At 63.4% G+C, this 57,358-nt stretch carries 51 protein-coding genes and 2 pseudogenes (1 of these 53 cut by a window edge); 32 read left to right on the top strand and 21 right to left on the bottom strand.

Annotation, left to right across the window (positions count from 1 at the left end; all coding sequences use genetic code 11):
• Positions 1-539, bottom strand: partial view of a branched-chain amino acid ABC transporter permease gene (locus BLV07_RS27790; RefSeq protein WP_091892316.1) — the 5' portion only. It extends 364 nt beyond the left edge of the window; 539 of the gene's 903 nt are visible here — the first part of the coding sequence; the start codon lies at positions 537-539; the stop codon falls past the left edge of the window.
• Positions 540-629: 90 nt separating this feature from the next.
• On the bottom strand, positions 630-1,889 hold the full coding sequence (locus tag BLV07_RS27785) for an ABC transporter substrate-binding protein (RefSeq protein WP_091892314.1): 1,260 nt from the start codon (positions 1,887-1,889) through the stop codon (positions 630-632).
• 172 nt (positions 1,890-2,061) lie between these two features.
• On the opposite strand from BLV07_RS27785, the gene BLV07_RS27780 reads away from it, so the two are divergent.
• Genes BLV07_RS27780 through BLV07_RS27770 form a run of 3 tightly spaced genes read left to right on the top strand, consistent with a single transcriptional unit; the run spans position 2,062 to position 6,100 of the window.
• Positions 2,062-3,555, top strand: coding sequence for an AMP-binding protein (locus tag BLV07_RS27780; protein WP_091892421.1), 1,494 nt, complete (start codon positions 2,062-2,064; stop codon positions 3,553-3,555).
• Positions 3,552-4,193 carry a TetR/AcrR family transcriptional regulator gene (locus BLV07_RS27775; protein ID WP_091892312.1) on the top strand — a complete coding sequence of 214 codons (642 nt, stop codon included), beginning with the start codon at positions 3,552-3,554 and terminating at the stop codon, positions 4,191-4,193. Before BLV07_RS27780 ends, BLV07_RS27775 begins: the two co-directional genes overlap by 4 nt.
• Entirely contained in the window at positions 4,190-6,100 is a 1,911-nt protein-coding gene (locus BLV07_RS27770) for a flavin-containing monooxygenase (protein ID WP_091892309.1), read from the top strand. The genes BLV07_RS27775 and BLV07_RS27770 overlap by 4 nt, the downstream gene beginning before the upstream one ends.
• A gap of 226 nt (positions 6,101-6,326) precedes the next feature.
• Here the strand turns inward: BLV07_RS27770 and ald are convergent, their stop codons facing one another.
• On the bottom strand, positions 6,327-7,442 hold the full coding sequence (ald, locus tag BLV07_RS27765; protein ID WP_091892307.1) for an alanine dehydrogenase: 1,116 nt from the start codon (positions 7,440-7,442) through the stop codon (positions 6,327-6,329).
• A gap of 144 nt (positions 7,443-7,586) precedes the next feature.
• On the opposite strand from ald, the gene BLV07_RS27760 reads away from it, so the two are divergent.
• The 6 genes from BLV07_RS27760 (at position 7,587) to BLV07_RS27735 (ending at position 14,970) form a co-directional block, all read left to right on the top strand.
• Positions 7,587-8,066 carry an Lrp/AsnC family transcriptional regulator gene (locus BLV07_RS27760; protein WP_176945796.1) on the top strand — a complete coding sequence of 160 codons (480 nt, stop codon included), beginning with the start codon at positions 7,587-7,589 and terminating at the stop codon, positions 8,064-8,066.
• Positions 8,067-8,209: 143 nt separating this feature from the next.
• On the top strand, positions 8,210-8,701 hold the full coding sequence (locus tag BLV07_RS27755; RefSeq protein WP_091892303.1) for a (2Fe-2S)-binding protein: 492 nt from the start codon (positions 8,210-8,212) through the stop codon (positions 8,699-8,701).
• The gene (locus BLV07_RS27750; RefSeq protein WP_091892301.1) at positions 8,698-9,714 is read left to right on the top strand and encodes an FAD binding domain-containing protein; all 1,017 of its coding nucleotides are present in this window, start codon (positions 8,698-8,700) and stop codon (positions 9,712-9,714) included. The genes BLV07_RS27755 and BLV07_RS27750 overlap by 4 nt, the downstream gene beginning before the upstream one ends.
• 7 nt (positions 9,715-9,721) lie before the next feature.
• Complete coding sequence (locus BLV07_RS27745; RefSeq protein WP_091892299.1) at positions 9,722-11,926, top strand: xanthine dehydrogenase family protein molybdopterin-binding subunit; 2,205 nt, start codon at positions 9,722-9,724, stop codon at positions 11,924-11,926.
• Positions 11,927-12,027: 101 nt separating this feature from the next.
• Entirely contained in the window at positions 12,028-14,385 is a 2,358-nt protein-coding gene (locus tag BLV07_RS27740) for an Orn/Lys/Arg family decarboxylase (protein WP_091892297.1), read from the top strand.
• A gap of 6 nt (positions 14,386-14,391) precedes the next feature.
• Entirely contained in the window at positions 14,392-14,970 is a 579-nt protein-coding gene (locus BLV07_RS27735; RefSeq protein WP_176945795.1) for a GNAT family N-acetyltransferase, read from the top strand.
• Between the two features lie 95 nt (positions 14,971-15,065).
• On the opposite strand, the gene BLV07_RS47780 is transcribed toward BLV07_RS27735, so the two are convergent.
• Positions 15,066-15,278 (bottom strand): hypothetical protein, encoded by a 213-nt coding sequence (locus BLV07_RS47780; RefSeq protein WP_164934549.1) that lies wholly within the window; start codon positions 15,276-15,278, stop codon positions 15,066-15,068.
• 175 nt (positions 15,279-15,453) lie between these two features.
• Positions 15,454-16,503 carry a hydroxyacid dehydrogenase gene (locus tag BLV07_RS27725; protein WP_091892292.1) on the bottom strand — a complete coding sequence of 350 codons (1,050 nt, stop codon included), beginning with the start codon at positions 16,501-16,503 and terminating at the stop codon, positions 15,454-15,456.
• Positions 16,504-16,746: 243 nt separating this feature from the next.
• Here BLV07_RS27725 and BLV07_RS27720 point away from each other — a divergent pair, with 243 nt between their 5' ends.
• The 3 genes from BLV07_RS27720 (at position 16,747) to BLV07_RS27710 (ending at position 18,377) form a co-directional block, all read left to right on the top strand.
• Positions 16,747-17,304: a thiamine pyrophosphate-binding protein gene (locus BLV07_RS27720; protein ID WP_091892290.1), complete on the top strand. Its 558-nt coding sequence runs from the start codon at positions 16,747-16,749 to the stop codon at positions 17,302-17,304.
• Positions 17,305-17,314: 10 nt separating this feature from the next.
• Positions 17,315-17,923, top strand: coding sequence for a thiamine pyrophosphate-dependent enzyme (locus BLV07_RS27715; protein WP_091892288.1), 609 nt, complete (start codon positions 17,315-17,317; stop codon positions 17,921-17,923).
• A 76-nt stretch (positions 17,924-17,999) separates the two neighbouring features.
• Positions 18,000-18,377: a VanZ family protein gene (locus BLV07_RS27710; RefSeq protein WP_091892286.1), complete on the top strand. Its 378-nt coding sequence runs from the start codon at positions 18,000-18,002 to the stop codon at positions 18,375-18,377.
• Positions 18,378-18,419: 42 nt separating this feature from the next.
• Here the strand turns inward: BLV07_RS27710 and BLV07_RS27705 are convergent, their stop codons facing one another.
• The 5 genes from BLV07_RS27705 to BLV07_RS27685 all read right to left on the bottom strand — a co-directional run bounded on the left by BLV07_RS27705 (position 18,420) and on the right by BLV07_RS27685 (position 24,559).
• On the bottom strand, positions 18,420-18,803 hold the full coding sequence (locus BLV07_RS27705; RefSeq protein WP_176945794.1) for a DUF1236 domain-containing protein: 384 nt from the start codon (positions 18,801-18,803) through the stop codon (positions 18,420-18,422).
• Positions 18,804-18,918: 115 nt separating this feature from the next.
• Positions 18,919-19,821 carry a 2-hydroxy-3-oxopropionate reductase gene (locus BLV07_RS27700; protein ID WP_349525477.1) on the bottom strand — a complete coding sequence of 301 codons (903 nt, stop codon included), beginning with the start codon at positions 19,819-19,821 and terminating at the stop codon, positions 18,919-18,921.
• Positions 19,822-20,016: 195 nt separating this feature from the next.
• Positions 20,017-20,802 (bottom strand): hydroxypyruvate isomerase, encoded by a 786-nt coding sequence (hyi, locus tag BLV07_RS27695; RefSeq protein ID WP_091892280.1) that lies wholly within the window; start codon positions 20,800-20,802, stop codon positions 20,017-20,019.
• A 12-nt stretch (positions 20,803-20,814) separates the two neighbouring features.
• Positions 20,815-22,605 (bottom strand): glyoxylate carboligase, encoded by a 1,791-nt coding sequence (gcl, locus tag BLV07_RS27690; RefSeq protein ID WP_091892278.1) that lies wholly within the window; start codon positions 22,603-22,605, stop codon positions 20,815-20,817.
• A gap of 151 nt (positions 22,606-22,756) precedes the next feature.
• Positions 22,757-24,559: an adenine deaminase C-terminal domain-containing protein gene (locus BLV07_RS27685; RefSeq protein WP_091892276.1), complete on the bottom strand. Its 1,803-nt coding sequence runs from the start codon at positions 24,557-24,559 to the stop codon at positions 22,757-22,759.
• Positions 24,560-25,046: 487 nt separating this feature from the next.
• Here BLV07_RS27685 and BLV07_RS27680 point away from each other — a divergent pair, with 487 nt between their 5' ends.
• A complete protein-coding gene (locus tag BLV07_RS27680; RefSeq protein WP_091892274.1) occupies positions 25,047-25,454 on the top strand; it encodes a hypothetical protein in 408 nt (135 codons plus the stop codon).
• 59 nt (positions 25,455-25,513) lie between these two features.
• Here BLV07_RS27680 and BLV07_RS27675 read toward each other — a convergent pair whose 3' ends face one another.
• Entirely contained in the window at positions 25,514-25,918 is a 405-nt protein-coding gene (locus BLV07_RS27675; RefSeq protein ID WP_091892272.1) for an EF-hand domain-containing protein, read from the bottom strand.
• A 485-nt stretch (positions 25,919-26,403) separates the two neighbouring features.
• Between BLV07_RS27675 and BLV07_RS27670 the strand changes: the two are divergent.
• Both BLV07_RS27670 and BLV07_RS27665 read left to right on the top strand, forming a co-directional pair.
• Positions 26,404-27,142, top strand: a pseudogene (locus BLV07_RS27670) (Crp/Fnr family transcriptional regulator).
• Positions 27,143-27,825: 683 nt separating this feature from the next.
• Positions 27,826-29,334, top strand: coding sequence for an amidohydrolase family protein (locus BLV07_RS27665; RefSeq protein ID WP_091892270.1), 1,509 nt, complete (start codon positions 27,826-27,828; stop codon positions 29,332-29,334).
• Between the two features lie 159 nt (positions 29,335-29,493).
• Here the strand turns inward: BLV07_RS27665 and BLV07_RS27660 are convergent, their stop codons facing one another.
• The 5 genes from BLV07_RS27660 to BLV07_RS27640 all read right to left on the bottom strand — a co-directional run bounded on the left by BLV07_RS27660 (position 29,494) and on the right by BLV07_RS27640 (position 35,710).
• Positions 29,494-30,993: a tripartite tricarboxylate transporter permease gene (locus BLV07_RS27660; RefSeq protein ID WP_091892268.1), complete on the bottom strand. Its 1,500-nt coding sequence runs from the start codon at positions 30,991-30,993 to the stop codon at positions 29,494-29,496.
• A complete protein-coding gene (locus BLV07_RS27655; protein WP_091892266.1) occupies positions 30,993-31,478 on the bottom strand; it encodes a tripartite tricarboxylate transporter TctB family protein in 486 nt (161 codons plus the stop codon). The genes BLV07_RS27660 and BLV07_RS27655 overlap by 1 nt, the downstream gene beginning before the upstream one ends.
• Complete coding sequence (locus tag BLV07_RS27650; protein ID WP_091892264.1) at positions 31,475-32,443, bottom strand: Bug family tripartite tricarboxylate transporter substrate binding protein; 969 nt, start codon at positions 32,441-32,443, stop codon at positions 31,475-31,477. The genes BLV07_RS27655 and BLV07_RS27650 overlap by 4 nt, the downstream gene beginning before the upstream one ends.
• A gap of 104 nt (positions 32,444-32,547) precedes the next feature.
• A complete protein-coding gene (locus BLV07_RS27645; RefSeq protein WP_176945802.1) occupies positions 32,548-33,381 on the bottom strand; it encodes an IclR family transcriptional regulator in 834 nt (277 codons plus the stop codon).
• A gap of 199 nt (positions 33,382-33,580) precedes the next feature.
• Positions 33,581-35,710 carry an acetate--CoA ligase family protein gene (locus BLV07_RS27640; RefSeq protein WP_091892260.1) on the bottom strand — a complete coding sequence of 710 codons (2,130 nt, stop codon included), beginning with the start codon at positions 35,708-35,710 and terminating at the stop codon, positions 33,581-33,583.
• A gap of 350 nt (positions 35,711-36,060) precedes the next feature.
• Between BLV07_RS27640 and BLV07_RS27635 the strand changes: the two genes are divergently transcribed.
• The 4 genes from BLV07_RS27635 (at position 36,061) to BLV07_RS49010 (ending at position 40,767) form a co-directional block, all read left to right on the top strand.
• Positions 36,061-36,756 carry a GntR family transcriptional regulator gene (locus BLV07_RS27635; protein ID WP_162250091.1) on the top strand — a complete coding sequence of 232 codons (696 nt, stop codon included), beginning with the start codon at positions 36,061-36,063 and terminating at the stop codon, positions 36,754-36,756.
• Between the two features lie 62 nt (positions 36,757-36,818).
• Positions 36,819-38,552 (top strand): oxalyl-CoA decarboxylase, encoded by a 1,734-nt coding sequence (oxc, locus tag BLV07_RS27630; RefSeq protein WP_091892256.1) that lies wholly within the window; start codon positions 36,819-36,821, stop codon positions 38,550-38,552.
• A gap of 149 nt (positions 38,553-38,701) precedes the next feature.
• Positions 38,702-39,979, top strand: coding sequence for a formyl-CoA transferase (frc, locus tag BLV07_RS27625; RefSeq protein ID WP_091892254.1), 1,278 nt, complete (start codon positions 38,702-38,704; stop codon positions 39,977-39,979).
• 605 nt (positions 39,980-40,584) lie between these two features.
• A complete protein-coding gene (locus BLV07_RS49010; protein WP_091892252.1) occupies positions 40,585-40,767 on the top strand; it encodes a hypothetical protein in 183 nt (60 codons plus the stop codon).
• Positions 40,768-40,941: 174 nt separating this feature from the next.
• Here the strand turns inward: BLV07_RS49010 and BLV07_RS27615 are convergent, their stop codons facing one another.
• The 4 genes from BLV07_RS27615 to BLV07_RS27600 all read right to left on the bottom strand — a co-directional run bounded on the left by BLV07_RS27615 (position 40,942) and on the right by BLV07_RS27600 (position 43,136).
• Positions 40,942-41,166: a hypothetical protein gene (locus tag BLV07_RS27615; RefSeq protein ID WP_091892419.1), complete on the bottom strand. Its 225-nt coding sequence runs from the start codon at positions 41,164-41,166 to the stop codon at positions 40,942-40,944.
• Between the two features lie 51 nt (positions 41,167-41,217).
• Positions 41,218-41,460, bottom strand: coding sequence for a transcriptional regulator (locus BLV07_RS27610; RefSeq protein ID WP_091892250.1), 243 nt, complete (start codon positions 41,458-41,460; stop codon positions 41,218-41,220).
• A 97-nt stretch (positions 41,461-41,557) separates the two neighbouring features.
• Positions 41,558-41,767 (bottom strand): cold-shock protein, encoded by a 210-nt coding sequence (locus BLV07_RS27605; RefSeq protein ID WP_091892417.1) that lies wholly within the window; start codon positions 41,765-41,767, stop codon positions 41,558-41,560.
• A gap of 400 nt (positions 41,768-42,167) precedes the next feature.
• Positions 42,168-43,136, bottom strand: coding sequence for an alpha/beta hydrolase family protein (locus tag BLV07_RS27600; RefSeq protein ID WP_091892248.1), 969 nt, complete (start codon positions 43,134-43,136; stop codon positions 42,168-42,170).
• Between the two features lie 499 nt (positions 43,137-43,635).
• Between BLV07_RS27600 and BLV07_RS27595 the strand changes: the two genes are divergently transcribed.
• The gene (locus BLV07_RS27595) at positions 43,636-44,079 is read left to right on the top strand and encodes an SRPBCC family protein (RefSeq protein ID WP_091892246.1); all 444 of its coding nucleotides are present in this window, start codon (positions 43,636-43,638) and stop codon (positions 44,077-44,079) included.
• Between the two features lie 337 nt (positions 44,080-44,416).
• Here BLV07_RS27595 and BLV07_RS27590 read toward each other — a convergent pair whose 3' ends face one another.
• Positions 44,417-45,748 (bottom strand): Hsp70 family protein, encoded by a 1,332-nt coding sequence (locus BLV07_RS27590; RefSeq protein ID WP_091892244.1) that lies wholly within the window; start codon positions 45,746-45,748, stop codon positions 44,417-44,419.
• 357 nt (positions 45,749-46,105) lie between these two features.
• Between BLV07_RS27590 and BLV07_RS47775 the strand changes: the two genes are divergently transcribed.
• From BLV07_RS47775 to BLV07_RS27530, 12 genes and pseudogenes are all read left to right on the top strand, one after another.
• Positions 46,106-46,243: a hypothetical protein gene (locus tag BLV07_RS47775; RefSeq protein WP_164934547.1), complete on the top strand. Its 138-nt coding sequence runs from the start codon at positions 46,106-46,108 to the stop codon at positions 46,241-46,243.
• 465 nt (positions 46,244-46,708) lie between these two features.
• The gene (locus BLV07_RS27580) at positions 46,709-47,716 is read left to right on the top strand and encodes a Bug family tripartite tricarboxylate transporter substrate binding protein (RefSeq protein ID WP_091892242.1); all 1,008 of its coding nucleotides are present in this window, start codon (positions 46,709-46,711) and stop codon (positions 47,714-47,716) included.
• Positions 47,717-47,800: 84 nt separating this feature from the next.
• Positions 47,801-48,298, top strand: coding sequence for a tripartite tricarboxylate transporter TctB family protein (locus BLV07_RS27575; RefSeq protein WP_091892240.1), 498 nt, complete (start codon positions 47,801-47,803; stop codon positions 48,296-48,298).
• Between the two features lie 41 nt (positions 48,299-48,339).
• Positions 48,340-49,896, top strand: coding sequence for a tripartite tricarboxylate transporter permease (locus BLV07_RS27570; RefSeq protein ID WP_091892238.1), 1,557 nt, complete (start codon positions 48,340-48,342; stop codon positions 49,894-49,896).
• Between the two features lie 369 nt (positions 49,897-50,265).
• Positions 50,266-51,555: an oxalate/formate MFS antiporter gene (gene oxlT, locus BLV07_RS27565; RefSeq protein ID WP_091892236.1), complete on the top strand. Its 1,290-nt coding sequence runs from the start codon at positions 50,266-50,268 to the stop codon at positions 51,553-51,555.
• A 262-nt stretch (positions 51,556-51,817) separates the two neighbouring features.
• Positions 51,818-53,140 carry an oxalate/formate MFS antiporter gene (gene oxlT / locus BLV07_RS27560; protein ID WP_091892234.1) on the top strand — a complete coding sequence of 441 codons (1,323 nt, stop codon included), beginning with the start codon at positions 51,818-51,820 and terminating at the stop codon, positions 53,138-53,140.
• 177 nt (positions 53,141-53,317) lie between these two features.
• Positions 53,318-53,743, top strand: a complete 426-nt coding sequence (locus tag BLV07_RS27555; protein WP_091892232.1) for a CBS domain-containing protein — start codon at positions 53,318-53,320, stop codon at positions 53,741-53,743.
• 106 nt (positions 53,744-53,849) lie between these two features.
• Positions 53,850-54,869: a 2-dehydropantoate 2-reductase gene (locus BLV07_RS27550; protein WP_091892230.1), complete on the top strand. Its 1,020-nt coding sequence runs from the start codon at positions 53,850-53,852 to the stop codon at positions 54,867-54,869.
• Positions 54,870-54,880: 11 nt separating this feature from the next.
• Positions 54,881-55,654 carry a fumarylacetoacetate hydrolase family protein gene (locus BLV07_RS27545; RefSeq protein ID WP_176945793.1) on the top strand — a complete coding sequence of 258 codons (774 nt, stop codon included), beginning with the start codon at positions 54,881-54,883 and terminating at the stop codon, positions 55,652-55,654.
• A gap of 377 nt (positions 55,655-56,031) precedes the next feature.
• Entirely contained in the window at positions 56,032-56,235 is a 204-nt protein-coding gene (locus BLV07_RS27540) for a hypothetical protein (RefSeq protein WP_061020029.1), read from the top strand.
• A 55-nt stretch (positions 56,236-56,290) separates the two neighbouring features.
• A complete protein-coding gene (locus BLV07_RS27535; RefSeq protein WP_091892226.1) occupies positions 56,291-56,941 on the top strand; it encodes a hypothetical protein in 651 nt (216 codons plus the stop codon).
• Between the two features lie 174 nt (positions 56,942-57,115).
• A pseudogene (locus BLV07_RS27530) lies at positions 57,116-57,358 on the top strand (IS110 family transposase); the annotation flags it as partial.

Genomic DNA, 57,358 nt, shown 5'->3' with positions numbered 1-57,358 from the left:
ACCTTGCCGATGCGGCTGCGCGACAATCCGATGCCGAGCACGATGGCCGCGACCAGCGCGACGCCGATCAGCAACAGATAGTAAGGCGGCACCACGCCACCGGCGATGAACAGCGGCATCACCTGGAACGCCGACGGCATGCCCATCGACTTGAACTCCGGTCCCCAGATGATGCGCACGACATCGTCGAAGATCAGCACGAAGGCATAGCAGACGAGCAGCTGCATCAGCACGTCCGCGCCATAGACCCGGCTCATGAAGACACGCTCGAAGATCAAGCCGAGGATCGCGGTGCCGGCCGCGCCCGCCAGCATGGCGAGCGCAAAACTGCCGGTGAGCTGATAGGCCGTCATCGCAAAGTAGGCGCCGAACATGTAGAAGGCGCCGTGGCTGAAATTGACCACCTTGAGCACGCCGAAGATCAGGGTCAGCCCGACCGCGACGAGAAACAGGAGCATGCCAATGATAAGGCCGCTGGTGGTTTGCGTCACCAGGCAGGCGGAGCTGGAGAGGCAGCCGGCGAGCGCGTCGAGATCCACGGAAGCACTTTCATTGCGGCGCGCCCGATACGGCGCGGAAAACGAAACGAACGTGGCGGAGGCGGTCGCCGCCTCCGCCGCCGCGTCATATCAGGTGTAGCCCTTGCTCTTCTTCCACTCGGCCTCTAACTCGAAGATGGTCTTCCAGTCGCCGGCCTTGACCTCGGGAACATAAGGCTCCTGCGGGATGGTGGTGCCCCAGCCGATGGCGTAGCCGACGAGGGTGTGGTCGTCGCCGCGCATCGTCACCGTGCCGTCGGCGCCGAACGGGCACTTGATGGTGAGGCCCTTCAGCACCTCCGCGATCTTCTTGCCGTCGGCCGAGTTTGCCTTCTTGGCAGCTTCCGCCATCAGCATGATTGCGGTGGCGTTTTCCCACGACCAGTTGGTCGGATATTCATTGTACTTGGCCTTGTAGGCATCGCCCCAGGCGGCATTCTCCGGCGTCGACGGGAACGTCTTGATGTAGCGGTTGCCGGAGTGAATGCCCTTGGGCAGGTTCTTCACCACGGTGAGCGCGGTGTAGTCGGCCATGTTGACCGCGAACACCTCCATTTGGCTGAACATCGCGTAGATATTGGCCTGGTCGATGTAGGAGGTGAGATCGCCGCCCCACAGGCAGGAGTACAGCGCCTGCGGTTTGGCCTGCAGGATCTTGGTGACCACCTCGGTATAATCGGGCTGGAACAGCTTTGGCCAGGACTCGCTGATGATCTCGACTTCGGGCGCAAAGCGTTTCAGGTAGAGCGTGAATTCCGCCGTGGTGTCGCGGCCATAGGCATAGTCGGGCGAGCAGGTCGCCCACTTCTTCAGGCCTTTTGCCTTGGCGATCGCCGCGGCATAGCTGCCGCCGACGATGGAGTCGTGCACGCCCTGCCGCGCGGTGCGGAAGGCATTGGGAATGTGCTGCTTCGGATCCGCGGTCAGCGCCGAGGTCTCGGAATTGGTGTGGATACAGAACACGCCGAGATCGCGCGCGACCTCGTGCACCGCGAAGGCGCCGGAGGAGGCTTCGGCATCGATCATCAGCTCGCAGCCGTCGGTGTTGACGAGCTCGCGCGCGACGCGGGCAGCTTCCTGCGGCTGGCCCTTGGAGTCGCGGATCACCATCTCGATCTGCCGGCCGGCGAGACCGCCGGCAGCGTTGACCTTCTCGACCTCGAGCATCACCGCATTGCGCGAAGACGTGCCGAGCTGCGCGACGCGCCCCGATAAAATCGTCGGCATGCCGACCTTGATGGTCTTGGCTTGCGCACGCGCCACCCAGGGCGCGGCAAACGTCATCGCACCGGCGCCCATCAGCGCCAGCGTGGAACGGCGGCTGATGCCCGGCGTGCGGGTTCTCGTCATTTTTCCCTCCCTCTTTCGGGTCGGCGTGTCCTGATCCCTGCCGGAGATCGTCTCGTCTCCGTGATCCCAAGGATTTCAGAGGGTGGGGGGTGACGTCAAGCCAAAGATGAATTACGAGTCAGAATTCATCAAGGGAGGACATGAGGCCGGTAACCGGCCCAAAACCCGGCAAATGATCAACCTTTCGAGCTTCATCGCCTTTCATGCCCGGCGCACGCCGGACCGGCCCGCGCTGAAATACCGCGGCGAGGAGATCTCCTACGCGGCGTTCGGCGCGCGCATCGGGACGGTCGCCGGCTGGCTCGCCGCGCAGGGCATCGGTGCAGGCGATGTCGTGGCCGTGCTGATGAAGAACAGCGCAGCGTTCCTGGAGCTCGTCTTTGCCACCAGCCATCTCGGCGCGGTGTTCTTGCCGATCAATTTTCGTCTGTCCCGCGACGAGGTCGGCTACATCACCGGCAATGCCGGCGCGCGCCTTCTGGTCGCCGATGAGGAATTGGCTGCGAATACAGCGGGCGCGAACATCGCCGTGCTCGACGAGACCGCGCAGCAGAGCGTCACCCATCTCGCAGGCGACACGACGGCAGCGCCGATGCATGTGCGCCAGCCCTCCGACCTGATGCGGCTGATGTACACCTCGGGCACGACCGATCGCCCTAAGGGCGTGATGCTCACCTACGATAATTTCTACTGGAAATCCGCCGACCAGACGATCGCGCTTGGCCTCAGTGCCGACACACGCCTTCTCGTCGTCGGCCCGCTCTATCATGTCGGCGCGCTCGACCTGCCCGGCATCGCCGTGCTCTGGCATGGCGGGTTCATTCGCATCGAGCGCAATTTCGAGCCGGAGGCGGCGCTTGCGGCCATCGCAGAAGACAAGCTCAACGCTGCCTGGTTCGCGCCCGTCATGACCACCGCGATGCTCACCTGCCCCACCCGCGACCGCTATGACGCCTCCAGCCTGCAATGGGCGATCGGCGGTGGCGAGAAGACGCCGGAGGCGCGCATCCGCACCTTCTCAGAATATTTCCGCAATGCGCGCTACATCGATGCCTACGGCCTCACCGAAACCGTCGGCGGCGACACCTTCATGGAGAAAGGCCGCGAGATCGAGAAGATCGGCTCCACCGGGCGCGCCATCGCCCATGTCGAGATCGAGATCCGTGACGAGAACGGCAACGCGCTGCCGCCGAACGTCAATGGCGAGATCTGCCTGCGCGGCCCGAAGATCACGCGCGGCTATTGGAAGGATCCGGAGAAGACGGCGTCCGCCTTCTTCGGCGACTGGTTCCGCAGCGGCGACGTCGGCTATCTCGACGACGAGGGCTTTCTCTACCTGACCGACCGCAAGAAGGACATGATCATCTCCGGTGGCGAGAACATCGCCTCCTCCGAGGTCGAGCGCGTCATCTACGATTTGCCCGAAGTGCGTGAGGTCGCCGTGATTGGCCTGCGCGATGCGCGCTGGGGCGAGCGGCCGGTCGCGATCGTCGTGCTGACTGAGGGCGCGAGCCTCGACCTCCCCGCCCTTACCGAGCATTGTCGCGCGCGGCTGGCGAGCTTCAAGGTGCCGAAACAGCTCGTCCTCCGTGACAGCCTGCCGCGCAACCCGTCAGGCAAGATCCTCAAGCGCGTGCTGCGCGCCGAGCTGGAGACCTCCGAATGACGCAAGCGACCGCAAAAATAACCAAGCTGAACCGGGTCGAGCGCAACGCCTGGACCAAGCAGAAGATTTTTGAGGCTGCCACTAAGGTGGTCGGCAAGCATGGCTATGCTGAAGCCTCGGTCGCCCGCATTACCGAGGAAGCCGGTGTCGCGCAGGGCACGTTCTACAATCATTTCGAGAACCGCCAGGAGCTGCTGAACCAGCTGCTGCCGAAGATCGGCCTCGACATGGTCGAGTTCATCCGCGCCCGCACCGGCACGGCGCATGCAGCACGGCAGGAGATCGAGCGCTTCGCGGCGTTCTTCGACTTCATCCGGGAGGTCCCGGAGTTCCTGCGTATTCTCAACGAGGCCGAATTCTTCGCACCGACCGGCTACCAGAAGCATCTCGACAACATCTCGACGGCCTATGTCCGCATTTTGCGTCGCGCGCGGCTTGCCGGCGCGATCGAGGATTACAGCGACGAGGAATTCGAAGCGATCGTCCATATGCTGATGGGCGCGCGCGGCTATCTCAGCCGGCGCTACTCCTATTCGGAAGCCGGCGTCACCGCTGTGCCCGACCACGTCATCTCCGCCTATCGCAAGCTGATGACGCGCGGCCTCTTCACTGCCTCCGGAGATCAGGACACGCCATGAACATCTCGTCTCCGCACAAGCCGCTCGACCTCGCCTCGGCCATCGCCGAGGGCGACATCCGCTGCCTTCTGATGGTGCTGGTGCACATGACCGGCGACGAGAAATGGCTCGCGCCGCCCTATTTGCCCAAGCGCGACATCCGCCTCATTCCCGATCCGGAGGCCGGCGTGCCCCGGGACATCCAGGACGAGATCCGCGCCGCCGTCGTCAGGCTCTTCGCCAATGGCATGCCGAAACCCGTGATCACCGATCCGGGCGAAGAGCTGCTGCTGAAGATGATGCGCGCCTGCCTCGGCGAGAATGTCGCGCCGGAATATGCGCCTTTGATGCGCGAGGAGATGGGTTTTGTGCCGCGCGAGGCGCGCTGGACGAAGCGCCCCTCCGACCAAAAGCTTGCCGACCAGCATGTGCTGATCGTCGGCGCCGGGGTCTGCGCCATCGCGCTCGGCGTGGCGCTCGGCCACCTCGGCATCCCCTACACCATCGTCGAGAAGAACGCCGAGCTCGGCGGCACCTGGTGGATCAACCGCTATCCCGGCTGCGGCGTCGACACGCCGAACCATTCCTATTCCTACTCTTTCGGCTCGCGCAACGCATGGACGCGTTATTTCTGCCCGCGTGAGGAGCTGCTCGGCTATCTGCAGAAGGTCGCGGACGAATACGGCATCCGCAAGCATCTGCGCGTCAACACCGAGCTGACCTCATCACGCTGGGATGAAGGAAGGCAACGCTGGGTTTCGACGCTCAAGACCGAGAACGGCGAGGAGACGTTCGAATCCACCGCGCTGGTCTCCGCCATCGGCCAGCTCAACGACCCTTCCCGCGCCCGCTTCAAGGGCGAGGAGAACTTCAAGGGCACGATCCTGCACTCTGCGCTGTGGTCCGACGGTATCGATCTCGACGGCAAACATGTCGCCGTGATCGGCACCGGCGCGACCTCGATGCAGCTGGTGCCGTCGATCGCCGGCCGCGCGGCCTCCGTCACCGTCTACCAGCGCAGCGCGCAATGGGCGAGGCCGGTGAAGGGCTATGCCGATCCGATCAGCGAAGGCGCGCGCTGGCTGCTCGCGCACTTGCCGTTCTATGTGCAGTGGTACCGTTTCAACATGTTCTGGCGCTATGGCGACGGCCTCTTGCCCTTCCTGCGCAAGGATCCGGCCTGGCCGCATCCGGAGCGCGCCGTCAACAAGGGCAATGACCGGCACCGGCAGGAACTCACTGACTTCATCCTATCGGAGCTACAGAGCCGGCCCGACCTGATCGAAAAATGCGTGCCGACTTATCCGCCCTACGGCAAGCGCATCCTGCTCGACAACAATTGGTTCAAGACCTTGACGCGCTCCAACGTGGAGCTCGTCACGGACACCATCGACCATTTCGACCAGAACGGCATCGTCACCGCCGACGGCAAGCACCGTCCCGCCGACATCATCGTCGTTGCCACCGGCTTCAAGGTCACGGAAATGGCCGCGCGCCTCAACATCAGCGGCCGCGCCGGCAAGGATTTGCGCGAGGCCTGGGCCAACGACAATCCGACCGCGTTCCTCGGCCTCACCGTGCCGGGCTTCCCGAACTTCTTCTGCATGCTCGGGCCGAACTCCGGCCCCGCCCACGGCGGCAGCGTCATCTTCCAGTCGGAATGCCAGAGCCGCTACATCTCGGCGTGCCTGGTCGACATGATCGAACACGACGTTGCCGCCATCGACGTCCGCCAGGACGTGCTCGACGACTACGTCCGCAAGGTCGACGCCGAGCACGAGGCGATGATCTGGACCCACCCGGGCATGAGCACCTACTATCGCAATGCAAGCGGCCGCGTATTTTCGGCGATGCCCTGGCGGTTCGTGGATTACTGGCGCATGACCCACGATCCGGATTTGGGCCAGTACAAGCTGACGAAGGTATGACTGAATTGGAGCGGCAACACCGGTGCACCCTCTCCCCTTGCGGGAGAGGGTGGCTTCGCGAAAGCGAAGCCGGGTGAGGGGTTGTCTCCGCGAGACCAACTCTCAATGAATTCGCCGAGACAACCCCTCATCCGGCACCACAGCCGAAGCTTCGCTTCGGCGTTCTTGAGAACGGCGGCGGAAGGCCGCCTATGCCACCTTCTCCCGCAAGGGGAGAAGGAAAAAACTAAGCCGCCAGCCCGCTCTCCACCGGCGCGAATTCCAATCCTAAGCTTTCCGCCACCGCCTTGTTGGTAATTCGGCCGCGATGCACGTTGAGCCCGTTGCGCAAGTGCGGATTTTCCAGCACCGCGGCAAAGCCCTTGTTCGCCAGCATCAATCCGAACGGCAGCGTCGCATTGTTCAGCGCCTGGCTCGAGGTCACCGGCACCGCGCCCGGCATGTTGGCGACGCAGTAATGCACGACGCCGTCGACCTCATAGGTCGGCTCGGTGTGGGTGGTCGGATGCGAGGTCTCGAAGCAGCCACCCTGGTCGATCGCGACGTCGACCAGCACCGCGCCCGGCCGCATCGATGTCAGCATCGCGCGCGTGACGAGCTTCGGCGCGCTGGCGCCCGGCACCAGCACCGCGCCGATCACGACGTCGGCAGCGAACACCTCCTCCTCGACCGACTCGATCGTCGAGAAGCGGGTGCGCACGCGGCCGATAAAGAGATCGTCCAGCTGGCGCAACCGCGGAATCGAACGATCGATCACCGTGACTTCGGCGCCGAGCCCTGCGGCCATCCGCGCCGCCTGCGTTCCCACCACGCCGCCGCCGAGCACGACCACCCGCGCCGGCTGCACGCCGGGAACACCGCCGAGCAGCAGCCCGCGGCCGCCGGCCGACCGCCTGAGCGCGGCGCCGGCGGCCTCGATGGCGAGGCGGCCGGCGACTTCGCTCATCGGCGCGAGCAGCGGGAGGTGACCGTTCGCGTCCGTGACGGTCTCATAGGCGATCGCAGTGCAGCCGGAGGCAAGCAGGCCCTTGGCCTGCTCCGGGTCCGGCGCAAGATGAAGATAAGTAAACAGGATCTGGCCTTCGCGGAGCTGGGCCCATTCGCTTTTCTGCGGCTCCTTCACCTTCACGATCATGTCGGATTTGGCGAAGATTTCGCGGGCGCTTTCAGCGATCGCGGCCCCTGCCCGTCGATACACGTCGTCGGAGGCGCCGATGCCGCTGCCAGCGCCGGTCTCGACCGTCACCTGGTGGCCGGCCGCGACATATTCACGGACCGCGCCTGGGGTGAGCCCGACGCGATATTCCTGCACCTTGATCTCCTTGGGAACACCGACGCGCATCTTTCAACCCCTCCTCCAAAGCATTGATTCCGTTCATCATCGTAGCGATGGCGGCAGTTTGGTTTCGTGCAAATATCCGCTAGGTTCGCGCCTGGCGCGCCGGTTTCCGGCGCGGAAATGTCCTTTCACGCTGGAAACAAAACCTTGGCCCTCGACCGGAAAGACCTCGCCATCCTCGCGGAACTCACGACCAATGCGCGGGCCAGCCACACCGAGCTCGCCAACAAGATCGGCCTGTCGAGCACGGCGATGGCGCGGCGGCAGAAGGCGCTGGAGGACGATGGCTACATCAAGGCCTATCAAGCCGCGCTCGATCTGGCGCAGTTTGGCCTCACGACGACGGTGCTGGTCCGGATCGCGCTGGAGAGCCAAAGCGACGACGCGCTGAAGGCGTTCGAGGCGGAGGTGGTGAAGTGCCCCTCCGTCGTGCGCTGCTTCCTGATGTCAGGCACAGACGACTACATCCTGATCGTGCTCGCCCGCGACATCCAGGATTTCGAACGCATCCACCGTACCGAGCTGTCGCGCCTGCCACGCGTTGCGCGGGTGCAATCGAGCTTCGCGCTGCGCGAGATCGTCAACCGCGCCGTGCCGACCGTGGTGTTCGGCGAGGCGAAGCGCTGACCGCTGCGCCGCGGGCGCACCCAATTCCCGACAAGGAACCAAGGGGCCGCTTGTCCGTTGCACGCCATTGACCAGCGGAAGCGACGTGCCCCCGCGTCAGCACGGCTGACGTCTCAGGCTCGGTCGCCTGCAGGGAGCAGGACATGGGCGATGTCACGCATGAAATTCCCGAACGCACTCCGATTCATCTCATCGTCAATGGTGTCAGTCACACCCTCGATCTTCTGCCCTGGACCACGCTGCTGGACGCATTGCGTGATCATCTTGCGCTGACGGGTACGAAGAAAGGCTGCGATCACGGTCAATGCGGCGCCTGCACCGTGCTCGTCGACGGTCGGCGCGTCAATTCGTGCCTGACGCTCGCCATCATGAAGGATGGCGCCGAGATCACCACGATCGAAGGCCTCGCCAAGGACGGCGCGCTGCATCCCCTGCAACAGGCCTTCATTGATCACGACGCATTCCAATGCGGCTATTGCACGCCAGGACAGATCTGCTCGGCAGCTGGCCTCATGGCCGAAGGCCACGCCAGGGACGCTGACGAGATCCGGGAATTGATGAGCGGCAATCTCTGCCGCTGCGGCGCCTATCCCAACATCGTGGCTGCGATCGAGCAGGCAATGGGCCGGTCATGAACAACTTCCAGTATTCCCGCGCAAGCGATGTCGCCGACGCCATTCGCCTGCTGGCCGCCGATCCGAGCGCGAAGCTGATTGCCGGCGGCACCAACCTGATCGACCTGATGAAGCAGAATGTCGAACGGCCCTCCCGGCTGATCGACATTTCCCGCCTGCCGCTCCGCCACATTGACGAGACCGCCAATGGCGGCCTGCGCATCGGCGCCTTGGTGCCGAATGCGGATCTCGCCTACCATCCGCTGATCGAGCAGCGCTATCCCCTGCTCGCCAGCGCCATCCTGGCCGGCGCCTCCGCGCAACTGCGCAACATGGCCTCGGTCGGCGGCAATCTGATGCAGCGAACGCGCTGCGCCTACTTCTATGACACGGCGACGCCTTGCAACAAGCGAAGCCCCGGCTCCGGCTGCTCGGCACTCGATGGCCTCAACCGCAACCACGCAATCCTCGGCACCAGCACGTCCTGCATCGCGACCAATCCATCCGACATGAGCGTGGCGCTGGCCGCGCTCAGCGCGCTCGTGCATATCGCAGGCCCCACCGGTCAGCGCACCATCGCGCTGACCGATTTCCATCGGCTTCCGGACGACAAGCCTCATGTCGATACAAATCTCGGCAGCGGCGAGATCATCACCGCAATCGAGCTGCCGCCGCGCGGCTTTGCGCAGAACTACAGCTATCTGAAGATCCGCGACCGGCTGTCCTACGCCTTTGCCTTGGTCTCGGTCGCGGCCGCGCTCGAACTGGAAGGAAACGCAATCAGCGAAGCGCGCCTGGCGCTCGGCGGCGTGGCCCACAAGCCCTGGCGAAGCCTCGAGGCCGAAGCGGCTCTGCGCGGCCAGGCGGCAACGCCGGACCATTTTGGGCACGCCGCCGATCTGTTGCTGCAGGGAGCAACCGCTCGCTCACATAACGGCTTCAAGATCGAGCTCGCGCGCCGAGCCGTCGTGCGTACGCTGATGCAGGCCGCAAGCGCCACACCGCAATCACAAGCTTACAAGAAGATCGCGTGAGGGCCCGATGAACGCCTATGTCGGAACACCAACGTCCCGCGTCGATGGCCGGGCCAAGGTCACCGGCGCCGCCAAATATGCCGGCGAATTCGCAGCAGACCACCTCCTTCATGGCTTCGTCGTCGAGGCCACCATTCCGCGCGGGCGCATCGCTCGGCTTGACCCCAGCGAGGCGCTGAAGGTGAAGGGCGTGGTCGACGTGCTCACCCATGCGCATCGCCCGCCCCTCGCCGACAAGGACGAAGCCTGGAAGGACGAGGTGGCGCCGGAGAAGGGCTCGCCCTTCCGCCCGCTCTATGACGACAGGATCAAGTTCAACGGCCAGCCGATCGCGCTGGTCGTGGCGGAGGACTGGGAAACCGCCAAGTTTGCCGCAACCCGCGTTCGCGTTGAATACGAGCAGGAGGCGTTTGCGACCGATCTCGAATCCGAACGCGGCAAGGCTGCCAAAGTGGATCAGCCGCACAAGCCGCGCGGTAACGCGGCAGCAGCGCTGACGCGGGCGGCCGTCCGTCACGACGCGGACTATGTCATTCCGAGCGAGCATCACAACCCAATGGAGCTGTATGCGACAACGGCCGTCTGGGACGGCAACGGCAGGCTTACGGTCTATGACAAGACCCAAGGCGTCCAGAACGTCCAGAAGTTTCTCTGCAGCGTTTTCGGAAAGAAGCCGGACGACATCCGCGTGCTCTCGCCCTATGTTGGCGGCGCCTTCGGCTCCGGTCTGCGGCCGCAATACCAGGTGGTGCTGGCGACGCTCGCCGCGCTCGCGCTCAAGCGGCCCGTCCGTGTCGTCCTGACACGGCAGCAGATGTATGGCCTGGGCTACCGTCCCATGACCATCGAGCACGTTGCGCTCGGCGCAAAGCCTGACGGCACGCTCGATGCCGTCACCCACGAAGCGATTGCCGTCACCTCGCGGTTTGAGGATTTCTCGCGCAACGATACCGGCTGGGGGGAGCAGCTCTACAAGAGTCCCAACAGCCGCCTCTCCCACAAGCTCGTCCACCTCGACGTCGCCACCCCCTGCGACATGCGCGCGCCGGGCGCGGCATCGGGCGTCTGCGCGCTCGAATGCGCCATGGACGAATTGGCCGTCGCGCTCAAGCTCGACCCGATCGAGCTGCGGCTGAAGTGCTACTCGGATCGCGACCAGAGCGGGGACCTCCCCTACACCAGCAAGCAGCTGCGCGAATGCTATGCCAGGGGCGCAGAAGCCTTCGGCTGGGCCCGGCGCAATCCCGCGCCGCGCTCCATGCGCGACGGCAACGACCTGGTCGGCTGGGGCATGGCGACAGGCGTGTGGGAGGCACTGCAGATGCCAGTCGCCGTCCGCATCGTTCTGACGTCGAACGGCCATGCCGAGGTCTCCTGCGCCGCATCCGACATCGGCACCGGCACCTACACCATCGTGTCGCAGGTAGCGGCCGATGCCCTCGGGCTGCCGATCGAGAACATCAGCGTCAGGCTCGCGGACTCGACCCTGCCGCAGGCGCCGGTGGAGGGCGGCTCGTGGATGGCCGCCTCGAGCGCGCACGCCGTGTTAGGAGCGGCCGAGGAGATTCGCCGGGAGCTCGCGCGTCACGCCAAGGCGATGCCCGCCTCGCCACTCGGCGGCGTCGATGCGCCAGATATCATTCTCGTCGACGGAACCGTCGCCAAGGCCGACGACAGGAGCCGTGCCGTCTCGATCGCCGATGTAATGCGCCATGGCAAGATCGAGCGGATCGAGAAGCAGAAGCTCAACCAGTTCGCCGAGGACAAGTCGCATGCCCGCAACACGCATTCGGCCGTTTTCGCCGAGGTGAAGGTCGACGAGCAGCTCGGCGTCATCCGCGTGACGCGGGTCGTGAGCGCGGTCGCCGCCGGGCGCATCCTGAACACCAAGACGGGCCGCAGCCAGATCATGGGCGGCGTGGTCTGGGGAATCGGCATGGCGCTGCACGAGGAGACGGTGATGGATCACCGCTTCGGCCGCATCATGAACGCGAACATCGCCGAGTACCACATTCCCGTGAATGCCGACATTCACGACATCGACGTCATTTTCGTCGACGAGCCGGACGAGCGGATCAACAGGCTCGGAGTCAAGGGCCTCGGCGAGATCGGCATCGTCGGCGTGCCTGCGGCGATTGCGAACGCCGTCTATCATGCCACCGGCAAGCGCATCCGGCGCTTCCCGATCACGCTGGACAAGCTGATGGATTGAGCCGCAAGCCGCTCGAACCCTCCGGTAGCGCTCAGGCTCCTGTCATCCAACTGTCATCGAATGTGCCGAGAGCTGTATCTCCTGCACATTCGGGACCCGACATGGACTATTTCAAGCGCTTCAACTTCCTGTTCGCCGCACCTGTGTTCGACGCCGACGATCTCGAAGGCGTCCGTTTCAACCAGATCATCGAGGAGATCCAGCGCTCCGGCTTCGAGGTGGTCCGAGCCCGCAAGCTGGAGGATGCCGAGATGGCGGTGCAGACCGATGCCGCGATCGGCTGCATGGTGGTGGACTGGGGCAAGAAGGGCCTCGAGGGCCGGACCTCAGCGCTGATCAATCTGATGCGGCGCCGGGGCCTCGATTTCCCCATCATCCTCTTGATCCGTCGCAAGCGGTTCGAGGATTTGCCGGTCGAAGTGCTCGATTTCATCGACGGTTATGTCTTCCTCTCGGAGGAGACGCCGACCTTCATCGCCAAGAACCTGATCAGCCGGCTGAAGCAATATGCCGAGACGCTGAAGACGCCGTTCTTCGGTGCGCTGGTCGACTATGCCGAGGAAGGCAACCAGCTCTGGACCTGTCCGGGGCACAATGGCGGCGTGTTCTACAACCGCAGCCCGATCGGGCGCGTCTTCGTCGAGCATCTCGGCGAGTCCGTGTTCCGCGACGACCTCGACAATTCCGTGCTCGATCTCGGCGACCTCCTCACCCATGAAGGGCCCGCGCTGCGGGCGCAGAAGGAAGCTGCCCAGATCTTCGGCGCGGAGAAGACGTATTTCGTGCTCAACGGCACCTCGACCTCGAACAAGGTCGCGCTCGGCGCGCTCGTCACCGACGGCGACCTCGTGCTGTTCGACCGCAACAACCACAAGGCCGCCCATCACGGCGCGCTGATGATCAATGGCGGTGTCCCGATCTACGTGCCGACCATCCGCAACGCCTGGGGCCTGATCGGCCCGATGCGCTGGGACATGCTCGACGAGAGGGCCTTGCGAGAGGCGATCCGCAATCACCCGCTGGTCAACGACAAGGACGCCTGGCGCAAGGAGCGGCCGTTCCGCGTCGCCGTGGTCGAGCAGTGCACCTATGACGGCACCATCCACAGCGCCGACATGATCCTGAGGCGCATCGGCCATCTCTGCGAGTACATCCTGTTCGACGAGGCCTGGGCCGGCTTCATGAAATTCCACCCGCTCTATGCCGGCCGCTTTGCCATGGGGCTTGCGGACCTTCCCCCCGAGGCGCCCGGCATCATCGCGACGCAGTCGACCCACAAACAGCTGGCGAGCTTCTCGCAGGCATCCCAGATCCACATCAAGGACCGCCATATCCGCGGCCAGAAGCGGCGCGTCGAGCACCGCCGCTTCAACGAGAGCTTCATGCAGCACGCGTCGACGTCACCGTTCTATCCGCTGTTCGCCTCGCTCGACGTCGGCGCACAGATGATGAAGGGTCGCTCCGGCGAAGTACTGTGGGACGACACGATCCGCCTCGGCATCGAGCTGCGCAAGAAGATCCGCGCGATGCGCCGGGAGTTCGAGGAGAAGGAGCAAAATCCGGACCGGCGCTGGTTCTTCGAGCCGTTCGTGCCGGATCGCGTCGCCATTCCCGATGTCAGCCGCCCCGGGGCTGCGCACAACGTCGCGTGGGAAACACTCTCGACCGACGAGCTCGCCACCAATCCCGCGCTCTGGCAGCTCTCCCCCGACAGCACCTGGCATGGCTTCCCCGGCCTCACCGAAGGCTTTGCCATGACCGACCCGAACAAGCTGACGCTGCTGACGCCCGGCTTCGACCGCAGCACCGGCGCCTATGCCGAGCACGGCATCCCCGCACCGGTCGTCGCGCAATATCTGCGCGAGAACCGCATCGTCCCCGAGAAGAACGACCTCAACTCCCTGCTCTTCCTGCTCACGCCTGGCGTCGAGGCCAGCAAGGCCGGCACGCTGATCTCCGGCCTCGTCGCGTTCAAGAAACTGCACGACGACAATGCGCTGCTGGCCGACGTCATTCCCGAGTTCCATCAGCGGCGGCAGGCACGCTATGCCGGCGTGCGACTGCGCGACCTCTGTGGCGAGATGCACCGCTTCTTCCGCGCCGCCGATGTCAGCGCGCTCCAGGCGCGGCAGTTCATGCCCGAGCACATGCCTGAGATCGCGATGCCGCCCCGCGAAGCCGCGCGCTATCTGTTCCGCAACGACGTCGATTATCTGCCGATCGAAGCGATCGCGGGCCGCATCGCGACCACGCCCTTCGTGGTCTATCCGCCCGGCATCGCCACCATCGTTCCGGGCGAGCGGCTGACGGAACGAGCCAAACCCATGATCGACTATCTCAAGATGTTCGAGACCTGCTTCAACACGTTTCCAGGGTTCGATGTCGAAATCCAGGGCGTCTACAAGGAGATCGATGCGAACGGCCGCATCGGGCTCTATACTTATGTCGTTGCCGAGTAGGTGCCGATGAACGAAACAGCGATCGCGCGCACAGGTGACGACCAGGTCCGGATCCGCGCCTCACGCGAAAGCGATGTCGAGGCGATGCTGGCGATCTACCGCCATCACGTCCGCGCTGGCGTGCCGCGCGATGTCGAGGGAACCGGCGCGCCCGAGCCGGACGACCTGCGCGACCGGCGCAAGAACCTGAAGCAGACCCGCCTGCCGCATCTGGTCGCGACCTATCGCGGCGAGGTGGTCGGCTATGCCTATGCCGTGCTGTTCCGCAAGCGGCCGGCCTATCGCTACACCGCCAAGCATTCCATCTACGTCCATCACGAGCAGCTCGGCCGCGGGATCGGACGGCTGCTGCTCCAGGACCTGATCGACGCCTGTGCGGCGGCCGGCTTCCGCCAGATGATCGGCTATATCGATGCCGACAATGCGCCCTCGCTGGCGCTGCACGAGAAGTTCGGCTTCGCGCGCGCCGGCCTGCTCTGCGGCGTCGCCTATCGCCACGGCCGCTGGTCCGATACCGTGATGGTGCAGCGGTCGCTCGGCGCGGGCACGACAGCACCTCCGCCCATCACGGCGCCCGGCCGGTAGAGCATGATCCGGAAAAGTGTGCAGCGGTTTTCCGAAAAGATCATGCTCAAACAATAAGCTAAAGCGCGATGACAATCTCATCGCGATTTAGATCTTCATGACGGAAAATCGGCCGGTCTGACCTGAATGCGGTCGGCATGCAGGGACCAATGATGCAACGCCTGGTCCTTGCAGAACTTCGCCTTGGCCCGCTCCTTGGCCTCGTCCTCGTCGGCGGCGTCGATCTCGAGCGTCCCCTGGCAGACCTCGATCTGCCGGCCGTACTGACCGAGCACGTCCTTCATGAACCTGACGACATAAGTTGACATGGGACCTCCTGGTGCCCCCGGTCAGCCCCGGCGGCACTCTAATCCCATTTAGGCCGGACAGGGAAAGGAGATTTTGACGCGGATCAAGGTCGGGACGCTGTTTTCTTCGCTCCGTCATTCCGGGGCGGCTCGCAGGGCCGAGCCCGGAATGAAGAGGAAGAGAGGGTAGCTGTCCCTACCCCGGCATCACGCCGAACGCCTGCTTGAAGCGCTCCGCATAGCGCGGCCAGACCTCGGGATTGATGATGCGCGGCGGGCGCTTGCCGTCCAGCACATCCAGCACCTGCTCGGCGGCGATGCGGCCCATGTTCTGGCGCGCCTCGATCGTCACGCCGGCGGTATGGGGGCTCGCCAGCACGTTGTCGAGCTGGAGCAGCGGATGCTCCGGCGGCGGCGGTTCCTTGGACCAGACGTCGAGGCCGGCGCCGGCGATGCGCTTGTCGCGCAACGCCTGGAGCAGCGCGTCCTCGTCGTGGATGAAGCCGCGCGCCGTGGTGATGAAATAGGCATGCGGCTGCATCAGCGCGAATTCACGCACGCTGATCATGTTGCGGCTGCCCTTGTTGAGCGGACAGGAGATCGAGACGAAATCGGCGCGGCGCAGGAGCTCGTCGAGCTCGACCTTCTCCCCGCCCCGCTCGGCCATCACCTCGGCCGACAAATAAGGGTCATAGGCCAGCACTTTCATGCCAAGCAGGCCCTTGCACAGCGCGGCGATGCGCCGGCCGACATTGCCGAGGCCGATGATGCCGACGGTCTTGCGCTCGACCTCGTTGCCGACGAGCTCGTTGCGGTTGACGTCGCGCTCGCGGCGTAGCCGGCGGTCCGACTGGATGATGCGCTTAGACAGCGTCAACATCATCGCCAGCGCGTGCTCGGCGACCGAATGGGCGTTGCCGCCGGACTGATTGACGACCACGACGCCGGCGGCCGTGCAGGCCTCGACGTCGACCGGGTCGAAGCCGGCGCCGTTGCTGGAGACGAGCAGCAAATTCGGCGCGCGCTTCAGGAAAGCGGCATCGACATGGAAATGCGGGGCGAGCTCGTCGCGGGCAGCGCCGACCTGATAGACATGGGTAGCGCCGAGGAGCGGCGCATAGACGTCTTCGGGGCTGCCGTTCTCGATGCGATCGAGCCGGACGTCGGACCGCGCCTTGAGGATGTCGATATAGATCGGATTGGCCAAATAATTGGAGTAGACGACACGCTTGCTGTTGACCGACATCAGGACCCTTCCGGCTTTCCAGGGATCAGCAAGGCCAGCGCGGCGCGCGCCCCCTCCGTGCTTCCTCCCACTTTTTCGTTGCCGCACTTATGACATGGCGGTGCCGGCCACGGCAGGCCGTCTGGCGCAGATCACGGTGCCGGCCCGGACATGTTGACAATCCCGCCCGCTGCGTCAAGTTCAGCAAAGCGCCGCGACGGCCGAAGACCAATAAGCATACAACGCGGCTCAAGGGAGAACGCAATGGCGATTGCGGAGCAGCAGACCTCGCCGCAAGGGGCCGGCGAAAGAAGCTGGCATGACATCGTCCTGCAAACCCTGAAGCGGAACGAGATCAGCCTCGTCCCTTACGTGCCCGATCGGGTGCTGACACCGCTGATCAGGAACCTGCACGCCGATCCCTTCTTCACCACCTTTGCCACCGCCCGCGAGGAGGAAGCGGTCGGCATCGTCTCGGGCGCCTGGATGGGCGGCCGCCGCGGCGCGGTGCTGATGCAGACCTCGGGTTTTGCGACGCTCGCCAACGTACTGGCCTCGCTCGCAGTGCCCTACCAGATTCCGCTGATCATGTTCGTGTCCGAGCGCGGCACGCTCGGCGAGTTCAATTACGGCCAGTCGCTGGTCTGCCGCACCATGCGCCCGGTGCTGGACTCGCTGGCGCTGGAGCATCACACCATCACCCGGCTCGACGAGCTCGAATTCATCACGGACCGCTCGATCAAGCAGGCCGTCACTACGCAGGCGCCGGTGGCGCTGATCCTCAGCCCGCTGCTCACCGGCGGCAAGGTGTTCGACAAGTGAGGTCGGCCAAATGAGCTCAAATCTGAATGCGCGCAACACCAAGGTGATGAACCGTTTCGACGTCACCTCGCGCCTGATCGCGAAGCTCGGAAACGAGGAAGCGGTGATCGGCGGCATCGGCAACACCAATTTCGATCTTTGGGCCGCCGGCCACCGCCCGCAGAATTTCTACATGCTGGGCAGCATGGGCCTCGCCTTCCCAATCGGGCTCGGGGTGGCGCTGGCGCAGCCCGACCGCCGCGTCTTCGCGCTTGAAGGCGACGGTTCGCTGCTGATGCAGCTCGGCGCGCTCTCGACGATTGCAGCCCTGAAGCCGAAGAACCTCACGATGATCGTGATGGACAATAGCATCTACCAAATTACCGGCGCACAGCCGACACCGGCCGCTGATGTCGCCGACATCGTCGCCATCGCCGTCGGGTCCGGCCTCGCCAACAGCTCCTGGGCCGCGGACGAGGAGGATTTCGAGCGCCTAGTCGAGAATGCGATGGCGGCTGCCGAGCCGAGCCTGATCGCGGTCCGGATCGACGACAAGCCGGGCGTCGGCACCACCCGGCGCGACCCCGTGCAGATACGGGAACGCTTCATGCACGGCCTCGGCGTGCGCGAGCCACTTTAATATTTCGTCATTAACTACACGTCGATCTGATATCGGGACTATACGGCCCGGTGCAAATCTGTGCTAAGCGAGCCGGATGTCCCTTTTGGTTCGTTCATTTGCCTGGCTGCTCGCGGCCGCCGTCACATTCGCAACCCTTGGTCCCCCCGGCCTCCGGCCGCATTCCGACTTCGGCCAGGACGGCGAACATGCGCTCGCCTTTATCCTGGTGGGACTGGCCTTCGGCCTCGCCTATCGGCAGCGACGCCTGCTGACCGCAGCGGCCGCGGTCGTGCTGATCGGCGTGCTCGAACTGATGCAATTTTGGGCACCTGGTCGCCATGCGCGGCTAGAGGATTTTCTGGTGGACGCGCTCACGGCCTGCCTGGGCTTTGTGCTCGCGGCCGCCGCCGATTGGGCCACCGCCCGGCTTCGCGCAAATTCGGTCCTGACGAGCGAAGGCCCCGCGGAGTGACACTCCGCAGGGCCCATTTTATCAGCGCGTAGCTTGCGCAGATCAGTCGATGATCTTGACGACGCGGCGCGTGCGCGGCTCGACGATCACGCGGCGATCATTCACGACCGCGTAGCGATACTCCGTGTAGTTCGGTACCGGGCGCAGCACCACGGTCGGCGGCAACGGCTCGCCAACCACGACGCGCTCGCGGATCACCACTGAATTGTCGCGCGGGATTCCGCCCAGAATCGCATTCGGAATTTCCAAACCGGCGCCAACGGCCGCACCGACGGTGCCGCCGACCATCGCGCCGACCGGCCCGCCGATGTCGCCGCCCGCGCGCGCGCCTTCCGCAGCGCCTTGGGCGGTGGTCGATTGAGCAAAGGCGGCGCTCGACGCCAGCAGCGACGCAGCAGCCAACGTAATCGCAAGACGGGTTTTCATATCCTTACGCCTCCAGTGATTGTTGTACACCTTCAACCCGCGGGGCCGGAGCATTGTTCCGGTTCCTGGACGGCCAAAGACGTGTCAATTCTGGAGACTGTTACCCCGTAACAGTCTAGGCCGCGGCGATCTCATGCCCTGCCATGAGTTCCAGCGCCCGCACCATCGCCGAATGATCCCAGGCCTTGCCGCCATGAGCGGTGCAGGACGAGAACAATTGCTGCGCCACCGCCGTGCTCGGCAGTGAGAGGCCAAGCGCACGCGCGCCTTCGAGCGCGAGGTTGAGATCCTTCTGGTGCAGCTCGATGCGGAAGCCGGGATCGAAATTGCGCTTCACCATGCGCTCGCCATGGACTTCGAGAATCCGCGATGAGGCAAAGCCGCCCATCAGCGCCTGCCGCACCAGGGCCGGATCCGCGCCGGCCTTCGACGCAAACAACAGTGCCTCGCTCACCGCCTCGATCGTCAGCGCGACGATGATCTGGTTGGCGACCTTCGTCGTTTGCCCGTCGCCATTGGCCCCGACCCTGGTGACGTTCTTGCCCATCTTGTCGAACACCGGCTTCATGGTGTTGAAGGCCCGCTCGGGCCCGCCGACCATGATCGTGAGGCTCGCCGCCTTGGCGCCGACCTCCCCTCCCGACACCGGCGCGTCCAAATAGTCCGCACCGAGCGCCTCGATCTTCTTGGCAAACTCCTTCGTCGCCAGTGGCGAGATCGAGCTCATGTCGACCACGATCTTGCCCTTGGAGATGCCGCTCGCCACACCGTCCTTGCCGAACAGCACGGCTTCCACATGCGGCGTGTCCGGCACCATGATGATGACAGCCTCCGCCTCCTCGGCGACCTGCTTACCCGACTTGCAGGCGATACCGCCGGCGGCGATCAGATCGGGCGCGACCGGCGCGGCATCATGCAGGAAAACGCGATGGCCCGCCGCCAGGAGATGGCCGGCCATCGGCCGTCCCATGGTGCCAAGTCCGATGAAGCCGATGTTGGTCATGTCTGTTTCTCTCAGTTGAATTGGCGAAATTTGATCGGCGCGCTCGATGCACCTCTCCCGCTTGCGGGAAAGGTCGGCACGCAGTGCCGGGTGAGGGCTTTATCCGCTTGGGGGACTTTCAACGGATATTGGCGAGCCCCATCGCGGAGACACCCTCTCCCCAGCCCTCTCCCGCAAGCCGGAGAGGGAGCCCACTGCCGCTGCGTCTGCTCACGTCTCGAACGTCTGCGCCGCGTGCCACGAGAGCCCTTCCAGCGTCGTGGTGCGCGGCTTGTATTCGCAGCCGATCCAGCCGCGATAGCCGATCGCGTCGAGGTGGCGGAACAGGAACGGATAGTTGATCTCGCCGGTGCCGGGCTCGTGGCGGCCGGGATTGTCGGCAAGCTGGATGTGGGCGATCTGGGGCAGATATTCCTGCATGGTGCGGGCGAGATCGCCCTCCATGATCTGCATGTGATAGATATCGTACTGGATGAACAGGTTGTTCGACCGCACTTCGGAGATCAGCTGCACCGCCTGCTCGGTGCCGTTGAGGTAGAAGCCGGGAATATCGAGCGTGTTGATCGGCTCGACCAGCAGCTTGATGTTCTCGCGCGCCAGCGTCGAGGCCGCAAAGCGCAAGTTTCCAACCAGCGTCTCATTGAGCTGGCGCCGGTCGGCATCGGCAGGCGCGATGCCGACGAGGCAGTTGAGCTGCTCGCAATCGAGCGCCTTGGCGTAGTCGATGGCGCGGAACACGCCGTCGCGGAATTCGGCGGTGCGATCGGGCAGGATCGCGATGCCGCGCTCGCCCGCCGCCCAGTTGCCGGCCGGCAAATTGTGCAGCACCTGCGTGAGGCCGTGCGCCTCGAGCTGCTCACGCAGCTGCGCCTTGTCGAAATCATAGGGAAAGAGATACTCGACCCCGGAAAATCCCGCCGCCTTCGCAGCAGTGAAGCGGTCGAGGAACGGCGTCTCGTTGAAGAGCATGGTGAGGTTGGCGGCGAATTTCGGCATGATGCTGTCCCCTTATTCGGCCGGCTGCAACACGCCAGACCGAGCGCTTCCGACCTCGTCGAGCGGCAGATCGAGCACTTCTTCGAACTCAACGATGTTGTCGATCTCCGTGCCCATCGCGATGTTGGTGACGCGTTCGAGGATGAACTCGACCACGACGGGCACGCGATGCTTTGCCATCAATTCGCGCGCCGTCGCGAACGCCGCCTGCGTGTCCTTCGGGTCGGTGACGCGGATCGCCTTGCAGCCGAGGCCTTCGGCGACCGCAACATGATCGACACCGTAGACGCCGATCTCGGGCGCGTTGATGTTCTCGAAAGAGAGCTGGACGTGATAGTCCATGTCGAAGCCGCGCTGGGCCTGGCGGATCAGGCCGAGATAGGAATTGTTCACGACGATGTGGATGTAGGGCAGATTGAATTGCGCGCCGACCGCAAGCTCCTCGATCAAAAACTGGAAGTCGTAATCGCCTGAGAGCGCGACGATCTCTCGCTCCGGACACGCCGCACGCACGCCGAGCGCTGCCGGCAGCGTCCAGCCGAGCGGCCCGGCCTGCCCCGCATTGATCCAGTTGCGCGGCTTGTAAACGCCGAGGAATTGCGCGCCGGCGATCTGCGACAAGCCGATCACGGTGACATAAGTGGTGTCGCGGCCGAAGGCCTTGTTCATCTCCTCGTAGACGCGCTGCGGCTTGATCGGCACGTTGTCGAAATGGCTCTTGCGCAGCATCGTCTTCTTGCGGTCGCGGCAGGATGCGGGCCACGCCTGGCGCTCGCGGAGCCTGCCTGACCGGCGCCACTCCCTGGCGACGGCGACGAACAATTCGAGCGCAGCCTTCGCGTCAGAGACGATGCCGAGATCGGGATTGAACACGCGTCCGATCTGCGTCGGCTCGATGTCCACGTGAACGAATTTACGGCCCTTGGTGTAGGTCTCGACCGAGCCGGTGTGGCGGTTGGCCCAGCGGTTGCCGATGCCGAGCACGAAATCGGATTCCAGCAGCGTGGCGTTGCCGTAGCGGTGGCTGGTCTGAAGCCCGACCATGCCGGCCATCAGCACGTGATCGTCGGGAATCGCTCCCCACCCCATCAGCGTCGGCACCACAGGCACGTTCGCGATCTCGGCGAATTCCACCAGCAGATCCGAGGCATCGGCGTTGATGATGCCGCCGCCCGCGACGATCAGCGGACGCTCGGCAGCATTGAGCATCTCCAGCGCCTTCTCAACCTGCTTGCGCGTCGCAGCCGGCTTGTAAACCGGCAGCGGCTCATAGGTCTCGTCGTCGAACTCGATCTCGGCGAGCTGCACATCGAGCGGCATGTCGATCAGCACCGGGCCCGGGCGGCCGGAGCGCATGACATGGAAGGCCTGGCTGAACACGCGCGGCACAAGCGCGGGCTCGCGCACCGTCACCGCCCATTTGGTCACGGGCTTTGCGATCGACTCGATGTCGACCGCCTGGAAGTCTTCCTTGTAGAGCCGTGCCCGAGGCGCCTGTCCGGTGATGCAGAGGATCGGAATGGAATCGGCGATGGCCGAATAGAGCCCGGTGATCATGTCGGTGCCGGCCGGCCCCGAAGTGCCGATGCAGACGCCGATATTTCCGCCCTTGGCCCGCGTATATCCTTCCGCCATGTGCGAAGCGCCCTCGACATGGCGCGCCAGGATGTGGCGGATCGAGCCGCGCTTCTTCAGCGCCGAGTAGAGCGGATTGATCGCAGCGCCGGGAACCCCGAAGGCAGTGGAGATGCCTTCCTTCTCCAGAATACGCACGGCTGCATCGACGGCTCGCATCTTCGCCATATCGGACCTCGCTTGGTTGCGTCAGCGAGCGAGATGATCGGGCGCGCAAGATGCGATCTCAACGAGATCGATTTTATTTTCCACGATGCGGCAGCCGCGGAAAAATCGCGGCGGTCTCAATTGGTTAGATGAATAAATGCGTGAAAGCGCCTCACTCGAACAGCGGCGCCAGCTCCATCTGCGGCACCAGCACGAGGCCCTTGTCGGTGATGCGAATTTCCGGAATGACCGATAGCGGAATCAAATTGAAGCCCATGTAGGGGATGGTGCAGCCACCCTCTGCCCATTCCTTCTTGAGCGCCTTGACCTCTTCGGCCACTTCCGTGACGCGCTTGTCGGAGAGCAGGCCCGCAATCGGCAGCGGGACCAGTGCCCTCACCTTGCCGTCGGCGACGACGCAAACGCCGCCCTGATGGTCTTTGATCGCTGATATCGCGACCTGCATATCGCTCTCGTTGGTTCCAGCGACGATGATGTTATGGCTGTCGTGCCCAACGCTGGAGGCGACCGCGCCGCGCTTGAGGCCAAAATCCTTCAACAGGCCGTACGCGACGTTGCCGGCGGACTTGCCATGACGCTCGACCACGGTAACGAAACACAGGCCGTAGCGCGCGAACAGCAATGTCCAGTCTTTTGCGGGCTCGATCGCGACCTTCTCGTGGATCAGCGTGATGCCGGGCAGCGCAGTCTTGATCGCATTGACGGTGCAAGCTTTTGCCGGCAGTTCCGGCGTCAGCTTGACCCTCTCGGGCAGTTTCACGGTGGCATAAGCAGCCTTCGGATATTGATAGCGCTGCGACAGCGCCTGATCGAGCCGGGAGGTGATCTTGCCGTGCTCGACCACGAGCTCGCCGCCATACCAGGTGCATTGCGGCTTGAGTTGATCGTCCATCAGCACGAGATCGGCGCGGCGGCCTCCACCGAGCCCACCGATATCGCCGTCCATGGCGAAGCGCGTGGCACCATGCAGCGAGCCCATCGACCAGGCCTGCTCCGGCGACATCCCCGCCTTCACCGCTTCGCGCACCACCCAATCGAGGCCGAACAGCAGCAGGTCGTCAGCATCGCGGTCATCGGTGCAGACCGCCGTGCGCTTGTGCGAGGCCCCGAGCTCGGTGATGGTCCGGATTGCCTGCGGCAGCGAATGCCAGGGCGTCGTCGGCGGACCGCCGCGCAGGAAAACCCAGACGCCGGCGTCGAGCAGGTCGTCGGCGATGTCGCGGTCGATCGCCTCGTGCGTGTCGGTGACGCCGCTCGCCGCATACGCCGCGACGAATTCGCGGCCATAGACGTGACCGCACACCGGCCGGCCCCGCTTCAATGCTGCCGCCAGGATGGCGTGGCTGCGTTCGTCGCCCATCGTCACCGGAACGAAATCCATCTTCTCGCCGAGCGCCACCGCTTCGGGCCAGCGGTCAAACAGGCCCGCGATCTTGTCCGGCGTGAGATCACCGCCGGCCGTCTCCAACTCCGCCGACGTTGCCGGCACTGTGCTCGGCACTGTCAAAAAGATGGAGAGCGGCGCCTCGCGGGCATCCTCGAGCATCGCCTCGACACCGGCGACGTCCATGACGTTGCCGATCTCGTGGCTGTCGCAGAAGATCGTGGTGGTGCCGTTGAGCAGCGCGGCCTCCGCATAGGCGCAGGCCGTCACCATCGAGGATTCGATGTGGATGTGGGGATCGACGAGGCCGGGCGCGATGATGCCGCCGGCCGCGTCATAGAGCGGCACGTCACTCCACACCTTCTTCGCTGCACCGGCCGGCTTCACCGCCGCGATGCGGCCGCCGGTAATCCAGACTTCCCGGCCCGGATGGATACGTTCCGAATAGGTCGAGAGCACCCGCGCGCCGGTGACGATCAGATCCGGCGCGGCGCGTGCGGATGCGACATCGGTGAGGCGCCGCGTCATGCTGTGCAGCGGCGCGACGGAGAAGCGGGTGAGCTTGGTCATCGGGGCTCTCGCGTGGGAATGGGCAGCCCGGCGATGGTTGCCGCCGATGGCGGCGAGGGCAACTCAAATAATACGGCACCCGTGCTTACGGATTGGGCAGACGCGCCCCGCCTTCTAATTTCCGCTATGGCATGTACTCATAAATCACGCGCTTAGTTTGGGCGCTCCAGATGTCCGCTCGTCCCTCAACAGTGGCACAAACAGCAGACATAGTTGAAGGTCGCCGATGGGCCAAATTCCGGACATTCGGCCGCAGTGTCTTCGTGCGTCGCCACCTGTTCCCCGGATGCGTCAGGTGACGTAGAATATCACTGCCCTTGAGGCGGGACGTGCCGAAATCACCGTCCGGGTAAATGAGCGGCATTGGTGCTATCGGCAGGCACGCTCTCTTAGAGACCGTCCTTTTTTCGGTTTCGCTCCACCGTTCACCACGAACTTTGCGCGCTGCTTATGCAACGGCTCGTTCGGTAATGTCGGGAGAAAAGCGATGAGCAAGGTCGATCGAAGGTCTGCACTGGGATTCGGGTTGGCAGCGGCTTCGGCTGCCATGATCAAGCCAGCCGCCGCGCAAACCACAGGCTACAAGGATACGACGCCTTGGCCAGGTGTCGTGGTGCGTGAATATGAAGGCGAGACACCATCCCTGATCCCAGGTTTTAAGACCGTCTCAATGCGCGATATCATTATGCAGCCGGGGTCGAAGACCATGGGGCCCCCGATGATGAATGCCATGGTCTGCCATATCACCGAAGGGGAGCTTCGGCTTGACCAGGAGGGAAAGACCTTTACGGGCAAGAAGAATTTTGTCTGGACCTGCAACAAGGACACGAAAGAACAGGCGTACAACGATGGGAGTGTGGTCGCGATTATGCGGATCACGGACCTGAAGGCTTAAGGCTCATTTCTTCGGGGGCGGATGGCGCACGCGACGCGCGCCATCCGCGCCGGAGCCGATCACCTGGTGCCGTGTATGAACACTTGCATCTCCTCCAGGGTCAGCTTGCCATCTTTATTGCTGTCCATTGCCTTGAAAATCCGCTCGTGAGCTGCCTGAAACTCCTGCAGTGAGATGGTCCCATCGCCGTCGGCGTCCATCAGAGCGAACATCATGCGCATCATAAAGGGTGATCCCATCGCGCTCCCACCCATCATGCCGCGCCCCATCATACGTCCTCCCATCATTCCGTGCCCCATCATGCCGCCTTGCCCCATCGTGCTCGCGCCTTCCTGGCCCGTGGGATGGGATTGCATTTGTTGCTGATCTGGCTGGGGTGTCATTCGGTCTTGTGCGATCGCACCGACCGGGCCGTACGTCAGCATGAGAGCAGATATCGTGAGTCCCAGAACGCGCGTGTACATTTCGAACCTCCTCCGAAACGTGTAGCCTGTCTCATTAATTCGGCACGAGTAATATCGATCCTCTGGTCCCAGCCTTCGCCTACGCACCCCGCACACACTGCGACCGCGCGCAAGAGCAGCTTCGGGTCAGAATCGGCGGTCTGCACTGCCTGCAAGCTGCTTCCGGTCTACACTAAGCAGCCGACGCTCGGACGAGCTTCGAGCTAGGCAGCATCGGGCCAACGGCGGGAACCCCTTATGATGTTACCCATACCCATTTTGCAATTGTGTCGGCGTGGCGCTCGGATCTAATTGAATGATCCTGCAACAGCAGAATTCGCCCCCGCGTCGCGTGTGCTTGGAGTTTCATTTTTGCGGTTAAGAGCTTTCGCATCTGAATTGGATTTCGAAGCGAAAAGCATACGCGAATTCAAACAAAGTTTGAGGTTGTCGCCATATGCCGCTCGAAATGCGATGGGGCGGATGTTTCGCATCGGGCTGCAGTGATGCTTGTAAGCGGAGTTGGTAACCGGCTTCTGGCAGCACTGCCGACCGCGGACTTCGATCTTCTGGCACCCGACCTACAGATGGTAACTCTCGATCGGGAAGAGGTCGTCTCGCGGGTGGGGGATCACACCGAGCACGTCCTCTTCCCTCATAGTGGCGCCGTTTCGGTGATGGTCGATATGGCGAATGGGCAGACGGTCGCCAGCGCCGCAATAGGGCGCGAGGGAGCAGTGGGCACTATCCGTGCTGGGGCCGTCCCCTGCGGCCGTTACGGCTATCGTTCGTGCCGAGGGGACGGCCTCGCGGATCCCGGCAGCGCGTTTCCATGCCGCTTTCAGCCGGAGTCCTGCGATCCGGCACGTAGTCCAGCTGCACTTCAAGGCGATGCTGATACAGTTTCAATTGGGCGGGGCTTGCAACGCACTGCATCCCGTCCAAGCCCGCATGGCACGCTGGCTGCTTCAACTTCACGACAGCATCAACCACGACGTCCTTCCTCTCACCCAGGACGCGCTTTCGCAGATGTTGGGTGTACGACGAACGACGGTGACGCTACTGATGCGCAATCTGCGCGCTTCCGGAGCGATCAGATCTGAGCGGCGAGGCGAAATCGAGATCGACTCATCGCGGCTCGCTGCGGTGGCGTGCGAATGCCGCGACACCATGCGGCTCGAACTCGAGAAGATCTTCTCTATGGGTGCAGCGGCATCTCGCGTTTTCGATCTGCCGATCCAGTAGATGAAACGGGCGATGCTAGCCGTTTCGGCGCGTCCGCGTAAAACCGGCGAGCACGATGCTCGAATAGCATCGCCGGATGCGCATCCTTCTGACCGGGCTGCGGCCCAATGCGGTGAGGATCTCCCACCCCAACGTCCGTAACGGGTCAAAAGCGCTGGTCCATGACCAAGCGCTGAAGCGGTCCATATCGGATGCGCTATTCGAACACTGCGCGTTGAGGTCGGCTATGGGTCCAAAAGCAGCAGTTAACGCAGCCACCGTATGAGGATCTCCGGCAGAGAGTCGAGATGGCAGCCGCTGCTGCGGTGTTCGGCTCGGGGGCATGAGCCGACGCAGTCCATTTGAGCAACGAGCCTTTCACTTCGACTGAAATCGATCAGATGACAGAATGATGCGGCGTTGGGACAGCGTGACTGTCGGATCACATCGCTTGCGCGAATAGAAGTTTGAGCATTGAATCAGCGCGGATACCCACAACTGCAAGTGATTTCTCGGGTATGCCTGCCGCTCTAGCAAGATGAAGCGATGCAGAGGTTCGCCTAGGCTTCGGGCGCGTGATGGCTTCATGCGTAGCTGAACCGGAGAGGTACGCCTAGTCGGTCCTGCCAACTGATTGAGAGTAGCCACACGCGCCTCATGCGCGCACCTAGCGCGGTCGACGGCCAACAAACGGGAGGAGAACAATGAGCACCTGGCTTAGTGAGCGAGAACAGCGTCTCGTCGCGGGCGCGGAGGCGGCATCGGCGGCAACGCCTATCCCGACCCAGATTATCTCCAATGGAGAGTATCTCCCGCCCCCGCAGAGCGATACGCAAAAGAAGGTCGAGGCACGGATCAACGAGCTCGCTGATGTCAACGGCAGGCACCTCGGCTTGAGCCGCAGGCAGTTCTTGCACACGAGCTGCGGCATGGCGGCAGCGTTCCTCGCCATGAACGACATCTACGGCAATGTTTTCCAGGTCGCGCCCGCTGAAGCCCGCGAGCCCGAGCTGATGCTGGCCCGCGCGCAGAGCCTTGCAGGCCAATTCATCTTCGACGTCCAGACTCATTTCGTGCGGGACGACTTCGACCACAAGGAGCTGTTGGGGCTGGCGGACTTTGCGAGCCAGCACTGGAATCCGAAGATGAAAGAGGAAGGCGTCTCTTCGCTCGCCCGCTACAAGTTCCAGAACTATGTGAAAGAGATCTACTACGACAGCGACACCAACATGGCGCTCCTGAGCGGCGCGCCCTTCGACGACCCGAGTTGGTGGCTGCTGTCCAATGAGCAGATCGTCAAGGCGCGAGAACTGATCAACGACTTCGCCGGTTCGCGCCGCCTGCTGGCGCATAGCGTCATCACCCCCAAGCAACCCGGCTGGATGGACGAGGTGGACAAGGCAATCGAGGTCTACAAACCGGATTCCTGGAAGTCCTACACGATTGGCGATCCGCTGGCGCCCTCGAAGTTCCCATGGCGGCTCGACGACGAGCAGGTGATGTATCCGTTCTACGAGAAAGCGGTGAAGGCCGGCATCAACACACTGTGCATCCACAAGGGGTTGCTGCCGCCCGATTACGAGAAGTCGTTCGCCGGCGTCTGGGAATATGCAACAGCGTGGGACATCGGAAAAGCCGCGAAGGATTGGCCGCAGATGAACTTCGTGATCTATCACTCGGCGCTGCGGCCGTTCCTCGAGCTACCCGATCACGCGTGGGCGGATTTCGAGCAGACCGGCCGTATCCAGTGGGCCACCGATCTTGCGGAAGTCCCGCAGAAGTTTGGCGTCGCCAACGTCTATGCCGAGCTCGGCACGTCCTTTGCCAACTCGGCCGTGGCGCATCCGAAGTTCTGCGCCGCGCTGATCGGCACGCTGATAAAGGGGATGGGTGTTGATCACGTCATGTGGGGCACCGACTCGGTCTGGTACGGCTCACCACAGTGGCAGATCGAGGCGCTGCGCCGGCTCGAAATCCCCGAGGATATGCAAAAGAAGTACGGCTTTGCGGCGCTTGGCGATGCCAACAGCGCTACCAAGCAGCTGATCTTCGCGGGCAACGCAACCAGATTCTACAAGATCAAACTGAAATCGGCCGAGAATACCAGGATGCCGGCCTTTTCCGAGGACCGCCTCGCGGCGCTCAAGAACGAGTACACGCAAGCTTCGAAGCAACCGTCGAACCTGCGCTACGGCTACGTTCGCGCCGCCTAGGAACGATGCCAACAGCGTGGGCAAGCTCCGCTGGCAATGGACGCGCGGCTGCCGCAAATCCGACTTCGGCTCAGAGTCACCAGCAGTAATGCTCTGGCCGATCAGAGATTTCCGCTCGGCCCTCAGGAGCCGACATTACTTCATGAGTACACGCCCTAACTAATCCTCGTTCGCCTTGAACCGCCCGAGACCCTTCAACACGAAGGGCGCCAGCAGCGCGATCAGCGCGACACCAAGCAAGGTCGCCGAGATCGGGCTCTGAACCAGCGTTATGGGATCGCCGAGGCTGATCGCGAGCGCCCGGCGCAACTGGCTCTCGGCGATCGGACCGAGGATCAGGCCGACGACGACGGGCGCGATCGGAAAATCGAAGCGGCGCATCAAAAAGCCGAGCACACCAAAGCCGGCCAGCATCGACAATTCGACCACCGACGGCTTTGCCGCGATGGTGCCCATGGTCGCGAACACGAGGATGCCGGCATAGAGCCACGGCTGCGGGATCGCGAGCAGCCGCACCCACAGGCCGACCAGCGGCAGATTGAGCACAAGCAGCATCGCATTGGCGATGAACAGGCTGGCAATCAGGCCCCACACCAGGTCCGGCCGTTCGGCGAACAGCAGCGGCCCCGGGTTGAGGCCGTATTGCTGGAAACCCGCCAGCATCATCGCGGCCGTCGCCGACGTCGGAAGCCCGAGCGTGAGCAGCGGCACCAGCGTGCCGGCGGCAGAGGCATTGTTGGCGGCTTCCGGTCCCGCGACACCTTCGATCGCACCCTTGCCGAACTCTTTCGGATGTTTCGTGAGCCGCTTCTCGGTCGAATAGGAGAGGAAGGTCGGAATCTCCGCACCGCCCGCGGGCAGCGCGCCGATTGGGAAGCCGAACATGGTGCCGCGCAGCCACGGCTTCCACGACCGTTTCCAATCCTGCTTCGTCATCCACAGCGAGCCGCGCACCGGCTCGAGCTTCTCCTCGGTGTGGTGGCGGCGCGATGCGACGTAGAGCGCCTCGCCCACCGCGAACAGGCCGACCGCAAGCGTCGTCACCTCGACGCCATCGAGCAATTCAGGCACGCCGAACGTAAGCCGCGCCTGCCCGGTCAGCTTGTCGATGCCGACGAGACCAAGCGTAAGGCCGATGAACAGGCTGGTCAGGCCTCGGACCGGGGAATCGCCGAAGGTCGCCGACACCGTGACGAAGGCGACGCACATCAGCGCGAAGTAATCCTCGGGGCCGAAGCGCACAGCGAAATCGACCAGCCACGGCGCGAGGAATGCCAGCCCGATGGTCGCGATGGTACCGGCGACGAAGGAGCCGATCGCCGATGTCGCAAGCGCCGGCCCGCCGCGGCCGGCCTTGGCCATCTTGTTGCCTTCGAGCGCGGTCGCCATCGAGGCGCTCTCGCCGGGTGTGTTGATGAGGATCGCGGTGGTCGAGCCGCCATACATGCCGCCATAATAGATGCCGGCGAACATGATCAGCGAGCCGCCGGGGTCGAGCTTGTAGGTCACCGGCAGCAGCAGCGCGACCGTCAGCGCCGGGCCGATGCCGGGCAGCACGCCCACGGCCGTGCCGAGGAAGACGCCGATCAGCGCATAGAGCAGATTCATCGGCTGGACGGCGACCGCCATGCCATGTGCCAGCGCGGCAAAAGTGTCCATCACAGCAGTCGCTCCAGGGGGCCGGCCGGAAGGCTCAGCGTCAGCAGCCGGTCGAACGCGAGATAAATGAGGGTCGACATCACGAGAGCGATGATGGAATCGGCGAGGACGGCACGACGCCCGAAGGCCGCCGAGGTCGTCACGAACAGCGCCGAGGTCGCCAGGATGAAGCCGCCGCCGAAGCCGATGATGGCGATCAGAAGCGCAAGGCCAATGAGGATCAAGACCACAGGCACGGGATCGGAACTCTCGCGCGCCGGCAGATTACCGCGCAGCGCGTCGATGAAATTGCCGATCGCAAGCAGCGCAAGGCCGGAGGCGACCACGACTGGCATCGCCTCGGGTCCCATCCCGTACATCGCGCCGGATTGCAGCCCGCGCGAATCCCAGACCAGCACCACGGCGAGACCTGCGAGCAGTGCGGCGATGACGAGGCCAGCGCGATCGACGCGCCGGTGCGGGTGGGCGGGATCGCCTGAGATCATGACTTGACCAGGCCGACCGATTTCAGCACGTCGGTGACGCGCACCGTTTCCTTTTTCAGGAAGTTGGCAAAGGCATCGCCGCCGAGATAGGCATCCTCCCAGCCCTTCTGCTTGAGGATCTCCTTCCAGGCGTCCGACTTCACCATCTTCTCGACCGCATCGCTAAGTGTCTTGCGCTGCTCCGGCGTGATGCCGGGAGGTGCGACCACCGAGCGCCAGTTGGCGATCACGAGGTCGATGCCCTGCTCCTTGAAAGTCGGGATGTCGCTGCCGGCGATGCGCTTCTCTGAGGTCACGCCGATCGCGCGCAGCTTGCCGGACTTGATCTGCCCTTCATATTCGCTCAGCCCCGAAATGCCCGCGGTGACCTTGCCGCCGAGAATGGCGGCGAGCGACTCGCCGCCGCCGGAGAACGGGATGTAGTTGATCTTCTTCGCGTCGGCGCCGACGGCGCCGGCGAACAGCGCCGCCATCACGTGATCGACGCCGCCGGCCGAGCCGCCGGCGAAGGTCACCTTGGCGATATCGGCCTTCACCGCGGCGGCCAGATCCTGCCCGGTCTTGATCGGCGAATTCGCGGGCACCACGATCACCTGGATCTCCTCGGTGAGGCGCGCGATCGGCGTCACCTGGTCCAGCGTGACCGGCGACTTGTTCATGGCGAGCGCGCCCACCATGACGAAGCCGTTGACCATCATCTGGTTGCCGTCGCCCTTGGCGCCGTTGACGAACTGGGCGATGCCGACGCTGCCACCCGCGCCGGGAACGTTGGTGACCTGCACGCTGCGCGCGACGCCCGAGGCGACCAGCGCCTGCTGCATCGAGCGCGCGGTCTGGTCCCAGCCCCCGCCCGGTGCCGCCGGCGCCATCAGCTTGAGCTCGAGCTGCTGGGCAAAAGCCGGATTGGCTGCCGCAAGGGTCAGCGCGACGGCTGCGCCGACAAGGCGCGCGGGAAAGTGAAACATGGGGGCATCTCCAGGCTCGTGCGGACGTTTGCCGCATTGTGTCGTTTGGTCGCATATCAGCCAAAACGGCCGATGCTGTCCAGTGACATCCCCCGGTGGTCCCGTTATCGGGGTGTCGGCACCACCCCGCCGAGCGCATCCGTCAGTTCGGCGGCGACATCCCGCACGATTTGCCCGATTTCCGGCAACCTCTGGTCGGTCAACCGACTGGTCATGCCGGAGACCGAAATCGCCGCGAGCGGCTCGGCGCAGTCATTGTAGACGACTGCGGCAACACAGCGCAGGCCCATGCAGGCCTCTTCATCGTCGAGCGCGTAGCCCTGCTTGCGGATCTTTTCGAGCTCTTTGAACAAATCGCTCGGCCGCACGATCGACTTCTCGGTCAGGCGGGGCATGCCGTGGTGGCGGATGACGGCGCCAACGTCCTCGTCGGAATAGGTAGCGAGCACCGCCTTGCCGACGCCGGAGGTTACCATGGGGACGCGGCCGCCGACCTGGGTCAGCGAGCGCATGATCTCGCGGCTCTCCATGCGGGTCAGCACGATGATGAATTCGTCGTCGACGACGGCGAGATTGGCGGTCTCACGGGTGAGATCGCGCAGCTTTCGGAGGTATGGAATCGCTTGCGTGGAGAAATTACGCCGCCGCGCGAAGCTCGCGCCGACCGTGAAACTGCGCACCCCGACATGCCATTTGGATTCGGCGCGGTCGAACTGCACGAAGCGTCGGCTTTCCAGCGTCGCCAGCAGGCGGTGCACGGTGGAGGCCGACAGACCGGTACGGATCGCGAGATCGCTGAGGCGATAGCCTTCGTCGTCCTCGGCCAGCGTTTCGAGGATCGACAGCGCGCGGTCAACGGACTGCACGCCACCGTCGCGGTCGGCCTCCGATGCCGATCGTGTTTCGAGCGATTTGCGCCGGATCACGTTCTTGCCCATCGCGACCTGCATTCGTTCTTATTCCCCTCTCCCCGCTTGCGGGGCCGAGACGAGCTTCGCTCGCTCTGAGCGGGTCAGGGTGAGGGGGAGCCTCCGCAAGGACGGTAGCAGTTAGACTCGCGGAAGCTCCCCCTCACCCGAATTCGAGCCTTGCTCGAATTCGGCCTCTCCCCGCAAGCGGGGAGAGGCGAACGCAAGCTCAGAGCAGCCCTGCCCCGCGCGCCCACTTGTACTTGGCGCCCAACACCTCGACCGGCAGCTCGGTCGAATATGCATAGGCCGGGATGCCGTGCTGGTAGAGATATTCGGCGGCTTCCTCGACTTCGACGTCGCCGGCCAGCGAGGCGACCATGGGCTTCACAAAACCCTTGGCCTCCATCTCCTTCTTCACCTCGACCATGTTGCGGGCGAACACCATCGGCGGGGTGACGATGGTGTGCCAATAGCCGAGGATCAGCGCGTGGATGCGCTCATCCGACAGGCCGAGCTTGACCGTGTTGACATAGGTGATCGGCGGCTCGCCGCCGGTGATATCCACAGGATTTCCGGCCGCGCCGAACGGCGGGATGAACTTGCGGAAGGCCGCATCGAGGTCCGGCGGCATCGACATCAGCGACAGGCCGTTGTCGACGCAGGAGTCCGACAGCAGCACGCCCGAGCCGCCCGCGCCGGTGATAATGAGCACGTTCTCGCCCTTCGGCGTCGGCAGCACCGGCACGCCGCGGGCGAATTCGAGCAGCTGGCGCAGCGAGCGGGCGCGGATCACGCCGGACTGCTTGAACACGTCCTCGTAGATCCGGTCGTTACCGGCGAGCGCGCCGGTGTGCGAGGAGGCCGCCTTCGCGCCGGCCGAGGTGCGGCCGGCCTTGAGCACGACGACCGGCTTCTTCTTGGAGACGCGTTTTGCGGCTTCCGCGAAGGCGCGGCCGTCCTTGAGGTCTTCGCAGTGCTGCGCGATCAAATTGGTGTTCGGGTCCTGCTCGAAGAAAGCGAGCAGATCGTCCTCGTCGATATCGGACTTGTTGCCGAGGCCGACGATCGCCGAGACGCCCATCTTGGCCGAGCGCGAGAAGCCGATGATGGCCATGCCAATGCCGCCCGACTGCGACGACAGCGCCGCGTGGCCCTTCACGTCATAGGCAGTGCAGAAGGTCGCGCAGAGATTGGCCGGGGTGTAGTAGAAGCCGTAGATGTTCGGCCCCATCAGGCGGATGTCGTACTTCTTGCCGACTTCGACGATCTCGGCCTGGAGCTCGGGCGCGCCGGCCTCCGCAAAGCCTGACGGGATCAGCACCGCACCCGGGATTTTCTTCTCGCCGCATTCGGTCAGCGCGGCGGCGACGAACTTTGCAGGGATCGCGAACACCGCGACGTCGATCACGCCCGGCACGTCCTTGACGCTCTTGTAGGCCTTGTAGCCAAGGATCTCGGCGGCCTTGGGATGGATCGGAATGATCTCGCCCTTGTAACCGCCGTTGATGAGGTTCTTCATCACGGAATTGCCGATCTTGCCGTCCTCCGCGGAGGCGCCGACCACCGCGACCGCCTTCGGCTGCATGATGCGGTTCATCGCCGCGACGATCTCTTCGGTCGGGCGCGGCTTCGGCTTGGGCTTGTAGGCGAAGTCGACCACGATACGAACGTCGGCGGCGGTTGCGCCCTTCGGGGTCGCGAAAACAGGGTTGAGATCGAGCTCGACGATTTCAGGGAAGTCGGTGACGAGCTGCGAGACCTTGACGATGACATCGGCGAGCGCGGTGCGGTTCACCGGCTCGCTGCCGCGTACGCCCTTCAGGATCTCATGCGCCTGGATGCCGTCGAGCATCGACAGCGCGTCTTCCTTGGTCGCGGGCGCGAGGCGGAAGGTGATGTCCTTCAAGACTTCGACCAGCACGCCGCCGAGACCGAAGGCGACCAGCTTGCCGAACGAGCCGTCGGTGATCGAGCCAACGATGACTTCGGTCCCGCCGGCCAGCATCTGCTGCACCTGGACGCCTTCGATCTTGGCGTCCGACTTGTATTTCTTGGCGTTACCGAGAATGGTCTCGTAGGCCTTTTCGGCCTCTTCAGCCGTCTTGAGGCCGACGATGACGCCGCCGGCTTCGGTCTTGTGGAGAATGTCCGGCGAGACGATCTTCATCACGACCGGGAAGCCCATCGCGGCAGCCATCTTGCCGGCTTCGCCCGCCGACTTGGCCACGCCCTCCTTCGGCACCGGAATGCCGTAGGCGTCGCAGACCAGCTTGCCTTCCGGCGCCGTCAGGCTGGTGCGGTTGTCCGCCTTGACCTGGTCAAGCACCTTGCGGACGGCATCTTTGGAATTGGACATGTGGGTTCTCCCTTGACCTCAGTTCGTTCTTTGCAAAGCGCGCGCGTGGTTAGCGGCTGCCCGTGATGCTTGCCATTCGCCGCGCTCTGTTCCATGCGGCGGAACGGAGTGGCATAAGCCCAAGACTACTCCGCCGGCTTGGATCAAAAATGGCTGGCGATGGCATTTGGTATGCCAGAAGCCAACTTGTCAAGCCAGTGCACAGCTTAGAACGCCGCAAAAAATAGCCAGCTTGACATTCTGGCATGTGGTATGCCAAAAACTTTCCCGTAAATATTCCTGTAAAAGACGACTCCCACTGGAGGAGATTCGTCGTGTCACAACGGAAACCAACCAAGGCGTTGCCGAACATGGCCGAGGCAGACATCGCAATCGTTCGTATTGCCCCGGAGAGCAGCTTCAAGAACAAGGCGTATGACGCCTTGAAGGAAGCCATCCTCAAGATGGACATCTACTCGACGCCCGAGCCGGTGATGCTCGACGAGCGCGCGTTGTCCGAACGGCTGGGCGTCAGCCGCACCCCGATCCGCGAAGCGATCGCGATGCTTGAGCAGGATGGATTCGTGAAGACGGTGCCGCGCCGCGGCATCATGGTGGTGCGCAGGACCAAGAGCGAGATCGTCGACATGATCCGCGCCTGGGCGGCGCTGGAGAGCATGGCCGCACGCCTCATCACCACCACCGCACGCAAGAAGGACATCACGGCGCTGCGCGACTTCTTCAAGGACTTCGGCAAGGACCGCCTGCCCGAGGATCACGTCGAGGAATATTCGCGCGCCAACATCGCCTTCCACCAGGCGCTGATCTCGCTGTCGGAATCGCCGGTGCTGGTCGATCTCACCAACGACCTGTTGCTGCACGTGCGCGGCTACCGACAGTTGACCATCGGCCGCAAGGACCGCACCGCGACCTCCCTGCCCGAGCATCTCGGCATCATCGAAGCGCTGGAAGCGCGCGACACCGAGCTCGCCGAGAAGCGCGCCCGCGATCACACCCTTGGCCTTGCCGCTTACGTCGAAGCGCATGGCCAGGAACTGTTCACTTAGCAACGTTCACCAGAAGGGCGAACAACTCGCCCCACTACCTTGAGACCAGGGAGACAAGGCCCATGCTGAATACCGCGACCAAGTCCGAAGCACCGGGCACCGAGCAGGAACTGACGGATGGCTTCCATCTCGTCATCGACGCGCTCAAGCTGAACGGCATCAACACCATCTATAATGTGCCGGGCATCCCGATCACGGATTTGGGCCGCATGGCGCAGGCCGCCGGTATTCGCGTGATCTCCTTCCGTCACGAGCAGAACGCCGGTTACGCCGCAGGCATCGCCGGCTACCTCACCAAGAAGCCCGGCGTCTGCCTTACCGTCTCCGCGCCGGGCTTCCTCAACGGTCTCACCGCGCTCGCGCACGCCACCACCAACTGCTACCCGATGATCCTGATCTCGGGCTCGTCGGAGCGCGAGATTGTCGACCTCCAGCAGGGCGACTACGAGGAAATGGACCAGCTCGCGATCGCAAAGCCGCTGTGCAAGGCGGCCTATCGCGTGCTGCACGCCCAGGACATCGGCATCGGTTTCGCCCGCGCCATCCGCGCCGCAGTCTCCGGCCGTCCGGGCGGCGTCTATCTCGACCTGCCGGCAAAACTGTTCGGCCAGGTGATGAACGCCAATGCCGGCCAGAAGTCGCTGGTCAAGGTCATTGATGCTGCGCCCGCGCAGATCCCCTCGCCCGCTTCGGTGAAGCGTGCGCTCGACGTGCTGAAAAGCGCCAAGCGTCCGCTCATCATCCTCGGCAAGGGCGCGGCCTACGCGCAGGCCGATGAAGAGATCAAGAGCTTCGTCGAGAAGAGCGGCGTGCCATTCCTGCCCATGAGCATGGCCAAGGGCCTCCTCCCCGACACGCATCCGCAATGCGCTGGCGCCGCCCGCTCGACGGTGCTGAAAGAGTCCGACGTCGTCATGCTGATCGGCGCGCGGCTGAACTGGCTGCTCTCGCACGGCAAGGGCAAGAGCTGGGGTGAAGCGCCGAAGAAGTTCATCCAGGTCGACATCGAGCCGAAGGAGATGGACTCCAACGTCGAGATCGTCGCGCCCGTCGTCGGCGACATCGGCTCGGTCGTCTCCGCCTTCAACCAGGCGATGGGCGCGGGCTGGACCGCTCCGCCCGCCGAATGGACCAAGGCGATCTCGTCCAAACGCGAAGAGAACGTCGCCAAGATGGCGCCGAAGCTCATGAACAACAAATCGCCGATGGATTATCACGGCGCGCTCGGCGTGCTGAAGAATGTCATCAAGGATCATCCCGAAGCGATCCTCGTCAACGAGGGCGCCAACACGCTCGACCTCGCCCGCGGCGTCATCGACATGTACCGCCCGCGCAAGCGTCTCGACGTCGGCACCTGGGGCGTGATGGGCATCGGCATGGGCCAAGCGATCGCGGCCGCACTCGAGACCGGTCATCCCGTGCTCGCAGTGGAAGGCGACAGCGCGTTCGGCTTCTCCGGCATGGAGGTCGAGACCATCTGCCGTTACAACCTTCCGATCTGCGTCGTCATCTTCAACAATGACGGCATCTATCGCGGCACCGACGTCAATGGCGCCAACTCGGACCCCGCGACGACGGTGTTCGTCAAGGGCGCGCGCTACGACAAGATGATGGAAGCCTTTGGCGGCGTCGGCGTGAACGCGACCTCGCCGGATGAACTGAAGCGCGCGGTCAACGAGGCGATGACCTCCGGCAAGCCGACGCTCATCAACGCCGTGATCGATCCGGCCGCAGGCTCGGAGAGCGGCCGCATCGGCAACCTCAATCCGCAGAGCGTTCTGCAGAAGAAGAAGTAACTCCGGGTCATTCCCCGCGCAGGCGGGGAATCCAGTATTCGCCGGACCATCCATTGTGGCGAGCACTGAGCCCAACCGAAACGACAGCGAATACTGGATGCCCGCCTTCGCGGGCATGACGGAAACAGAGTGGTAACAGGAGCAATACGATGACTAAAGCGCTCAAGGGCGTTCGCATTCTCGATTTCACCCACGTCCAGTCCGGACCGACCTGCACGCAGTTGCTGGCCTGGTTCGGCGCCGACGTGATCAAGGTGGAACGCCCGGGCGTGGGTGACATCACCCGCGGCCAGCTGCAGGACATCCCGAACGTGGACAGCCTGTATTTCACCATGCTCAACCACAACAAGCGCTCGATCACGCTCGACACCAAGAACCCCAAGGGCAAGGAAGTCCTCACCGAGCTGATCAAGAAGTGCGACGTGCTGGTGGAAAACTTCGGCCCCGGCGTACTCGATCGCATGGGCTTCCCCTGGGAGAAGATCCAGGCGATCAACCCCAAGATGATCGTCGCCTCGATCAAGGGCTTCGGCCCTGGCCCCTACGAAGACTGCAAGGTCTATGAGAACGTCGCCCAGTGCACCGGCGGCGCCGCTTCCACCACCGGCTTCCGCGACGGTCTGCCGCTCGTCACCGGCGCGCAGATCGGCGATTCCGGCACCGGCCTGCATCTGGCGCTCGGCATCGTCACCGCGCTCTATCAGCGCACGCATTCGGGCAAGGGCCAGCGCGTCACTGCCGCGATGCAGGACGGCGTGCTCAACCTCGCCCGCGTCAAGCTGCGCGACCAGCAGCGCCTCGCCCACGGCCCGCTCAAGGAATACAGCCAGTTCGGCGAAGGCATTCCGTTCGGCGATGCCGTGCCGCGCGCCGGCAACGATTCCGGCGGTGGCCAGCCCGGCCGCATCCTGAAGTGCAAGGGCTGGGAGACCGATCCCAACGCCTACATCTACTTCATCACCCAGGCCCCGGTCTGGGAGAAGATCTGCGACGTGATCGGCGAACCCACCTGGAAGACCGATCCGAACTACGCCAAGCCCCCGGCCCGCCTGCCGCGCCTGAACGAGATCTTCGCCCGCATCGAACAGTGGACGATGACCAAGACCAAGTTCGAGGCGATGGAGATCCTGAACAAGGATGACATCCCCTGCGGCCCGATCCTGTCGATGAAGGAGATCGCCGAGGACCAGTCGCTGCGCGCGACCGGCACCGTCGTCGAGGTCGATCACCCCACCCGCGGCAAGTACATCTCGGTCGGCAACCCGATCAAGCTGTCGGATAGCCCGAGCGACGTGCAGCGCTCCCCGCTGCTCGGCGAGCACACCGACGAGATCCTGCGCTCGGTGCTCGGCTTCAGCGATCACCAGGTCGCCGATATCCACAAGTCCGGCGCCCTCGATCCGCCGCAGAAGCAGGCCGCTGAATAAGTGGAAGCGCCCTGACGCGAGACAAAAGGGCCGCCTGTCGAGGCGGCCCTTTTTGCATGAGAACACCTGCCATCACCGGCCCCCAACTAAAAAGTCCAAAAACAACCCCATGCACAGTAGCTAACTCCTTGGGCTAAAAGGAATTGCTGATTTTGCGAAATTCCCTTTGACGCGTCGGGCAAAACAGGGGTATTGTGCCATCGTCCAAAGATACGGATATCAGGGTCGGCAAAGCGCTTGTGCCCGTTACCCGCCCTTTGCCATCGTCTGAAGCGACACTGCGACTGTCCAGAACGACTTCGCCGAGCAGCTGCAACGTCTTGGCGTTGGCCCCGGGGAATGTTCGACCAGCCAACGTTGAATTAACATTGGTCTGGAGGAACCGATACGATGACCCTCGGTTATTCTCCTGACCGGCGCGCTCTCGGAAGTGCGGGCGCGCCTCCTTCCAGCGAGTGACTGCGCGCCTCGCATGAGATCTGTCCAACGCTGAAGACTTGGCCGCCGTCTCGCCCGGAGGGTGTCTATCCCCGTCAGCGTAGGCGCCGGAGACGTGGCATTCAGCTGCCGTCCGGACCACGCTTGTTGATCAAATCGAGGTCGAAATGTTGAGAGATCAATCCTCTGATCGCGCAAAGCGCGAAGCCAACAAGGCGTTCAAGCCTGTCAAAACCCAAAAACCGATGACTGACTATGCGAAGGACCAGCAATCCTTCCACGAGAATCGCGAACGACTGAAAGCGGAGCGATTGGCCCGCGAGGCCAAGCGCAAGAGCCACTCCGAATAGCAGCGTTGTGGACCAGCTCTCCACTGGACGAGCTGCATCGAAACGGACGCCTGACGCTGGAGCATGATCCGGACCCGAAGGGCCGCGTTAGTGCAAAGCGTGAAGCGGTTCTCCAAAAAGATCATGCTTGAACAATAACCTAAAGCGCGACGACGATTCCCGTCTCATCACGCTTTAGAGCATCGAGAGCACGACGACCCCGTCTTCGAGCTCTCCCGAAGCGAGCCGCGTCCGCGCGATGCGCTCGAACTCCGTCCGATATTTCTGAAGATAGCTGAAGGCCTGCTTCTGCGTCTGAAACGTGGTGGCCAGTCGGCACATCTGCCGGCCCGCGCCAAGCGCGAGAAAGAAAGTGATGGTGCCACCGCTGTCCGATTTAACTCGAGGCATGACCCGCATCCTTTGCATGTGACCGGTCCTCTCCAGATGTCGTCGGCACTATGGAGTAGACTATCGCGGCAGCTTCTTGTTGCGCTTGGCCTTTGCAGGCACTGGCAACGATGCTTGAAGGACCGCCTCGGCCGCCTCCTTGGCTTCGCGCAGCTCTCGAAGCCGCGCCATGTTCTTGCGAACGTCGACGGCCTGCTTTTCGGCATCCGCCATGGCTCGCGCGCCTTCTTCAGCGGCCAAACGTTGACGATTGGACCGCGCAATAGCTTCGGGCGACGGTTCAGCCGATCTCTTGGCCCTCATTGTTCACCTACTCGACAACGGACAAAACCCGCTCAATCCGGGGATCGAGCGGGTAGCGTGGCCGTTTCAGTACATCCGTGAAACGGCGCCAGGGCCCTTAGGCCAGCGAGAGATTCTCTGCGCTGACCTTGCCCCGCATCTTGTCGGTCTTGAGCTCGAAGTTGACCTTTTGGCCCTCGGCGAGACCCGCAAGACCAGCCCGCTCGACCGCGCTGACGTGAACGAACACATCATTGCCGCCGTCGTCGGGTTGAATAAATCCAAAGCCCTTTTGGCCGTTGAACCACTTCACTGTACCTGTCGTCATGTTCTTCTCCAAAGCGCACACGCGCACGTTCCGCGTGATCGTCACGCAGAAAAAATTCATTTCGTCGATGTCTCTGGAAAAGGAGCCCGCGGGCGCATTCAACAAGGCACAGCGGCTGAACGAACAGACACAACGTATACCCCGTCATAGTCACTTACAAGGCTCTGGCCAGATATAATTGCACGCTCCGACTCTGGCGAAAGTTTCACGCGTTCGAGGACTCGCGCTGGCGCAACACCAATAGGGAACTGCGGGTACAAGCTTTCGGCCGCCGCACCGTGAGCGCAACGACCAAGAGCCAAAAGCGTGCTGCGCAACGGAAGCCGCAATCTAACCCCTGAATGATCGGAGAACGACAGCAATTGTCGCTGCAATGATCAGGATTTCTTACCCAAGTCGTTCAACGCTCTTCGAACTGCTCGCGAAAGAACTTCACTAAGGTCGCGTTGAACTCGCGATGAAATGTTGCGCGGTCAAATCCCGTGGGCACGTCGGTGCAGATGCGTGGGACTGCCGCTGCAAGCTGGGGCGAGCAAGGGGCAAGGAAGGCATAGTGGCCAGCCGCAACAACGTGAATGTCGGGCTTGCCGGGCAGACTGTTCGCGACGCGCGCGGTACCCGCGCCGTCGCCGACCCCCGGACCGCCGAATTGCGACCGCCAGAACTGGAAAGGGATCTTGATTGCGGCGAGATTCTCCCGCGTCAGGACTGTCGGCGGAGGATCGACGATCACCGCGGCGCGGATTCGTGCGTCCGGTCGTGCGTCAGGCGGCGTCTCTCCGTTGTGAAGCTGTGCACATGCTCCGGTCGTTTCTTTGCATAGGTTGGCGACCCTCGCAAAATCCGGTTTGGTCCCCATCAGCACGAGACCGGTTGAGGCGCCGAGCGAGAAGCCGAAAAAGCCGACCTTGGTCGGATCGATCACCGCCCTATCTTTCCAGTCCTTCAGCATGAAATCGAGCAGGCGCACCATGTCCGCCGGACGTGATCCCCATAGCGACAGCGTATCGCGCCGCGAGGAGTCGCTGTATGTGTCGCCGGGATGATTGATGGCAGCGACGACAAAGCCCGCATCGGCCAGCGCCTCCACTGTGTCGTGGTGTTGGCCGAACCACCCGCCCCGGCCGTGCGAGAAGATGATGACTGGGAGCTTTACACCCGCGACTGGGCAGTCCTTCACACCTTTCAGGTCGAAATCCGCGCCGACCGCAAGAGTGCCGAGCGCCACATGCGTCGGCTCCGCCGCGCACGGATACCAGATCGCGCCCGACAGCGCGGGATCGGACTCCAGGAGCTGAATGCCTGCGGCGTCCGCCGGCGAGCCAAGACAACAGAGAGTGACGACGAAAGCCCAAAGCGTGCTGCGCAACGGAAGCCCCCTGATTTCGCGCAGGAGTTGAACGAGGAACGATAGCGGAATTGTGGCTCAGCTTGTCACGTGGGCACACCTTCGCCGCTATTGGTGTTGAGGCAAACTGCCCGCAAAAAGGGAGGGCTATCGCATATGGTGCGAATGATGCTTCGGCGTCGGGACTCGGCTCCCTCTCCCGCTTGCGGGGGACGGCTGGGGTGGGGATATCTCCGCAGCGGGATTGTCGAGAAATGCGGAGGCTGTCCCTGGGTGGCAAGAGCCCTCACCCGCCGCGCTCTGCGAGCGCGTCGGCCTCTCCCGCAAGCGGGAGAGGCGAAGCACCTCCGTCGCGGCGGCGATCAAGCCTCATCCCATCATGCTTAGCAATCCGGCTGAACAAGACTCGACCAAAAAAATCCGAGCTCCCTGTCGGATCGGCAGCTTCCCCGTCGTCCTCGTGACATGAATGGGCCATAGACGCCAAACTCGGGCCCATCAATCACTGAGGATAACAACCATGCCCAGCACGATCCGCCTGCACCGCGTCCTGGCTACCAGCCCGGAGAAAGTCTATCGCGCCTTCCTGGAGGCCGATGCGATGGCGAAATGGCTTCCGCCGAACGGCTTCACCTGCACCGTGCACCATTTCGAGCCCAAGGTCGGCGGCACGTTCAAGATGTCGTTCCGGAATTTCACCACAGGCAACGGCCATTCGTTCGGCGGTGAATATGTCGAGCTCGTGCCCGGCGAACGCATCCGCTACACCGACAAGTTCGACGATCCCAATTTGCCGGGCCTGATCGAGGTGACCGTGGTCTTGAAGAAGGTCTCGGTCGGCACCGAACTCGACATCACGCAGGCCGGCATCCCCGACGTGATCCCGCCGGAGGCCTGTTATCTCGGCTGGCAGGAATCGCTACGCAACCTGGCCCGGCTCGTCGAGCCTGAGATCAACCAATAGCGAGGACATGAGTTTTGTAGGGTGGGCAAAGCGCAGCGTGCCCACCAATGCTCTCTCAACCCGGCAACCCGGAAAGATGGTGGGCACGGCGCTCCGCGACTTTGCCCACCCTACGGCACTGTTCGATGGGACGCGCGGATCTACCCACGTCGTCATTGCGAGCGCAGCGAAGCAATCCAGAATCGTTCTGCGGAGTGACTCTGGATTGCTTCGCTGCGCTCGCAATGACGGAGAATGAGGAAGTTTCCGAGAGAACAACTCACATCGAGTCTGCAGATATCTACACAGCCCAACTGCGGTTGCCAGTGAAGCAGATCCGACTGATCGCGAACGATTGTTACGCGCCCGCCCTCGACTCGATCCCCCCACTCGCCGTCCATCGGTCCGGGTCAGGACTATGTCCGATCAGCGCCAGCCCGTACGCGATCGACTCGAACTGGTCGCCCGACATCAGCCGTTCGTTGCCGAACCGCTCGGCGAACAGCTTTCGGACGGCGGGCACGAAGGACGTGCCGCCGGTCAGGAACACCTTCTCCACCTCGCGCGCGGTGATGCGGGCCTCGCCCAGCACCTTGTCGACGGTGACTCCCAACCGGGCGATGTCGTCGGCAATCCAGGATTCGAAATTCTTCCGTGTGATGGCCGCGCCGATGTCGACCCCGCCGCCCCTGAAGCGGAAGTCCACCTGGTCCTGAGCGGACAGCGCCACCTTGGCGTCGGACACCGCGCGGTACAGCGCAAAGCCGAGGTCGAGATCGACGATGGTGATGAAGTCCTCGAGCAGAGCCGGCTTCAGCGCGGTGCGCGCAAGCTCGCGGAGCTCGCGCAGATCGCCGTTGCTCTTCATCATCGCGAGCTGATGCCAGCGCGCGAGGTTGGTGTAGTGGCCGCTGGGGACCGGCAGCACCTTGTCGAATGAGCGGAAGCTGGAGCCCTTGCCGAGGCGCGGCGAGACGACATGATCGACGATACGGTAATCGAACGTGTCGCCGGCGATGCCGATGCCGGCGTGTCCCAGCGGCTCGGCGCGCAGGCTGCCGCCTGCACGCGAGAAACGCATCACGGAGAAATCGCTGGTGCCGCCGCCGAAATCCGCAACCAGCACGGTGGCATCACGCTCCAGCCGGCGGGCGAAGGAGAACGCCGCGCCCACGGGCTCGTAGACATAGCGGGCGTGGCCGGCGCCGAGACGATCGAACGCGGCCCGGTAGCGCTGCATCGCCAGCGCCTCGTCGGGATTGCCGCCGGCAAAGCGGACGGGGCGGCCGACCGTGATGGTTGCGGCCTCGAAGCCAAACCGGTCCCCGCCATGGCGCGCCAGCGTCCGCAGGAACGCCGCCAAGATATCCTCGAACTTGTAGCGCTGCCGGAACACCTGGGTGGTGTTGAAGCTGCTGCTCGCCGCAAAGGTCTTGAACGATTGGAGGAAGCGGTAGACGTGGCGTCCTTCGAGAAATTGTTCGATCGCCCAAGGCCCGCCCTCGGCCTGGGCGCCGGCTCCCGGCCGGTCCTCCCAGAAGCACAACGCCGACACATAGACGCTGTGGCGCTGACCGCCGTGATCGAAGCGAATGGCCTCGACCCGGCGATCGTCCGCCGCGAGCGCGACGACCGTATTGCTGGTCCCAAAATCGATGCCGATCGAGACGGCGGGCGAGGCGCTCGACATGAACCACTCTGAAGTTGATTGGATAAGGGGGCGGACCACTAGCCGCTTTGCATGGCCGTGCCAAGGGCTTGCCGTTGCAGTGCGGCTAGAACCTGGCGTCGATTGTTGCGAGATTTCCGCTTCCAGCCGGACGTTTCAGCCCGCTTTTCCCGTCTTTAGGCGATGAAAAGACCCGCCTTCCCGCCGCGCCGGCAACTTTATGTCCGAAATGCCCCCCGTTAACCCGGCATTATGCTGCAATGCGAGAGGTTGCGTGCTGCTATGCAAACAAGAGCATGGACACTGGCATCTGGTATACATAAATTGCCCTCCGAAATGAGACAGCAAGATTGACTGTTCTCAAGAAAGGGATTTCCGATGTCCAAGACCGCTTCCGTTGCTCTCGCCCCCTCCTCCTCGCTGTTCGCCCGCCTGATGGCCGCGATCGACAGCCTCCTGATGGCGAGCGCCGAGATTTCGAATCACAACGGCGACCTGCCGCGTTTCGGCCTGTAAAAAGGGCCTTGCCCGCCCCCGCCGAACGGCGGGCTGGCAAACCCCGCATACGCTGCGTTTGATCAAATGGCCCCGCATGTCGGGGCCATTTTGTTTTTTCGTCCTCGCCCCGCTCGCGACCGCATCTGCGACGATTGGTCCGCCGACGTGACCCGCCGATCCGATTGTTTGGCCGCTGGCATCTCGCATACCATTCGGGAACCAAGAACGGTTTCACAATCAAAGGTGTAAGGCGGGGAAACACAGCGCGGGACGGGAACGGCCGAGGGGAGACGCGTGCCGCGAACCCCGGCGGAGCCTTAGCCGAAAGGAGCGGATGCCGCGCGTTGTCCCTGCTCATAGAGTTTCTATCGGGACTGCCGTGGGAGATCGACCGCAAGGGTGACCCCAGGGCAGGTGAATCGAGATGGGCTGACGCAAGTCGACAAAGAGCGGCTGCGTTCGAGGTTCGACAGGGAGAGAAACATGAAGCCATTCGTTCTGAATGTCGCTTTGGCGGCAATCGCGATGTCGTGCGCCAACAGCACTGCAAGCCGTGCTGCCTGGGAGCCGGTCCGTCCAGTCGAGTTCATCGTGCCCGCGGGCACCGGCGGCGGCGCCGATCAGATGGCGCGCACCATCCAGGGCATCGTTACCAAGCACAATCTGATGAAGCAGCCGCTGGTCGTCATCAACAAGGCCGGCGGCGCAGGCGGCGAAGGCTTCCTGGATGTGAAGACGTCGTCGGGCAATCCTCACAAGATCATCATCACGCTGTCGAACCTGTTCACGACACCGCTGGCAACGGGGATTCCGTTCAACTGGAAGGATTTGAGCCCGGTGGCGATGCTGGCGCTCGATGAATTCGTGCTCTGGGTGAATGCAGAGAAGCCGTACAACACCGTCAAGGACTACGTCGACGCCGTGAAGAAAGCGCCGCCCGGCTCATTCAAGATGGGCGGCACCGGCTCCAAGCAGGAAGACCAGATCATCACGGTCGGCATCGAGAAGGCGATCGACTCGAAGTTCACCTACATCCCGTACAAGGGCGGCGGCGAAGTTGCCGTTCAGCTCGTCGGCAACCACGTCGATTCGACCGTCAACAATCCGATCGAGGCGGTCGCGCAATGGCGCGGCGGCAAGCTCCGTCCGCTCTGCGTCTTCGACGCCCAGCCGATGGCCTATGACGAGCCGATCGCCGAGGGCAAGGCCTGGAAGGATATTCCGACCTGCAAGTCGCAGGGCCTGGCGATGGAATATCTCATGCTGCGCGGCATCTTCATGTCGCCCAAGGCCACGAAGGATCAGATCGAATACTACGTCGAGCTGTTCAAGAAGGTCCGCGCCACGCCGGAATGGCAGGATTTCATGAAGAACGGCGCCTTCAACACGACATTCCTGACCGGAGCAGAATACGCGAAGTGGGTCGAGGCCGAGGAGAAGCGCCACCAAGGCTTGATGAAGGAAGCCGGCTTCCTCGGGTCGGGAAACTGACCCGCGACATCGACGACGGCTGAGGACGCTACGCGTCCTCCCGTCTGCCGCGACCGCGAAAGACTGCGTCCGCCTGGAGGTCACATGACTGAACAATCCGGATCCGAATCCGGCCCCGCACACAAGACGCTGGAAATCGGCATCGCGCTATTGATCGGCGCCTTCGGCCTGGTCGTGATCTTCGGCAGCCTGAAGGCCGGCATCAACTGGGGCGCGGAAGGCCCGCGTGCCGGCTTCTTCCCCTTCTATGTTGGCGCCACCATCGTCGGCGCAAGCGCCATCAACCTCTGGAGCGCCCGACGCGACGGTGACGGCCGGCTGTTCGCAACATGGGGACAGCTTCGCCAGGTCATGAGCGTCGTCGTGCCCACCGCGATCTATGTCGGCTCGATGCCGTTCATCGGCCTCTACGTCGCCTCGATGGTCTTCATCGCCTGGTTCATGCGCTGGCTCGGCGGCTATCGCTGGCTGACGACCATCGCAGTGGCGATCGGCATGCCGGTGCTGACCTATCTTGTTTTCGAGCGCTGGTTCCTGGTCCCGCTGCCCAAGGGTCCGTTCGAGGAATGGCTCGGTCTGTAAGAGCCGCGCCGCCATCCGTTACTGCTGCAGGACGTATCGATATGGAAGAGTTGGCCAATTTGTTTCACGGCTTCGCGGTCGCCCTGCAGCCCTACAACATCATGCTGATGATCATCGGCATCACGCTCGGTGTCATCATCGGCGTGCTTCCGGGACTCGGCGGCGCCAACGGCGTGGCGATCCTCCTTCCCCTGACCTTCAGCATGCCGCCGACATCGGCGATCATCATGCTGTCCTGCATCTATTGGGGCGCATTGTTCGGCGGCGCCATCACCTCGATCCTGTTCAACATACCCGGCGAGCCATGGTCCGTGGCGACCACCTTCGACGGCTATCCGATGGCGCAACAGGGCAAACCCGGCGAAGCCCTGACCGCCGCATTCACCTCCTCCTTCGTGGGCGCATTGTTTGCCGTCATCATGATCACGCTGGTTGCCCCCCTCGTCGCGGGCTTTGCGCTGCGATTTGGTCCGGCGGAGAAGTTCGCGGTGTACTTCCTCGCCTTCTGCAGCTTCGTTGGCCTCAGCAAGGAGCCGCCGTTCAAGACCATCGCGGCGATGATGGTGGGCTTTGCGCTCGCGGCGGTCGGCCTCGACTCGATCACGGGACAGTTGCGGCTGACCTTCGGCGTCACTGAGCTCCTCAACGGATTCGACTTCCTGATCGCCGTGATCGGCCTGTTCGGCATCGGCGAGATCCTGCTGACCATGGAGGAAGGGCTGGCTTTCCGCGGCGGCAGTGCCACCATCAACCTTCGGGTCGTGCTTCAGACTTGGCGGGAATTACCCTCCTACTGGATGACCTCGCTGCGCTCCTGCCTGATCGGGTGCTGGATGGGCATCACGCCCGCTGGTGCTACGCCGGCATCCTTCATGAGCTACGGCATCGCCAAGCGCCTGGCGCGGCGCGGCAACAATTTCGGCAGGGGCGAGATCGAGGGCGTGATCGCGCCGGAGACGGCCGCACATGCCGCGGGCACCTCGGCGCTGCTGCCGATGCTGTCGCTCGGAGTGCCGGGCTCCCCGACCGCCGCCGTCCTGCTAGGCGGATTGTTGATCTGGGGCCTGCAGCCGGGCCCCATGCTGTTCATCGAGCAGAAGGAATTCGTCTGGGGCCTGATCGCGTCGATGTATCTCGGCAATCTCGCCGGCCTCGTCGTCGTGCTCACCTGCGTGCCGATCTTCGCCGCGATCCTACGCGTGCCCTTCGGCATCATCGCGCCGCTCATCCTGGTGCTCTGCGCGATCGGCGCCTATTCCGTGCACAACAGCACCTTCGATGTGATGCTGATGCTGGTGTTCGGCGTGCTCGGCTATCTCCTGAAGAAGTGCAACTACCCGCTCGCACCGCTGGTGCTCGCCATCGTGCTCGGCGACAAGGCGGAGGAAGCCTTCCGCCAGTCGCTGCTGGGATCACAGGGGTCGCTCGGGGTGTTTTTCTCCAACGGCCTCGTCAGCACGATCATGGCGCTCGGTCTGGTCGCCCTGTTCTGGTCCGCGATCCAGGAAGGCTACAGCCGCCTGCGCACGTCGATGGCGCGAGGCGCGCCGCCGGCGCAATCCGCGCCGAAAAGCGAAGGCCGAATCTCTCCTCACTAGGCTTCTGGAATAAAGAATTCCAGGAAATGGGGCGGTCACCGAACGCCCGCGCCTCGGGCCGCGCGGGCGGCGCACGGCCCCATCGGCAGCCTAAAAGTCCGAGCGGAGCGGGTTTGCGGGCAGTTCTTTGCGGCCTTGCGAAAACGAAAATCTTCTTACAAAATCAATCTGTTGAGTTGCGCTGGTCGCCGCCGTCGCGGTTACGCCGCAGCGGTTTGGGCTTTACAATTCCTCCGCCGTCGCGCATGTGAACGACTCCCGCGATATTTCGCCGCACCCCTCAGTCCCTCGCTTGAATCTTGGCATAATGAATACCAGGATGCGGGCAGCGCATGCATAAAAATGATCGGCGCGTTCGGGAGGGTTTTAATGACGGACATGGTGCAGTCAACAGCGGCTCCAAGTGCCGCGCGCGTCAGCGATGCTTATCGCTGGGCGCAATTGGCCATCGGCGTAGGCGCGATGGTGATGATCGCCAACTATCAATACGGCTGGACGTTCTTCGTCCCCGACATCCAGAAGAAGTTCGGTTGGGATCGCGCCTCGATCCAATGGGCCTTCACCCTGTTCGTTTTGTTCGAGACCTGGCTGGTGCCGGTCGAAGGTTGGTTCGTCGACAAATACGGCCCGCGTATCGTGGTGCTGGTCGGCGGCGTGCTCTGTGCCATCGGCTGGGCGATCAACGCGCAGGCGACAACGCTCAACGGCTATTATCTCGGCATGATCATCGCGGGCATCGGCGCCGGCGGCGTCTACGGCACCTGCGTCGGCAACGCGCTGAAGTGGTTTCCGGACAAGCGCGGTCTTGCCGCGGGCATCACGGCCGCAGGCTTCGGTGCAGGCTCTGCGCTGACCGTCGCGCCGATCCAGGCCATGATCAAGGACAGTGGCTTCCAGACCACCTTCCTCTATTTCGGCCTCGGGCAAGGCATCATCATCTGCATCCTCGCCTTCTTCCTGCTGGCGCCGAAATCGGGCCAGGTGCCGAACGTCGTGGTCAATGCCGCGCTGCTCCAGTCCCGGCGCAACTACCAGCCGACCGAGGTGCTGCGTCAGCCGATCTTCTGGCTGATGTACTTCATGTTCGTGATCGTCGGCGCCGGCGGTCTCATGGTGACGGCGAACCTGAAGCCGATCGCGGCCGACTGGAAGGTCGATAACGTGCCGGTCACGCTGATGGCGGTGACGATGACGGCGGTGACGTTCGCGGCGACGATCGATCGCGTGCTCAACGGCCTGACGCGTCCGTTCTTCGGCTGGATCTCCGACATGATCGGCCGCGAGAACACGATGTTCATCGCCTTCGGCATGGAAGGGATCGGCATCTGGTTTCTCTACCTCTGGGGCCACGATCCGATCTGGTTCGTACTGCTCTCGGGCTTCGTGTTCTTCGCCTGGGGTGAGATCTACTCGCTGTTCCCCTCGACCTGCACCGACACGTTCGGCGCCAAGTTCGCGACCACCAATGCCGGCCTGCTCTACACCGCGAAGGGCACTGCCGCGCTGCTGGTGCCGATCGCCAACTACATGCAGCAGTCGTCGGGCACCTGGGACAGCGTGTTCATCATCGCGGCAGGCGCCAACATCCTGGCTTCGCTGCTGGCGATCGTGCTGCTCAAGCCCTGGCGCAAAGTCGTGGTCGCAAAATCGACCGTCTGACCCGCTCCACCAACAACTCCCTGAGCATGACGCCCGGCCTCACGGCCGGGCGTTTTCGTTTGATGCGAAGCCCTGCGATTGCCCTGGAGAGCGGCTGGAACCGGCGCATTTTGTTGGACGGGGCGTCAAGATAAGGCTTGCAATCTGGAATATGGTATACCAAGCTCCGCGCCGCGCTTGCGACGATAAGCCACAACATTTGCGACACTGGGTCATCTTGCAATCCCACGTCGCAGTTAATCAGCGCGTTGGGAGGTTCTTGATGATTTCCAGCTTGGACGGCGCCGTCACGGCCGCGCCTCTTCGCACCGGTTTCCGCTGGCTCCAGCTCGTGATGGGCATCGTCTGCATGGCGATGATCGCCAATCTGCAATACGGTTGGACGCTCTTCGTCGATCCGATCGATGCGGCCCATCATTGGGGGCGCGCCGCGATCCAGCTCGCTTTCACCATCTTCGTGGTCACCGAGACCTGGCTGGTGCCGGTCGAAGCCTGGTTCGTCGACAAATACGGCCCACGCATCGTGGTCATGTTCGGCGGCGCGATGATCGCGCTCTCGTGGATTCTCAACTCCTACGCCGATAGCCTCACCCTGCTCTACGCCGCCGCGATCATCGGCGGCATGGGCGCGGGCGCGGTGTACGGCACCTGCGTCGGCAACGCGCTGAAATGGTTTCCCGACCGCCGCGGCCTCGCAGCGGGCGCGACCGCCGCCGGCTTCGGCGCCGGCGCCGCGCTCACCATCGTGCCGATCGCGAGCATGATCGTATCGAGCGGCTATCAGCACGCGTTCCTCACCTTCGGTATCGGCCAGGGCCTGATCGTGTTCGTGCTCGCCTTCTTCATCCAGCCGCCGCGGATCTCGATCCCGCCGAAGAAGAAGCAGCTCAATCTGCCGCAGACCAAGATCGACTTCACCCCGCCGCAAGTGCTGCGGACCCCTATTTTCTGGGTGATGTATCTCGTTTTCGTCATGGTCGCATCCGGTGGCCTGATGACCGCGGCGCAGATCGCCCCGATCGCGCACGACTTCAAGATCGCCGACACGCCGGTCACCCTCGCCGGCTTCCAGATGGCGGCTTTGACCTTCGCGATCTCGCTGGACCGCATCTTCGACGGGTTCGGACGTCCCTTCTTCGGTTGGGTCTCCGACACGATCGGCCGCGAGCCCACGATGTTCATCGCCTTCGGCACCGCCGCTTTGATGCTGCTGGCGCTGTCGGCCTATGGCCACGTGCCCGTCGTCTTCGTACTCGCCACCGCGATCTATTTCGGCGTGTTCGGCGAGATCTACTCGCTATTCCCCGCGACCTGCGGCGACACCTTCGGTTCGAAGTTCGCGACCACCAACAACGGCATGCTCTACACCGCCAAGGGCACGGCATCCCTGCTCGTCCCGCTCGCTAGCGTGATCTCGACCGCCTATGGCTGGAAGGCCGTGTTCGTGGTCGCGGTGGCGCTGAATGCGACGGCGGCGCTGATGGCGCTGTTCGTGATCAAGCCGCTGCGCCGATCCTTCATCCTCGGCAAGGAAGCCGAGAGCGCTGACACCGCAACCGGCAATGCCAAGACCGAGACGGCGTAAGCCACCAACAAGCCTTGCAGGGCTTGAGAAGGGGCGCAGCGATGCGCCCCTTCTTTTTGGCCCGCGGCAAATGTCAGCATTGCTGCCGCAAGATTTTTCGGATCAGACAAATCCAGCGCTTGACGATTGGCATTATGTATACCACACTTGCCCTGTCATTCACCCAGGGAGGTTGCAATGCTGGTCGGAGACATTCTGCGCAAGAAGACGCCGCGCGTTGTCACGGTGCGAATGAACGAAACAGTGGGTATCGCCGCCAAGCTGATGCGCGCCAACAACATCAGCGCGCTGGTGGTGAAGGACGTGGTCCGCTCGGAAGGAAATACCGCGGTCGGCATGTTCACCGAGCGTGACGTGGTGCGCGCCGTCGCCGAGCACGGCGCGGCCGCCGTCAACGTCAAAGTCTCGCAGCTGGTCTCAGTGCAGCAGCTCGTCTCCTGCACCTCGAGCGACACGATCGAGCATGTCCGGCACCTGATGAACCGTCATCACATCCGCCATTTGCCTGTGATCGACGATTACAGCCTCGTCTCGGTCATCAGCATGCGTGACATCGCCGCTGCCGTTGATGAGGCCACCAACTCGACGCCGCAAGCAGCCTAAAGAGGCAAGCCTTCCCCTGCGACTACCGGCCCCGGCTCGGATCCTCCCGAGCCGGACCGGATCTTTCGTCCCAAATTCCGGCTCTCTGCTCCTTCGCGAGGACTTCATGAAGATCTGCATCTATGGCGCCGGCGCGATCGGCGGTTATCTCGGGGTTCAGCTCGCGCGCGCGGGCGCCGATATCAGCCTGGTCGCACGCGGCGCGCACCTTGCCGCGATGCGCGAGCGCGGCCTCACGCTGCTCGCGGGCGAGGAGAAGCACACCGTGCATCCACGCTGCACCGACGATCCCGCCGAGCTCGGCGTGCAGGATTACATCATCATCACGCTGAAGGCGCATTCGATCACCGGCGTGATCGAGAAGATGCAGCCGCTCTTGGGTCCGCACACCCGCATCGTCACCGCGGTCAACGGCATCCCCTATTGGTACTTCTACAAGCACGGCGGCCAATACGAGAACTCGACGCTGGAGAGCATTGATCCCGGCGGACGGCAATGGCGCGAAATCGGCGCCGAGCGCGCCATCGGCTGCATCGTCTATCCCGCCACCGAGATCGAGGCGCCCGGCGTGATCCGCCACGTCTATGGCAACAATTTCCCGCTCGGCGAGCCCTCGGGCGAGATCACGCCGGACGTGCAGCGCCTCGCCGATCTCTTCGTCGCAGCCGGGCTGAAAGCCCCGGTGCTCGACCGCATCCGCGACGAGATTTGGCTGAAGCTTTGGGGCAATGTCTGCTTCAATCCGATCAGCGCGCTGACCCATGCAACGCTCGACGTGATCTGCACCGATCCGGCGACGCGCGCGCTGTCGCGGGCGATCATGGTGGAGACGCAAGCCATCGCCGAAACGTTTGGCGTCAAATTCCGCGTCGATGTCGAGCGCCGCATCGAGGGCGCCCGCAAGGTCGGCGCACACAAGACCTCGATGCTGCAGGATCTCGAGCGCGGCCGCCCGATGGAGATCGACCCGCTCGTCACCGTGGTGCAGGAGATGGGCCGTCTCACCGGCATCGCCACGCCCGCGCTCGACTCGGTGCTCGCGATGGTGACCCAGCGCGCCCGAATCGCCGGCCTCTATGACGGCGTCTCGACACCATCAGATCCTCGCGCACTGGCGGTGGCGTGATGGCGGGCGAGATGAAACAGTGGCTGCGCTTCCGCCACGCCGGTGCGACCGGCTTCGGCACGCTGACGTCGTCAGGCATCAGCGTGCACGAGGGCGAGATGTTCGGCCGCCATGCGGCCACCGGCAAGGTTCTGGCGCTGTCGGACGTCGAGCTGCGCGCGCCCTGCGTGCCCAGCAAGATCGTCGCGCTCTGGAATAATTTCCACGCGCTCGCAGCCAAGCTGAACCAGCCCGAGCCGCCGGAGCCGCTGTATCTGCTGAAAGCCACCACCAGCATCACGACGCCTGGTGCCGTGATCCGCCGTCCCTCTTATTACGACGGCAAGACCACTTACGAGGGCGAGCTCGGTATCGTCATCGGCAGGACCTGCGCCCGCGTCTCCCCTGGCGAAGCGGACAGCTTCATCTTCGGCTACACCTGCGTCAACGACATCACCGCAAACGACATCCTGACCAGCGACCCCACCTTCCCGCAATGGGCCCGCGCCAAGGGCATCGACGATTACGGCCCGTTCGGCCCCGTCATCGCCACCGGCCTCGATCCGGCCAAGCTCGTGGTCCGCACCATCCTCAATGGCGCGGAGCGGCAGAACTATCCGATCTCGGACATGATCTTCAGCGCGCAGGAGCTGGTCAGCAGAATCTCCCACGACATGACCCTGCTCCCCGGCGACCTCATCGCCGTCGGCACCTCGGTCGGCGTCGGCGTCATGAAGGAGCCGGTGAACACCGTGACCGTCGCGATCGACGGCATCGGCGAACTGACCAACGAGTTTCGGCTGTAGCGGCAAGCACCGTCCCGTAGCCGGATGAGCGAAGCGACATCCGCGATCACGCTCTCCGCGAACGTTTCCCGCATATCGCTTCACTCATGCGGGCTACAAATACAGGGGCGGGCGTAAGATAGGTAGAGCTAGAGCGAAACCCATCATCTCATCTCAGCGAAGCACCTGATGGGTTTCGCTTCGCTCTACCCATCCTACGGGCTACGGACAGCCATCACGCAGCTCCGAAACATCCATACACATCACATCTCCGCGCGCCCGACATATGCCGCCAACATGTCCCGCGCTCGCCGCAACTTGGACGCATTCGGCCGCCCTTCTGTGAGGCGTGTCTGGGGGCACGGCATCGCCGTGTTTGGACCAAACCTGCTAGGGGTATGACTGTGAAGAAGATTGTAATTGCTCTGGGTGCCACGCTTGCTCTGGTGACGGCTGCGAACGCTGCGGATCTGCCGCGCCGCCAGCCCGTGCCGGTCTATCCGGCTGAGCAGGCTCCGATCGGCAAGATGCCGATTGGCAAGAGCCCGGTTGGAAAGGCCCCGATCGGCAAGGCGCCCGGCCCGGTCGCAGCGCGTTACTGACGCGCAATACGATACGCATCTCGCGTAAAGCGGCTGAGAGTCGAGGGGCAACAGCGTGACGTACAAACCTGATCGATCCGGATCCTGCATCCTCGCGGGCTTCGCGCTCGCGGCCATGATCGCATGCACGATGCCCTCGGCCTCGGCCCATGAAGCGAACAAGCGCGTTGCCGATGCGAACGCGCTTGCTACGACCGACACCGCATCACGACCGGCGCCGCAAGCGACGCGGCGTCCCGTCGCGCGTGCGGAGAAAGGTCCGTACTACGTCGACTTCCGTGCCCGCACGGCCGCGAGCTGGGGCCACGCCTTCGTCTGGTACGGCAAGACCAGCGAGCGTGCGGTCGAGGTCGCGGGCCTCACGCCCGCCGGCGACACGCTTGCTTACGTGCTCGGCCACATCACCTTTGTGCCCTCCGAGACCGGCGCGAGCTACGGCGATCTCGATCCGGAATATCTGACCGCGAGCTATCGCGTGTACCTCAACGAGGCCGACGCCAAGCGCGTATTCGCCTATATCAAGAAATTGCAGGCGAACTCGCCGGTGTGGAACGCCGAGACCGCCAACTGCACCGGCTTCATCGGCGACATCGCCGAATTCATGGGACTGCAGGTCCCCAACCGCTGGCAGCGCCCGGAAAACTTCGTCAACCGCCTCAAGGAAATGAACGGCGGCCGCCAGATGGTGCGGCTGTCGGCGGAGTAGTTCTTCGGTCTCGTAGCACTGTCATTGCGAGCGCAGCGATGCAATCCAGAATCCCTCCGCAGAGGCGGCCTGGATTGCTTCGCTGCGCTCGCAATGATGGGATGGACGGCCCCCGAACGGCATCGGTGTGCCAGACTGGTGATGTTGAGTCGAACCAGACAAAGGGAGCCGTCCATGACGAAGATTAGCACGATTGGGGTTGATCTGGCGAAGAACGTTTTTCAAGTCCACGGGATTGACGCGTCGGGAGCTGTGGTGGTGAGGCGCCAGCTCAAGCGAGCCTCGGTCGAGAAGTTTTTCGCACAGTTGCCGCCGTGCCTGGTGGGCATGGAGGCTTGCGGCAGCGCTCATCATTGGGCGCGCGTGATCGGCCGGTATGGCCACGAGGTGCGGTTGATGCCGCCGGCCTATGTGAAG

This window comes from Bradyrhizobium sp. Rc2d (assembly GCF_900099855.1).
Lineage (GTDB): Bacteria > Pseudomonadota > Alphaproteobacteria > Rhizobiales > Xanthobacteraceae > Bradyrhizobium.
The sequence above is the reverse complement of the archived record's forward strand: the minus strand, read 5'-3'. Positions and strand labels throughout refer to the sequence as shown.

Bases quoted from the DNA above. Each gene is read 5' to 3' on its own strand.
- BLV07_RS27785 (WP_091892314.1), bottom strand. From the start codon at position 1,889: ATGACGAGAACCCGCACGCCGGGCATCAGCCGCCGTTCCACGCTGGCG.
- BLV07_RS27780 (WP_091892421.1), top strand. From the start codon at position 2,062: ATGATCAACCTTTCGAGCTTCATCGCCTTTCATGCCCGGCGCACGCCG.
- BLV07_RS27775 (WP_091892312.1), top strand. From the start codon at position 3,552: ATGACGCAAGCGACCGCAAAAATAACCAAGCTGAACCGGGTCGAGCGC.
- BLV07_RS27770 (WP_091892309.1), top strand. From the start codon at position 4,190: ATGAACATCTCGTCTCCGCACAAGCCGCTCGACCTCGCCTCGGCCATC.
- ald (WP_091892307.1), bottom strand. From the start codon at position 7,442: ATGCGCGTCGGTGTTCCCAAGGAGATCAAGGTGCAGGAATATCGCGTC.
- BLV07_RS27755 (WP_091892303.1), top strand. From the start codon at position 8,210: ATGGGCGATGTCACGCATGAAATTCCCGAACGCACTCCGATTCATCTC.
- BLV07_RS27750 (WP_091892301.1), top strand. From the start codon at position 8,698: ATGAACAACTTCCAGTATTCCCGCGCAAGCGATGTCGCCGACGCCATT.
- BLV07_RS27745 (WP_091892299.1), top strand. From the start codon at position 9,722: ATGAACGCCTATGTCGGAACACCAACGTCCCGCGTCGATGGCCGGGCC.
- BLV07_RS27740 (WP_091892297.1), top strand. From the start codon at position 12,028: ATGGACTATTTCAAGCGCTTCAACTTCCTGTTCGCCGCACCTGTGTTC.
- BLV07_RS27735 (WP_176945795.1), top strand. From the start codon at position 14,392: ATGAACGAAACAGCGATCGCGCGCACAGGTGACGACCAGGTCCGGATC.
- BLV07_RS47780 (WP_164934549.1), bottom strand. From the start codon at position 15,278: ATGTCAACTTATGTCGTCAGGTTCATGAAGGACGTGCTCGGTCAGTAC.
- BLV07_RS27725 (WP_091892292.1), bottom strand. From the start codon at position 16,503: ATGTCGGTCAACAGCAAGCGTGTCGTCTACTCCAATTATTTGGCCAAT.
- BLV07_RS27720 (WP_091892290.1), top strand. From the start codon at position 16,747: ATGGCGATTGCGGAGCAGCAGACCTCGCCGCAAGGGGCCGGCGAAAGA.
- BLV07_RS27715 (WP_091892288.1), top strand. From the start codon at position 17,315: ATGAGCTCAAATCTGAATGCGCGCAACACCAAGGTGATGAACCGTTTC.
- BLV07_RS27710 (WP_091892286.1), top strand. From the start codon at position 18,000: ATGTCCCTTTTGGTTCGTTCATTTGCCTGGCTGCTCGCGGCCGCCGTC.
- BLV07_RS27705 (WP_176945794.1), bottom strand. From the start codon at position 18,803: ATGAAAACCCGTCTTGCGATTACGTTGGCTGCTGCGTCGCTGCTGGCG.
- hyi (WP_091892280.1), bottom strand. From the start codon at position 20,802: ATGCCGAAATTCGCCGCCAACCTCACCATGCTCTTCAACGAGACGCCG.
- gcl (WP_091892278.1), bottom strand. From the start codon at position 22,605: ATGGCGAAGATGCGAGCCGTCGATGCAGCCGTGCGTATTCTGGAGAAG.
- BLV07_RS27685 (WP_091892276.1), bottom strand. From the start codon at position 24,559: ATGACCAAGCTCACCCGCTTCTCCGTCGCGCCGCTGCACAGCATGACG.
- BLV07_RS27680 (WP_091892274.1), top strand. From the start codon at position 25,047: ATGAGCAAGGTCGATCGAAGGTCTGCACTGGGATTCGGGTTGGCAGCG.
- BLV07_RS27675 (WP_091892272.1), bottom strand. From the start codon at position 25,918: ATGTACACGCGCGTTCTGGGACTCACGATATCTGCTCTCATGCTGACG.
- BLV07_RS27665 (WP_091892270.1), top strand. From the start codon at position 27,826: ATGAGCACCTGGCTTAGTGAGCGAGAACAGCGTCTCGTCGCGGGCGCG.
- BLV07_RS27660 (WP_091892268.1), bottom strand. From the start codon at position 30,993: ATGGACACTTTTGCCGCGCTGGCACATGGCATGGCGGTCGCCGTCCAG.
- BLV07_RS27655 (WP_091892266.1), bottom strand. From the start codon at position 31,478: ATGATCTCAGGCGATCCCGCCCACCCGCACCGGCGCGTCGATCGCGCT.
- BLV07_RS27650 (WP_091892264.1), bottom strand. From the start codon at position 32,443: ATGTTTCACTTTCCCGCGCGCCTTGTCGGCGCAGCCGTCGCGCTGACC.
- BLV07_RS27645 (WP_176945802.1), bottom strand. From the start codon at position 33,381: ATGGGCAAGAACGTGATCCGGCGCAAATCGCTCGAAACACGATCGGCA.
- BLV07_RS27640 (WP_091892260.1), bottom strand. From the start codon at position 35,710: ATGTCCAATTCCAAAGATGCCGTCCGCAAGGTGCTTGACCAGGTCAAG.
- BLV07_RS27635 (WP_162250091.1), top strand. From the start codon at position 36,061: ATGGCCGAGGCAGACATCGCAATCGTTCGTATTGCCCCGGAGAGCAGC.
- oxc (WP_091892256.1), top strand. From the start codon at position 36,819: ATGCTGAATACCGCGACCAAGTCCGAAGCACCGGGCACCGAGCAGGAA.
- frc (WP_091892254.1), top strand. From the start codon at position 38,702: ATGACTAAAGCGCTCAAGGGCGTTCGCATTCTCGATTTCACCCACGTC.
- BLV07_RS49010 (WP_091892252.1), top strand. From the start codon at position 40,585: ATGTTGAGAGATCAATCCTCTGATCGCGCAAAGCGCGAAGCCAACAAG.
- BLV07_RS27615 (WP_091892419.1), bottom strand. From the start codon at position 41,166: ATGCGGGTCATGCCTCGAGTTAAATCGGACAGCGGTGGCACCATCACT.
- BLV07_RS27610 (WP_091892250.1), bottom strand. From the start codon at position 41,460: ATGAGGGCCAAGAGATCGGCTGAACCGTCGCCCGAAGCTATTGCGCGG.
- BLV07_RS27605 (WP_091892417.1), bottom strand. From the start codon at position 41,767: ATGACGACAGGTACAGTGAAGTGGTTCAACGGCCAAAAGGGCTTTGGA.
- BLV07_RS27595 (WP_091892246.1), top strand. From the start codon at position 43,636: ATGCCCAGCACGATCCGCCTGCACCGCGTCCTGGCTACCAGCCCGGAG.
- BLV07_RS27590 (WP_091892244.1), bottom strand. From the start codon at position 45,748: ATGTCGAGCGCCTCGCCCGCCGTCTCGATCGGCATCGATTTTGGGACC.
- BLV07_RS47775 (WP_164934547.1), top strand. From the start codon at position 46,106: ATGTCCAAGACCGCTTCCGTTGCTCTCGCCCCCTCCTCCTCGCTGTTC.
- BLV07_RS27580 (WP_091892242.1), top strand. From the start codon at position 46,709: ATGAAGCCATTCGTTCTGAATGTCGCTTTGGCGGCAATCGCGATGTCG.
- BLV07_RS27575 (WP_091892240.1), top strand. From the start codon at position 47,801: ATGACTGAACAATCCGGATCCGAATCCGGCCCCGCACACAAGACGCTG.
- BLV07_RS27570 (WP_091892238.1), top strand. From the start codon at position 48,340: ATGGAAGAGTTGGCCAATTTGTTTCACGGCTTCGCGGTCGCCCTGCAG.
- oxlT (WP_091892236.1), top strand. From the start codon at position 50,266: ATGACGGACATGGTGCAGTCAACAGCGGCTCCAAGTGCCGCGCGCGTC.
- oxlT (WP_091892234.1), top strand. From the start codon at position 51,818: ATGATTTCCAGCTTGGACGGCGCCGTCACGGCCGCGCCTCTTCGCACC.
- BLV07_RS27555 (WP_091892232.1), top strand. From the start codon at position 53,318: ATGCTGGTCGGAGACATTCTGCGCAAGAAGACGCCGCGCGTTGTCACG.
- BLV07_RS27550 (WP_091892230.1), top strand. From the start codon at position 53,850: ATGAAGATCTGCATCTATGGCGCCGGCGCGATCGGCGGTTATCTCGGG.
- BLV07_RS27545 (WP_176945793.1), top strand. From the start codon at position 54,881: ATGAAACAGTGGCTGCGCTTCCGCCACGCCGGTGCGACCGGCTTCGGC.
- BLV07_RS27540 (WP_061020029.1), top strand. From the start codon at position 56,032: ATGACTGTGAAGAAGATTGTAATTGCTCTGGGTGCCACGCTTGCTCTG.